Here is a 57671-nt window from a genome sequence, read left to right as displayed (position 1 = left end):
TGATACTTTATTAAAAAGTACTGGATTTTCTGAGATTACTTTATCCCTAAGTGATTTATTTTTGGTAACTGTATCCACAACCTCTTTAGGTAATCCTTGTGTCGAGTTTTCGTCTTTATCCATAGCACTTGATTGAATTATGTAGAAAGCAATAAATAAGATAAAAAATTTACAGAAATTGCTCATGAGCCGACTGCAACCCTAACGCCCGCATAACGGGCAAATATACGTAGGCTAAAATACCGAGCAACGCGAAGGGAGCCTACGTGTATTTGTCCCTAGCGAGCGAAGCGAGTGTTAATGCGATTGTTATATGACATGTTGCCACACATTGAGCTGTCTACAACTGAACAAACCACTTTCATTTGACTTAATACTATACGCCAACTCACTGCTAGAACAGGATTTTAGGTTGCACCTGAATGGCAGTTTATTATGTGATGCTGATATTGCACTTGTACGAATTTGACCTGCTTGTTCATCTAGCCAGCAATAGAAAACCTTGGCTAAGCCAGTATTCTTTGCCTGATAAATATGGAGACATTTTGAAATAAAGTCTTCGATTTGTTCCGTATTTAGTGGAGTTGGATCAAGTGTTAGGATTGCAAAAGTAAATAGATTACCGTTTGCCTCTTCGTTGATATCAGAGGCTTCAACTAGATTGAGTTCGCTCTCTAATTCTGAGAGCCATTGTTCAAATACGAAGTGCAATGTCATGTCATATAACGCTTTGCCAATGGGCAAATGCGAACGCTGTAGGGCGAAGCCCAGTGAGTGTCCCAGCCGCGTTGGTTGCGGCGAATTTAGGCAACTTGTTAACTGTCACGGCTTTCATCTGTTTTAGCGCTAACTTGTTTAAAAGCATCGGGAATCATCCCGAAACCAACAATTGCACAAAATGCCGTCATAAACCCCCAAAAGTTTCCTTGCTCAATAAGTACTAGAGTCCAATATGTGAAGATTCCGGCTATTGACCCACCAATGAACAAGTCATCCCAATTGTATACGTAATACCAACGTTTACGTGAAACCGTGTAGGTAGCAAGAATTCCAAGTTTTATGTGAGATTGCACAATTTTGTATCCATAGTCTTCTGGCTTCATTTTATTCAGAATTTCGAGATCATCCTTAAGTGCATCTTTCAGCGCTTGGGTCGGATGTTTTGCACGTAGTTGAGCTATTCCAAGTATTAAGGTAACCAGTATTCCGATAGCTTTTATGAAAATATCCCAGTCCATATGATTCCTAAAGACAGTTAACGCCCCAAGCAGGGGCAATAACACGTAGGCTAAAATACGGAACGAAGTGACGGGAGCCTACGTGTTAGTGTCCCGCTGACTTGGTTTGTTAGGTGTACTTACACGTTTTGTGTATACGGCTTTATACCAACTAATTCTGAAACACCTGAGCCTGATTTTAGAGAAAACTTGATAGAGGACACAAAGGTATCCAATGCCAAGGTTTCGAATTGAACGGTAAATTTTGCTGTACATGCGTTGTCATTTGAGACAAAGACTAGCACTGCAGTATGACCAGCTGAATCGAAGCAATGAAATTTAAGCTCGCAATAACCATAACTTGAGTCAGCATCACCAGTTTTAAAGATTACTTCATCTGAATTAGATTGAGGAAAAACTGATAATTGATTAGCAAATTCTTCCAAAAGCTGAACATTTAAGTATTGCTCAGTTTTTCCTGCGAAGTCTTCATTGCACGCAGTTATCCATATTTTCGAAGGTTCATCTCGTAAAAATTCGATCTCTAATCTTGGCTGCATCTACCAGTACACCTAACGCTTATTAACGAGCATTTCGCATTTTCAACTGCTCGGTTTGATTATTTTATTCGTCATTTTTAGTGCTTACCTTATGATTTTATTACGTATTTTCTACTTCAATTCAGCCAAACCTGCCGCAGAACTAAAAAACAAAAGGAGCCTGACTTTAACGAGACTTTCTCGCTTCCTATTAAAAACCATGGGTAAAATGTTTTCCATAATTAAATTAATAACTTAGCGATTTTCTGAAAAACAAAGTGAGTCCTAAGAAATTTATTTAATAGGAAGCGATATTGGCATTTTTCAAAAACCTGCATTACACCTGTTTTTATGTACAGTGTTATTTGAAGGTAATATTATGTCCCGCTCGCCATTTATAGAATCTATTAGAGTGGTTTTACGAACTAAGCATTACAGTCTGAAAACAGAAAAAGCCTACCTGCATTGGATCCGACGATTTATTTATTTCAATGGCAAGCGCCACCCTAAAGACATGGGTGAATTAGAGGTTGAGCAGTTTTTAACGCATCTAGCTATCGAAGTTAAAGTCTCACCAACCACGCAAAACCTGGCCTTATGTGCCGTTATTTTTATGTATCGTCATGTACTTGAAATGGATTTGACCAACATGTCTTTTCAGTTTGCTAAGACGCCTGTTCGTGTTCCTGAAGTGCTAAGCCATAAAGACGCGATTGCTATTATTGATAAGCTGCAAGGTGTTCATAAAACGATTGGCATACTCATGTATGGCGGAGGTTTCCGCATATCTGAGGTGCTAAAGTTACGTTTAAAGGATTTTGACTTTGAACGAAGCACTATTTTTATCTTCCGTTCAAAAGGTCAGAAAGACCTTGTGACGCTGTTCCCTGAATTGGCGAAAGATGCCATAGCCAAACAAATTAAAAAAGTAGAGAGCATCCACCAAAAGGACATTAATGAAGGGTACGGCCTGACATCGCTGCCATCTTCACTGCTTCGTAAATATGGAAAAGCTGCAACTAATTTGTCATGGCAATATGTTTTTCCTTCAACCACTCGATGCGTACATCCCTATGACGGATATGTTTGCCGCCATCATCTGCATCAAACAGCATTTCGCAAAGCGTTGAGAAAAGCAGTTCAAGAGGCTGGAGTTTTGAAGCGGGTTACATCACATACTTTTCGGCATAGCTTCGCAACTCGCTTACTTGAAACAGGGCATGACATTAGAGTGGTTCAGGAATTACTGGGGCATGATGACGTTAAAACCACCCAAATTTATACTCATGTTTTAGGTAAACATAAGTCAGGTGCAATAAGTCCGATGGATGTGAGATGAAATATCGAAGGTAATGTTTCTATGTTTTAAAAAAATTTGAATAGCGCTATGTGAATCTCCGCTTATTCAGTTCTTGATACGGTAGGTGAACTTAAACCATATGACCGCAATTCGCTCATTCCTGTCGTTTGGTATTACGCATCTGAGCGGCAGCAAATGGCAAATTTGAGACTTTCAGCAAGACTCTTGATTACTCTCTTACTAAGGCGGACTGTTGTTCCGATTGGAAGATTTTGAAATTCACTCACTTAATCGGTCAATAAAATTTGGCATGCCAAATTCTAATCGCTGATAGACCAATCCAATATATTTTCAGCCAACTCGTCTTCCACACAAAACAGGAAGGCGGTTGGCACTTCCAATACTTTGCTCAATGCCAAAGCGGTCTTGAAGTCCGGCGTATGTACGCCACGTTCATACTGATTCATACGTGCAGACGCAGAAAACTTGTCCATGCCCGCCAGTATACCTAGCTGCTTTTGGGACAAACCTTTCTGTAATCTTGCCTGCTTTAACCGCATTGGAAGCGGTGAACCATCATTAGTTTTCAATTCAGTGTAAGAGATTGGCTATTGAAAACTAAGATTTTCTTAGCTTTAATATGACCTAGATACTCAGGATTCCTTAGCTTGGAAATTTGGCATGCCAAATTCTCGGAGGTAAATATGTTTGGCAAGATACTAAAAACTAGTGCACAGTTTGCAGCGGGCATGGCTGTAGCAATGATTTTTGATGAAGATGGCAATGGCAATCCCCTGCCAAGAAGTAACTCAAGTGACGAAGATCAACTCGATATGTTAGATGATGGTACGGGTAATGTTATTGCTGATGGCGAGTATATGAGCCGCCAAGAGGCTGAAGAAGCTCAGTCAAGAGGTGAGCTGTATGATACTTTCCTTTAAAATTTGGCATGCCAAATTATTTGAGTCAGCAGAGATCACCAATGACGTCTGATGCTATGCTATTAACGTGGGTATTGTTATTTCTCGCTATTCGCACCACCAAACGCTACGACACTTTTAAGAATGACCTTTATAAGGTACTTGATTTAGGAGTTTAATATGGGACCTGTCATTGCTAGCTGCGCACTCATGCTGGGGGTAGTTGTTTTTTTTGCTGTCCTTTTTCATATTAATCGAAAAGAACTACCAATCGACAACCACAAGTAATTTTCTAAGGACCCCTCTTCAAAAATTAGGCATGCCTAATTCTGATAAATGGGATTGTTATAAATACTGTTTTTTCATACATGCTGGATATAAAAAAGGGTATTGTAAGTCTCCCCTACTTTTTGGCCACACCAAAAAACAATAGGTAGTAAGTTCACTGGTAAATATTGAGCATTACCAGTGAACCGAGGTAACTACCGTGATAAACCGACTATCAAAAACCAAGCCAGACTTCTATTTGCTAGAGGAAGTCGCCGCCATACTCCGTTCTAGCAAAAGAACTATTTACAATCGCATATACAGAAACCGACTGTATGGTGAATGCAATCCTGTCCCTCCTTATATAAAGATGAACGGTAAACTGCTTTTTCCCTCCAAAGATTTTGACAAGTGGATAGATAATCAGAAAACAAATGATTAGTTCGCGTGATGGATGAAAATGTTTGATGAAATCAGCGAGCGAATTAATTAGAGAGTTATCTTTTTGTGAAGATGTCCCTAAAAAATATATAGCTTACTATCCGATGGTGCTGATCGATCCGGTTCTACTACCATTGGGTCAGAACCAAACCGTATCGATAACTTCAGCAGAAAAAGAAAACGCCAGGAGAACTTTAAAGTTGGAATTCGAAAGCGGTATTCCAAGCGGTACATTTGGCCGAATAAGCATTTGTTACTGGCAAACTCAATTTAAGAAACTTGAAAACACCACAGGAATAGAAAAAGTAATTGAGGAAGAACTTGGCAAATCGCAAAGACAGGTATTTCTTGACGTTATAGGCAAAGAGCAAAGTGGTTCCTGCCAGCTGACCAACTTTTACTCTAGTTTCCGCTCAGCTCTCAAAATGAAGATCTTCAACGATGAACGATTTACGGCAGCAGAAATGAATACAAAAGAAGTAACTAAGTCTTACTCACTGAAGGATATCAAGAATCCTATGCCGATCGACTTCAGAGCTTTTCAGCTGCTTTATCAACTCCAGTCTCCACTGGGAATCGACTTATACCTGTTTTTGAACATGAAGACTTACTCGATGAATCAACAGGGCAGCAAAAGAAGCAAATTTATCCTTTGGTCCACTCTTGAAGCTGTACTATTTACTGAACGTTGTCGCTGCAAGAACCTTTACGAATTCAAACAACGTGTCATTAAGGCATTAGGGAATGTAGTACATTGCCTACCTACATGTTCTATTGAAGTAAGGGACAAAGGAATAGCCTTCAGAAGCGGAAGAACAGCGGTTCAACCACTACAACTGGCTTCATGACATCATTCAAATTGGGTAATTGGGCAAGGCCTGTACGAGCGGGTGTCGCTGTGTACGAAAAAAGTTCGTCGTGTGTACGAAAAAAGTTCGCCGTGTGTACGAAAAAGGTTCAATAGCGACTTTTCCATGTACGAGAAAGGTTTTCAATGTGTATCAAAAAAGTTCTATCTCCTGTGAAGTCCTTGATATGCTTTGGCTGTAGAGGGTCGCTATTAGTTATCTTTTAGTTTTTATTTATTTATCTATTACTGAACGTTACTGTATGTGTATAAGTATCAGCTGTATCGGTTGCAAACCACGAGATGACTGAAGAAGAAAAGCATATTGAACTAGAAGCCATTAAGTTTGCTAAGAAGAGCCTCATTAATTGGGCAATCAAATGGGAGAATGATGATGTTTGACAGGTTTAAAAACGGCCAGACAACCAAATACAACTCCAGCCTGTCTGAGTTTGTCCGCAACGCCGACTCGTCTAAAAAGAAAAAAGTATACAGCCGTGTTATTGACAGAGCTGTTGAATCTCAGAATTCCATTGTGAAGCAAGCTGAACTGCTACAAAAATCCGCTAATATGAATTAGCGGAAAAGAACTTAGCTCAAATCTAAGCTGACACTAGCACCGAAAAAATCGGGTAACTATCAGATCAGTTCTGAGCTAGTACAGCTAATGTGTGAGGGAGTCAGATGGCTCCCTCTATTGTTTTAATCCTACCCCATCATTGCTGACATAAGTTGAAGACGTTGTTCTTTGCTCAAACTTGATAACTGTAGTTTCAATTGCTCTATTGAACTGTCACCCACGCCAGTTTCAATTCCCGCATACTCTAATAACCGCTTACAGACTCTATTTGCTGGCTCTCTTAGCTCTTCAGCCGTAAGAACAGTATAACCGGCTGTGACATCGCTGCGGCTGGTTTTGTGATTAAGTAGTCGTTTCAATGTGTATGTACCTACCCCTATTGTTTCCGCAACAGAACAAAATGTTCGTCGCAGATCGTGAAGTGTGAAGGAAACATCAGCTAGTTCGTTCATTTGCTTGATTATCTTTTTAGGCTCCATCACTCTTCCATGATGGTTTTCAGCACCGAAAACAAAGCCCGACACTCTGTATTCAGTCCTTCTTTTAAAGATTTCCTCAAGCGGTTTGGTGATCGGCAGCTCCAGTCCATGACCATTCTTGGTATCATCCAGGCAGAATAGCTGATCGTCTAAGAATACATTTTTCCATTCAAGTTCCAGCAACTCAGTTTTTCTCAGGCCTGTATAAGTCATAAACTCTACGAAATCACACACTGTTGCAGTAAAGTCTTGTCTGTGAACAATGGCTTCATTACGCATTTCATTAACTACCTTTAGAAATGGCTTTAGCTGCGAGGGTCTAAGCCGTGTCTGCTTACGAGCCACATTGTTCCAACAACGTTTTTCCGACAGAACCGCAACAGGGTTGTAGGGGAATAAAGTTCTGCCGTCAGAAGATTTGTATTCAGCTCTGGCGAAGTTAAAAAGAGCCCTAAGCATCCTCATTGCTAAGTCTGCCTGCGCAGGGCTACGCTTAGTCAGTTCGCAGTGCCGACGATAAATACGGTTTTCTGTAAGGTCAGCCAAACGCTTCTTTGCCCAATCATCAAAATAGCAATCCATTACCTGATCGTATCCGCGTAAAGTAATCGGCTTTAGCTCTCTGGAATGGGTATATTCTTTATATACGGCTTGTAGTGTGACGGAAGCAGCTCTGAAATGCCTTTTGCTATCATTTGGGTTCATTCCTTCCGCGATATCAGCCATAGCCTTCCTAGCTTGCTTACGAGCCTGCTCGACGGTAACTGATGGAAACGAGCCGATAGTCACCGCTAATGGCTTCTGAGTTCCGGGAAGCTTCTTGTATACCCGAAACGTTTTCTTATTTGATGGAAGAACATCAATAATGAGACCTGGCATTTGAGAATCATAATACCTGGTTCGCTTGTCTGAGCCCGATAACTTTAAAAGAGCCTGCTCTGTAAATCTGAATTTTGTTGCGGACATGCTGTGCTACCTCTGTGCTACTTTGAGCGCAAAATCTAATGCGCTGAATTGCTTAAAAAATTAAGCAACAGAGATAGCCAAACCGCAATAACCTACTGATTTATATGAAACAATCAGTAATTAACAGGTAAATAAAGTAACTAATGGTAAACGCTTAGTTTGTGACTCATAATCGTTAGGTCCCTGGTTCGAGTCCAGGTGGGGCCACCATTTATTTATTAATCACTTCATTTGTATCAGTTGAATTCAACGCCAACAGCTATACATTTCAAAGGCAAAATAAGGTATGGTTCCTGTACCAAAAATCTTGTCCATCAAGCGACAGATGAGACGCCATAACAACAAAAAGAGCGCTAGTTCCATACATGACCGAGCTATATTTTAATTTAAACGATGTGATCCTTATTTTATCGATTGGGGTCAGCTTATTACTCTCGGTCTTTCAGTCTGTCTTTAATACTAAAAACACTTATAGCCGGGTGTTACTCGCCGCCTTTTTCTTATCCATTGCGATTGCTGACACCGGCATCATGCTGATCTGGAATGAACACCTACCAATCAGTCATCTGTTAAATATTATTGTTCCCTACTTCTATACTTTTGCCACTTTGATAAAAGGGCCTTTACTGGTTTATTACGTAAAAAGTATCACTCAGGATAAATTCTCTCCTTCGGTGGGTGGTTTAGTGCACTTTTTGCCTAGTCTGGTCATCGTGGGGTTACTGTATGCATTTAATATTGATATCAACCTGTTCAGGTTAGATCAGGTGGGGATTGAACATACAACCTATTTTACAACCGATATGATCTGGTGGGCGATTAAAATTATTCCTCTAACCTATTTTTGTTACGCCTTAACCTGTGTTTATTTTTATCAGCGAGATGTGGTTAGTGATAATTCAGAAGTGAATGAGGCGGCAATCATTTGGCTCTATGCCATAACCATCGCGTTTGTTGCGGCCAACGGCTGGGCGGTGATGCTTGGTGTTCTGGCAAATGTGTTCGGTCTGCCATATGGAGTCACAGAAAATTACCTTAACTTTATTTTGCTCATCAGCTTATTCTTTTACAGTGTGTCGCAATCACAGCAACTCACGCTGGCCAGATCATCTAAACCCAAACAAGCGTCGACTACAGGCAGTCTGCAACACATCATTGACGGTATTAATATTGGGATCGAGCAGAAAAAACTTTATTTAAATCAGAGTATTAATATTGAACAGTTTTCCGACGCCATTGACCTGTCGGCCCGCGATGTATCATTTGCGATAAATCGCGAGTTTGGTACTAACTTTTTTGAATTTATTAATTCACACCGGGTTGAAGAGGTAAAACGCTACTTAAGCAACAGCAAGTACAACCACATGTCTATTTTAGATATTTCTCTGGAATCAGGGTTTAACAGTAAATCATCCTTTCAACGTTTCTTTAAACGCTTAACTGGCATGTCACCATCTGAATTTCGCTCTTCGCGGGCTGAATAAATTATATAAGCCCTTGTTCGGCTAACCAGTTTTTTACCTCCGTCAGTTCACAGTCATAACGCTGCCAGTTATTTAGATTAGCAGTGGAAATACCTTGTCGTACCTGAATTGAGCTGGCGGTGGCTACCGGTGCCTGATTCTTTTCAATTTGCACATATTGGCTTTGCCAGGTTAACCCTAAAAAGCTAAACATATTTTGTGAAATAACCTCAGGTTGTTGCACCAACTCTTCATAATTAACCACAATAAAACGTTGGGGATATCTGGCCGCCAGTTGATTGACCAGCTGAATAAAACGCTGATAAAAACGTGCTGTATCCATTAGTGACAACGAATAACAGGCAGCTCTGTCTTCAAATGCAAATAACTGCCGATAATTCGCCACTATCGTATCCAGTGGATTTCGGACTAAACAAACAATTTTGGCCGAGGGTAACGCCTGTAAAATATGCGCCGCATATAAAATATTGAGTGGTAACTTATCCAATATGATCTGCTGTGGTTCTGCCCTGAAATACGAGGTACGCTTTTTGTAAAGTTGCCCTGCGTGTTTTGCCTGCTCCTCAGTCATTAACGACAAACTGGATAGCGGACTAAACTCCGGATTTATTTGCTGATGAACCTCTTTAACCGCCAGAGAAAACTGATACAACTCACCTGCCGATACCACATTATCAGGTGCAGAAATAATGCGCTCCAGTAAGGTTGTGCCCGTACGTGGCATACCCACAATAAAAATTTCCTGCGTATCGTCAATGACAGTGGTTATCGGTTTCATCAGATTTTGCTGGACTAGTTCGAACTTAGCGTCATCCTGTTCAAACTGATAATTTAACTGTGCTTTTAACGGCAACTTGGCTTGGGTCAGTGTCTGAAATGCCGCCTGATATTGTTGCTGTTGCTCCAGCTCTTTAGATATGGCATGGGCAAGATGCAAACGTGAATCGACATCACTAATTTGCTGCTGCAACCTAAGTAAACTTTCAATACGTGCAGCGTCTCCCGTTGGGGTGAGATGAGATAACCCGGCCTGTGCTTTTACATGCCCGCTATTTAGCTTTAGGGCGTGAAAATAGGCTTGTTCGGAATGACTAAATTGCCCACAAAACTTAAAACTGCTCGCCAGATTAAAAAACGTTGACGCCTGCGTATCATCAATCCCGGCTAGTCGCTGATAGGCGATACAAGCCTGTCGATACAAGTTCATGCGGTTAAAACTCGAAGCCACTGCATCGAGCAACACAGGATCGGTGAGCTGTTTAATATCCAGCGCATTAAGTATTGGGTACGCTTGGTCAGTTTCACCACACAGTACATGTGCGCGTGCCAGAAATACCCGGTAAAGATCATGTCCGGGGTTTAACTGGCAAAGCGTAAGTAGTAATTGCTGTTCTTTGCGATAATTTGCATATTTGTGTGCCATCACACTCAATAAAAACAGAGCCTGCTGATTATCAGGCTCCGTTTGTATAACCTGAGCCAACACGCCATAGGCATATTCATCCTTACCCTCTGCCAATGCAGTACGTGCTGTATCAATCAGTTTTTGCAAAATAACTCCACTTGTTTTACTGATAAAACTCAACTTCCGACGCGTTAACCAAACGACTATACCGCTGCTTAAACGCCGTTCTGAACATTGTTTGTTGGCTATTTCTGCAATTCGCTTCCAAGCCTGCTTGCCAATTTTTACCGTTGTCGCAGCTAAACTCTACCGATAGAAATGGTAATAACGGCTTTGCAGTTACCTTACCATTTTGCAGACCAACACGTGGCGCAGGCAAATAGAACGCCACGCCACGCTCAATAAACCCGGGCAAAACATGTTGATATAACACGGAAATAAAACGCTGCCAGTCTTGTTTGTATTGCGCAGTATTTTTCACATTTTTATGCCCTTCCCATTCTGCTTTATGCCACGCGCGTTCAGCTAATGCCACTAAACGCGGAAAAACCATTTTTTGCATCTGAGTTTCGTTTCTGATGGTTTCCGACCACAGCTGGCCTTGCATGCCCAACACATTATCCGCGTTGATTAAACGTTCATGATATTTATCTGTAAACTGGTCAAGATCGTCAATATATTGGCCAGACAATGTTCTTGAGGCATTCAGGTATAAGTTATCTGGTTGAAAAGAAAATACCTTGTTTAAATCGCTAAAACGAGTAGCCCAGTGATAACCCCGCTCAAAGGGGGAGGCTTCATAAGGATGATCAAAATACAAATGTGACGCGGAGGATAACACCACGTCATATCCCGCATTCGCTAACTTATATGCCCTGTCAGCTACACCGGCTTCCCAGATATTATCCCAGGCAAAGGCGACAACATTATCATTCGCTAAGCTATTACGCATAAAAGGGTTATTACGATCATACATTAATCCATCTTCCCAGCCGCCAATCGCCATACCACGCTGCTGAGCGATGTTAGCCACTTTATTAACAAAATAAGGTTTAACATCATCCACACCCATCAGGCCATTATCCAATTCAGCAAACTTGCGATTACAGGCTGGTGAAGCCGTCCATGAGCCTTTTCCTACTTCATCACCACCAATATGAAATAACGTTAACTGCTGGCCAGCCTCGCGATACATCGACTGAACTTCGTACATCACTTTTTCAATAAACTGAAAGGTCGAATCCATGCAGGGATTAACTGAATTATCGCTATAGCTTTGTACGGTCAGATAATGAGATGAATCCTCCGGGTCGGATAATAAATATTGTTCAGCAGCCTGTTTTTGCCCCTGTCCAATTAAACGTTGATAACGTGCTTTCATTGCCACAATTGCCGCTCGCGCATGACCGGGCATATCAACTTCCGGAATAACCTCAATATGACGTTGCGCAGCAAACTTAATGATCTCAACAAAATCACTGCGGGATAAAGATCCGGAACCACTGTGGTTCGCCTCCGGGCCTTCACCAAGCTGAGTAAGCAGGCAACGTTGTTCGTCTAAATCAAAACAACGATTGGCTCCAACCCTGGTAAGCTCGGGTAAACCGGGAATTTCCAATCGCCAGCCTTCATCATCCGTCAGATGCAGATGCAATTTGTTCAGTTTTAAACGCGCCATCTCGTCTAACAAAGTCAAAATAGCGTGTTTGCCATGAAAATTACGTGCGATATCGTAATGCATGCCACGCCACTCATAGCGGGGGGCGTCGTGAATGTCGGCATATTGCAAGGAAACCGCGCCGTGGCTGGCAGCAGCATCAATTAAACTGATTAAGCTTTGTACCGCATAAAAAATACCAGTGGCATCTGATGCTGAGATGCGAATGTGCTTATCAGTAATGCTCAGCTCATATCCCTGATTTTCGATATCCGGTGTGATGACAAACTGAATCGTTTTTGCTTTTTCTGCCTGTTGTGAAAACGGAATATCAACTTCTAATGAAGCAAGCTTTTGTTGTAATAAACGACTTTCAAATCCAAACCCTCCTGGTTGGTAAATCGTCCAGCTTGCATCAATAGTAACAGCTTTATCGCTCAATTTTACCGACTTTGGTGATGGCAGAATCGGCGTTGCGACCTCTGTTAGTTTCACGTCATAGGCTTTAGCAAAGTTACTGTCCTGTGAACTAAGACCATATAAATCCGCGTCAGGTTGATTAAAACGCAAATACTGTTGCGGGCTTGCCAGTGGATCAACAAATTGGCTGTAATCTTCTGTATCTGTATTTTGGAAGGTAAAAGCCTTGCCATTTGCGTCCACGATAAAAGCACGAGGCATAAAATAGGCATAGCTTGCAATCTCGCCACGGCCAATATATTCAATACGTTTTTTATCCCCCGGCTGTAACCCATTAAATTTACCCGTAGGGGTTAAGCGGTATAAATCGCCCTGCACACGTTCAAACCTGATTTCATCCGATAAAACCTCACTAACCCTGCGGGTAGAATGAATATAAATCTGCCAGTTTGATTCGCCAGAGGGCAAAGATTGTTGAGACAAATTGTTAAGTTCAACATAGGCCTTAAAGTGACCGGGATTATCAAAGTTAGACACCACCCCAAAACGCAGTGTTGCCTGTCGGGAAAATTCTGCCATATCCGTTTTAGCAAACGCCGCAGTTGTGAAAAACGCGGTTAGAATAAATAAAAATCGCAACATAACACTGCCTTATGGGGTATTTTGCGGGGATTGCATGTTTGATAAACATTTCTGCGAATGGGTCCCACTGTTTGCATTGCCACGCAAATCAGTTATATCGGCAAAATGGTTATACAAAAACCACACGCTACCGAACACGCTGAGTTGATGTTTCCATGGGGCATTGATTGCCTGAAACTCTCTTTGCCACTGTTCAAAGGCATCACCAAGTGCATTCTCATTTAACCAGGGGCCCATAAAATACCCGCCAGGATCGGCGGTGTTGTCCGGCCCTTCATTTGAAAAAATCGGTGCGATATTAACTTGCTGCTCAGCACTGGCCAGATAACGAAGACGCTCCTGCCCATAACTCAAAATATTGTCACTGTTGTGGCGGTAGTAATGCACCAGAATACGGTCTACCGCGCCAGCCAGTGCTTTACCTTGTTCAGCGCTTATCCAGCCAATATAAACTTCGGTCAGTAACTGCTGTTGTTGTGCCACTTCACGAAAATTATTTAATAAATCAATCGCTTGCTCAAAGGCGCCTTGTTCTGAACGTAGGTTCCAAAATTCAAATTCCAGATTAAGCACATCAATGCGTGCCAAATGTCGATACTGCTGGTTAAATTTGAGGATATTTCTCGCGGCTCTTTTACTACCAAGTGCGGCGCCTATTTGGATAATATTGAATTCATTTTTCGCACGTTCAATTAACCCGGCTAAGTGTGCCGCGCGCGCAGGTTGATTGGCGATATTTTCGATGTCATAAAAAATTAAATAATTAAAACCATGCTGCTGAGCAAAGCCAAGTAATTCAGTTTCCCACTCACGATTACCCAGCGTTACATTATTATTGTCTCTAAGCGACACATACATGCCACTTATCATTGAACATTCGGTTTCAGTCTGGCTCTCAGCCTTAGCAGAATTTATTGATGTAAACAGTAATACTGCTGCCACAGCCACACTCAGCCATTCACAACGATGCATAACACATCCTCCAAGGTGAATTTGGTGCTTAAAAAGAAGGGAGTTGGTCCGGGAGCCACCCGGACCTGTGACCCACAGCTATTAGAGTTTGATTCGAACTCCAAATGTGTAGAGGGCGCCGGTGTCTTCAAAACCAATAAACTGGTTCTCAAAACGGCCGTATTTATTTACGGTTTCACCGGTAATATTCATGCCATCAATAAACGCCGTAACATGTTTATTAATGTCGTAACTAAAGCTGACATCCAGCGTGCCGTAGGAATCGTAATGAATCGGTTCGTTGGATGGGCCATTAAACACTATGCCAAGGAAAGGCGTGCGGTAGTTATAAGCTAAACGGGCTTGTAATTTGTCATTATTATAAAACACTGAGAAATTACCGGTGTCGCTTAAACCGGGTAACGCAAATTGCTCTGCATCACCAGCATCACTTAAAGACGCACTGCTGTTTACAAAGGTGTAATTAGCGGTGAAACCTAAGCCATTTTCGAATGTCGATGCCCAGTTAATTTCCATACCTTCAATGGTCGCGGACTTGCCATTTTGAGGACGGGTAACCTGGAATTCTTTCCATTCAGGATCTTCCACCTGCAGATCTTCAAACACTTCAAGAGCACTGTAACGCACAATAAAGTTATCAATGTCTTTTTTGTATAACGCCAGTGCAATCAGATCCGCGTCACCATAATAATACTCAAACGATAAATCGTAGTTTTGCGATACATAAGGCTTCAGATTTGGATTGCCCCCCATCGCAGTACGTGTGGTCACTGTAGTGGTGTTATATGACGTATAAGGTGCCAAGGCTGACAAAGTCGGGCGGGTTAAGGTTTCACTGATCGCGCCACGAATATAAAACTCGTCAGTCACTTCCAGTAACGCATTAGCAGAAGGCAACCAGTTATCGTAGCTGTGTTTAAGTGAAATGGGCGTACCAGCCTCATCCTTGAATGTTTGCACTAACCAGGGTGATGGCGGCTCTCCGGGTAAGGTAGATTCACGTTCCAGACTTTCCAGTACCTGTGACGTCCCATCAGAAGTTAATTCGGTATGGGTATAACGCAAACCCGCTGTGACAGATAATTTCATATCAGAGACCAGTGTTTCCCATGTGCCTTCTGCGTAAGCTGAGGCAACTTTTTCCTCAAGCACATACGAATCATTAGAACGCACCGCATCCCAGCTGCTGTTATTGTCGATAAAGGCTTGTTTGGACGCGATACCTGCATCAGTCTGCGCTTTAGTACGTCCGTCTAAGTTGTTGGCCATCCAGTTGCGGTACGCAACAGGATCAATCATATAAACATCAGAACTCAGGCCATTAAATTTGTTTCCGGGACTAAATACACCGCTGACAATGCTGTCATAATCAATTTGCTGTCCGGTCGCTAAACCGTGATACATACGACGAATCAATTCAGGCGTTGACCAGTACTCAGTTCGTTTTTCAGCCGTGGTGTAATTGGTACCCAATTTTATGCGACGGATTGACGAATCTAATGGCTCCCATTTGAAATCCAGCTTCGCTTCCTGATTTTTAGCTTTGTTATAGATACCGCTATCACCCGAAATACGCGCGCGCAAATCCTGCATATTCTGACTGCCCATCTCGGGCTTAATTGCGGCTTCATCTGAGTACTCAATGCTCGGAATACCGCCGGTTGAGGTTAACAGGTAGCCTGGACGATTTAAAAACTCAAGAATATACAGCCGATCTAAACCCGGATTGTCTAACACGGCTCTGGATTGTGAAATGTCAGCAACCATGCTCCACTGATCATTAATCAGCCACTCTGCATTTAGCCCGAGTACATTAGATTCAGTGGGGCGTTCTGTGGTGGTTAAACCATGGGCATAACCACTAATGTTATAACCATCTTCAAAGCCATGATCGATAACTTCATAAAAGCCATTTTCATCCACTACATTGTGTTCAGATAAGGTTGGCGCCCACAAATACGAACCGGTCCAGTAGCGGCTGGTAGAGGTATCATAATCGGAGAAAATAGCATCAGCAGTTAATATTAAATCATCAGTAGCCTGATATTGCAGTACCACATTCCCGCCCAAACGACGGCGTTTTTCGTGAGTAATACCGGCATATAAACTTTGAATACGGTAAGTATCTTCATCCAGACCGTCACCGGAGTAGGCGTATCCACCTGCCCACCCCTGACTCGGATCAGTAAAACTTAAAAAGGGCTCAAGCGTCGTTTTAGCGATATGTTCATTTTCAACGGCATATTTATCAGTGGAGCGCTCCTGATATGTTACCGACGCCAAAATACCAAAACGACCATCGTCGAAGGTATTACTAACAATAAAGGATCCCTGAGGTGAAGTGTCTTTACTGTTTTCCTCGTACATGCCTTTTAGGCTTCCAGCGAATTTGAGGCCATCAAAATCAAACGGGCGGGCGGTTACTATATTAATCACACCACCTAAGCCACCTTCCTTCTGGCTGGCGTTTGCGGTTTTAAATACATCAACCGTACTTATTAATTCAGATGCAAGAGTGTCAAAGCTAAACGAGCGCTCTTCGTTTTCAGAGGCGGGGGTTCGGCCATTAATCAGTACGCCGGTAAAACTGGGTCCCAAACCACGAATACTAACAAAACGTCCTTCACCACCAGCGCGGTCAATCGCCACACCAGGCACACGTTGCAGCGAGTCTGCAATATTATTATCCGGGAACTTACCTAGATCTTCAGATGAAATGCTGTCAGAAATAATGTCGTTGGCGCGTTTTCTGGCGATACTTCGCTCGACACTACCGGCGATACCAGTTACAACAATTTTTTCTACATCCTGTGTACTATTTTCTTCTGTTACTTTTTCCTGTGCATAAGCTGGCATAACACAACCACATGCACTAAGAATCGCAATCGCTAGTTTTGTTTTTGAATACATATTGAGTCTCTACAAATTCAGCGGGAAATTTACTACACCGGTTTCCCCTTAGTTATTTTTAGTTTTTATGGTTATCCCGGTACATCAAGCATTGATTAAAATATGAAAAAAATAGCCACTCCGAGTTAACGCCAACGATTGTGTAACCAGACTATTAATCAATCGACCCACTTTAAAAAAATACTCAAAATGCACCGGCCGACTTTGCACAAAAAAGTGAGACTCCACTTAAACATTTGTTTTTAAAACATATTTTAAAATAAGGTAAAATTTAATTCTCACACATACTCATATAAAAATAATGCCAACGAGGAATGTAAATGATGAATTAGCCACTTTATTTCCTCCGCTGATACGATAAACACCAATAAGAAACTCACTTACAGCGGCTTAATTGCCGGGCAATTTTCTGCAGCGCTTTTTCACGCGCTGACGTTAACGGGTGAGCAAAACTGAGGCGCAAACAATTTGAGTAATGTGACTGAGTGGAAAATAACATGCCGGGGGTAAGCACAATATCGTGCTTAAGCATGTTCTGGTAAAGCGTTAGCGTATCGACTTGTTTGGGGAATTCCACCCAAAACGACAATCCACCATCGGGTAAGGTATATCTGATTTCGTCAGGCCAGTAGTGATTTATCGCTGTCACCCAATTATCACGCTGCTTGAGCAGACGTCTTCGTTGCTGCAATAAATAACGCTTAAAGTGCCCTTCTCCAATAAAGCTGGCCACACCCTGTTGCAGGCTCAGGCTATTGGCTAACTGATTCACCAGCTTTAAATGCACAATTTTATCGTGAAACTTGCCGCCACTAATCCAGCCTGTACGTAAATCGCGCGACAACGATTTAGACAGCGAACTGCAGTGGATCACATTGCCGCTTTTATCGAACTGTTTTAGACACTCTGGTCGTAGGTGAAATCCGAGTTCCGTATAGATATCATCTTCAATCAACACCACCTGGTGTTTTTCAGCTAACGCGAGCAAACGATGTTTGTTTTGCAATGGCATGCAGGCACCGGTTGGTGTTGCAAAATTGGGGCTCACCACACACGCTTTAATTGGCCATTTTTTAAATGCCGTTTCCAGTTCATCCAACTCAATCCCTTGCGTAACTGAGGCAGGAATTTCAACCACTTTCAGTTTCAGGCTAATCAGGATCTGCAATACACCATAAAATGCCGGGCTTTCAATGGCGACCGTATCGCCCGGTTCACAACAACTCATTAAGGCTAAAAACAAACTATGCTGGCAGCCCGACGTAATACAAATCTCTTCCTGAGCTAGATAGACGCCATGTTGTTGATAATGTTGACGTAATTGTTGTCTAAGTTCGCTGTCACCGGCAGGATCGCCATAATAACTGGCGTGCCTGTCTGCGTGTATACGACTGGCCCGGCCAATATGACGATTTAACAAAGCAATATGTTGATTATGTTCGGATTTATCACGCGCTGCCGGCAAAATATCAAAGGCAGCCCCTCGCGCCATGATGGAATGGAACACGTCCGGCACTTTGGCAATTTGGGGTTTATTTGGTATCAGCGACGTGGGCTGTTGTTTATATCCAACAGCCTTTGCCGTGACATAATAACCAGAGCGTGGTTTGGCCTGCACCAATCCAGCGGCTTCAAGCCGATGCAAAGCATGCTGTACCGACACCTTAGCGACATCAAATTGCGACGCAAGCGCACGGATAGAGGGTATTTTGTCGCCAGGTTGCCACACTGCGTCTTCAATTTGTTGTGACAACGCTTTTACCAGCTTTTGATAAATAAACTCATTCATACCCAAGCAAACTGTACCCATAAAAATTTAATTTATTGTATCTATAAAGGTCAGATTAAACCACTAGACTGCGCAGCGTATTATTTACCTGAGGAGTTAATGGTGGATCCTGCCAGTATTGCTGAGAAAGACATTATATTCAGAGCCCCGGTAACCAGTGGCAAAATTTATATTCGTGAGCAGTCCGGATATTTTCAGCGCATCCGACGTGGTTTAAACCTACTGTTGGTGGGTTTATTTGTATTGCTGCCATTGCTGCAATTTAACCAGCGCCAGGCCATTTTGTTTGATGTGAGCCAGCAACATCTGCGTTTCTTTAATGTCAGTTTGTACCCTCAGGATTTAATGGTCTTTGGGTTACTGTTTATTCTGGGTGCCTTTGCGCTTTTTTATGTCTCTAAAAAATATGGCCGAATATGGTGTGGTTTTGCCTGCCCGCAAACGGTGTGGACCTTAATGTATAACTGGATAGAAAGACGCATTGAAGGCAGTGCCAATCAAAGCCGTCAATTAGATAAACAGCCAGCATCCGGCATCAAAGTGCTAAAAAAAGTGAGCAAACATCTCATTTGGGGCGCTTTATCGTTACTGACAGCTTTGGTGTTTATGTCTTATTTCATCGAGGCTCCAACACTATATTCTTCATTTTTTACATTTACAGCATCACCGTTAATTCAGGGTTGGGTATGGTTTTTCGCTGGCTGTACCTACATCAATGCGGTGTGGATCCGCGAAAAAATGTGTCAGCATATTTGCCCTTATTCACGCTTCCAGTCAGTGATGTTTGACAGTGCCACCACTCTGGTAACTTATGATAAACAACGTGGTGAAAACCGTGGTCCACGTAAACGTAATAGCCGTCCAGAGCAGTTAGGTGATTGTGTTGATTGTGGCTTATGTGTGCAGGTATGCCCGGTTGGCATCGATATTCGTGAAGGTCTGCAATACGAATGCATCAATTGCGGCTTATGCATTGATGCCTGCGACAATACCATGGATAAATTTAACTACGCACATGGTTTAATTAAGTTTGAGCAAGCGGCTAAGAGTAAAAGCAGTTTAGTGGCCAGTTTAGGTTACGCGCTGGCAATGTGCCTGACGTTGTCAGCCATCGGCACCTGGGCATTATGGCGCCACGATTTTGAGGTCAGCATTATTCGCGATCGCCACACTTTGTATCGTATTAATAATCACGGACAAGTCGAGAATACTTACACCATCAAAATTTTGAATAAGTCTCAACAAAGCAAAACCTATCATTTATCAACGGCTCGGCTGGATGGAGCAGTAATTGAAGGCAGCAGCAAAATAACGGTTGCCGCAGAAAGTCATGGCACCGCGACAATAGCGTTAGCCACCCAACACACACCGCAACAAAGACAATCGCAATTTGAGTTTGTCATAACAGATACAAAAACGCATGACACTCAACATAAAACCAACCTGTTTTATGCCGGCGAAGGTGCATGGAATTAAATTTAGGTCAGCAGGCTCTGTTTAAATAAACACAGCCTGCTTTTTATTATTGTTATTTGCGACGCTGCTGATTTAACTGATCCACCGCCATCGCCAGAAACATATAATTGGTGGCACCACCACCCATCACATACTCGGTTTGCTGCCAAAAGAACGGCCAGGTTTTAAGCTCCGGTAAATCAGGGCGAATAAGCGCAGTACCGGAAATCACCCCTCCGGGGATATAACTCCAGTCAGCACGATTTACACCGTACGCTACCGTAGCCGATTTCGCGCCTACACCAGAGGCAAAGGAAATATTATTACTGCCCGGATGCGCACCTAAAATAAAATTAAGTGCATTCTCAAACGCATCTGTTTTAGCTAAACCGGGCCAGCCTTTATGCACAAAATATTGCTCAACACCAAATTGCTGAATGGTCCAGCCTGCGCCCCATATATTAGGTTTATAGGGCACCCCATAGGGTGATTCTGTTTGGGCGCGTTGCGTTAAACCAAGTTGATACACCTTTACCGCTTCTTTTACATTCTTTGCAAAATCCGGGGAATTTAGCGAATGGATCACCCGGCCTAAACTCCATGCAGTTTTATCTATATTGCCAATAATTTCGGCCTCACGGGATAATAATGCCCTGCGATAAATCTCATCTCCTGTGGTCTTATACAATTCGGCACTGGCAAACACCTGATTGGCGATATCGTCACTCACACCAATGGCTTTTTGATACACATCTTTCGCAGCATTAAGTGCATTGCTGGCCATGACTGGATTATAAGTTTGCATAACACGACTGGCAGCGGCCAAACCAGCGGCAACATATAACTCACGATTGGGATTATTTTCTGTAAATACCCAACGGTCATCAGGTTTTCCGCTACGGCCATTTTGGCTCTCAGAAGATTTTAATGCAGGATCAAACGCTAAATTGTCGGTTTGATTAGCCGCATCTCCAAGCATCACATATTGCGGAATGGTTGGCACAATAATGCCACGGTATAAACGCCCCATACTGTTGTAGCCACCCAGTACGGTTAACAATCCGTGCTCAATTTGTTGCAATGCGTCGTTTTTGCCGTCCGGTTGATGGATATGCGTTATTTTATGTTGTTGATCAATAGACGTACTATCTAACGACAAGCCAAACTCTTCGACCATGGCAGCCAGCCGCCAAACCGTGCCGATTTGCGATTCGACACGTAAATCATAGTCCCCTGCATCATGCCAGCCACCGGCGTTTAAACCCGGTACCCGCTCACCGGGTTGAAAGCGGGTTAAGGTCTCGGAACCAGACAAATAGCCATCAAAATGGTTAGTATCCAGCGGCATCATGCGTGCATCATCTAAATGGTCAATGCCATGCCAAATGCGATATTTTTCTTCCACACGCATGTGGCACATTTGCACCGGCAGGTAATACTCCAGTGTCGGTTGCCAGGCATGACGGCTTAAAACATCATCGGAGATTTTAAACGGACTGGAAAACTGTCCACGGTATTCAAGCTGATACATGCCGGGCCTGGTAACATCAACAAAATCATAATGCATATACTGATAACGTAAAAAGGTGCCCCAGGGTTTTACCGTTACCTGCTGAACTTGCTCCCTGCCCTTTTCACTTAACCGATATAAAGTAAGATTCGATGCCTGCGTATCGCGCTTGTCTTGTTCAATCACGATATTTTTATGCGCCTGAGTGCCATAGCCAACCTGAGAATGCTGAATCACTGGCTGGTAGCGCCAGCTTTTATCAACGTTTGCATCCACCACCCAGCGAATGGCGTTTTTAGTGGCGCCGGCAGGGATCGCAGAACGCACGATATACCACCCGTTATTGTGATTAGTACGACCGTCCCATAATTCTAACGGCACCGATTCACTGCTAATCACCAAACGCTGTAAATCGGATTCAGGTGCAACCACTAATTTTTTACCGGTTGCCACAGGTTTAGCTAACACTTCATCTGCAATGTCAGCCACAGGGCCATTGGGCTGAGTGCTAAATAAGCCGGATTGCTCGTCCATTAAAAACGATTTACCAAATAACTCCTGCGGGAATAATTCAAAATTAAAGCCAATTTTGCCTACCCAGTCAGCAGGAATTGGTTTGTCTAAATCCACAGTGATGGCAAAGCGGTTATCGCCTAATCCCGTTACTTTTACTTCATATTCAAAGTTTAAATCGGGATAGTTAATCGGATTAAAACCAGTGCGATTTTTACTGGGGTCAGGGTAAGCAAGCCGCTGACTGATAATATTGTTCCGGCTATCAATGTGACTTTTGCCCACATTGGTAGGCATCGGTGACCATTGCCCAGGTGAGACTTCTAAACGCAGGTCGCCATTAGCTGCAACGCGACTACCATGCTGGATAACTGTGACACCGGTTTGATGTCCATCGGGGTAAATATCAGTGAAAACGTTTACACTTAAGCCCGGCATAAAAAAGGTACTGTCGTCATTAGCTTTTAACCCGTTGGCGGCAAACAATGAAGACGAAAATAATAATGTACTTAAACATAAACTAAGATGACGGATATAACGGCTCATACTGTTACCTTATTCTTATTAGTGATCAGGTAAGTACTATCTAATCACAGCTTTAACATTTTGTTAACGCACAGTAGGATTTCCGGAGTTGAATAACAAAAAACATCATATTCAATGCAGATTTTGCAATAAAAAAGCCATGCGTACGCTCCTGTATACACGGCTTTTGTGGAGATGGAACTGGAATGTTTAAAAATTAACTGACTTAAAGTATTGCTATTACTACGTTCAGGTGTTTGCGTTGCTTTTTTGACGCAGCCTCCTTTGTAAGCAATTTTTAAACCATGAATTCAACTTAGGTTTATCTTTTAATTAAATCTTATTTTTCAATATGTTATAAACTATTACCTGAACCCAAATTATCTAAACTGTAAAATATTCCGACACTATTTATTCCGTATATTGTTATTTAAGGGCTAAGCATTGCCGCCAGATCTTCGGCGATACCTTGCTGGGGCGTTTCAATAATTCGCCCGAGTTCAGCTTGCTGGTCAAATAAAATAATAGTTGGGGTATATTTCAAATCAAAAGGCTGTTCGAGTTGGTCTGGTGTTGTTTTTTGCCTGTCTACCGCGATTAAGGTTAACCGCTCAAGTGCGACATTTGATTGTGTTAATAATTTGAGCAGCTTTGGCACCTCGCGCTGACTATCATGGCACCAGCGCCCAAATAACACCACAAGTCGCTTACCAGTTAACTGGCGCATTAACTGAAGTTGATCACTGCCTGGAGAAAAACTGTCATAATGTTGCCTGAACACCGCATCCTGCCGAAGCAACATATCTGCCGATACCTCACCAAACTGCTTTGTTTGTTCAGCATGCAGCATAATTGGCCAGGCAAATAATAAAACCAACGCACATTTTAGTTTGTTCACTATAAACTCCTTTTAATTGAATAAATTACAGCCAGCACCGACAGTGTAACCGATTGACTACAAATCTATCCCTCCAATTTTATACCATTAACTAATGATTATTTTTAATTGGCCACAAGCCACATTTAGTAATCTATAAAAATTGTTATATTACTTATAGTTACAACGAATGGAAAAACATAAAACAAACCATTAACACATTAGTTTATCTAATTCAAAGAGAACAAAAAATGTGCATTGCACGACAAAATTAACAACACTACAATCCGCGCAAATTTTTAAACCCTTAGGTACCGGAGTTAACCGACAAAGTGAACAAGTTTGAATTCATTCAGATTCGAAAATTTATCGTTAAGTTAGGCAAAATGCTGCACAAATACGGAACACCTGCATTCCGTCTGGAAGCTTACTTAACCGATATTGCTCACTATCTGGGGGTACGTGCTTCTTTTATCGCGACACCAACATCACTCACCTTTGTTATCTGGAGTGATAAACACGAAGACGAATATAACCACGCGGCCCGGTTACAGCCAGGTGAGCTGGATATGAATGCCTTATCGCGCACCGATGAGCTGGCCAGTCGTCTGCTTTCGGGGGAATTATCTCTGGCAGAAGCCGATGCACAACTGGATGACATTGATCAGCTGCCCAGCCCCTACGGCAAGTTGATTACCGGCGCAGGTTTTGGTTCTTCAACCGGTGCTTTTGCCATGTTGATGGGGGCGAGCTGGCCGGAAATTTTATGGTCTGCATTATTAGGCTTAGTCACCTACATTTGGGTGTTATGGTCGGGTCGCTCACGTCGTGTGGCTTTAATGCTGGAGCCAATTACTTCTTTTTCTGTAGGTTTTATCGCCTGTGCTATTAGTGCTTACTGGGATCCGGGCATTAATATCCCGCTAATTGTTCTATCCTCAGTGATCATTCTGGTGCCAGGTCTGGCTCTCACTATGGGGCTTGCAGAATTATCATCACGCAATCTGGTTTCAGGCACAGCTCGTATTATGGATGCCATTATGCAACTGTTTAAATTGTATTTTGGTGCGTTTCTGGGCATCAGTGTCGGATTTGGCTTGTTTGGACAAAATGAGTTCGTTCCGGCGGCGTCTTTACCATACTGGTCTACCTGGCTGGCAATCCTGTTACTCAGTATTTCACTCATGCCAATATTTCGTACTCGCTGCAAACATATGTTCTGGAGCGTGTTGTCAGCGTTTATTGCCTACAGTGCAACTGTGTACGGTAGCGAATTTATGGCAAACGGCTTAGGTACCTTTCTCGGCGCATTTGCACTGGGCGTGTATGCCAATGGATTTTCGCGTTTGACCAATTCCCCTTCGACGATTGTGGCAATGCCTGGACTCATTGTTTTGGTTCCCGGCTCTAAAACCTATATCGGTCTAAACTCATTTATCTCGGGTCAGGATTTTGTGCGTGCAGAACATATTGGGCAGGAAACGTTTTTGATCTTTATGTCTTTGCTCGCCGGATTAATTTTCGCCAACGTTGTAATGCCAAACCGCAAAGCGCTGTAGCGCTTGCGGTGGCTTATAATAAACTCACCAATACCCGGTTAAGTAGTCCCATACTGTGAGCTTTAACCGAAGAATCACTATCCAGCCCCTTGATACATCCCATGCCAAAGGCGATACCCAGCCCTGTGGGTGAACTAACGACTGCAAGTGTTACATTTTTAGCTTGTTCACCCGCAATACGGCTGTAGACCACACTTTGTTGATAATGACCACGCGCCTCTTTGAGGTCAGAAGATCTTTTTTGCAAAAAATAGTCTGCGGGATGAGTTAACAATTGCATCATGCTTCTCCTGTGAGTTATCTGATATTGGTCGTTTGATTACGCGGCTTTATCCATCGCCGATGAGTCCGCAGTATCAGTATTATCGCTTACTGACTCTGCATCCGCTGGTTCCGACGATTGCTGTCCAAAGAGGTGATTGAATGAGGTTCGCAGAAAAATCGCGCGGTAAGCCCCCTTAAACAAACGTAACAGCCACCAGAATGCACCGGCATTAAAGGTCAAAATAGTCAGAAAAGTAAATAACCAGTACACACCCAGTTGATGTAATCCAATGGCAATCGCAATATTTATCCCAAGCCATAAACTAATAGTGGCCGCCACTAAAAAAAGTGTTGTCATGGCACAAATGGCCAGTGCCTTAAGAGATAAACGAATATCTGCCTGTAATAAGCCCAGACCGTTTTCAACACGAGCTTGCCACGCATAAATAAATTGCTGTGCAGCAGGTAACACATCGCTAAGCGATGCGTCATCCTGCTGGTCCGTGGCTGAATTCAAGTGTTCAGAATCAGACATAAGTAAGTATCCTGCTAGGACTTTTTACGCAACAGACTGGTCAATACCATACCAGCGGCAAATGCCACACCAGCGGTTGCTAATGGGTTTTCAACCGCATAACGACGTACCGATGACTTTTTCCATTTAGTCTGAACCATGCGTTGTTTTTCACTGATACTTTCGGCAGAGGCAGACGCTGTATCACGCAACTTTTCTTCGGTGCGACTGGCTCGCTCACCTAAAGCATCAACGGAATGATGCAGGGTATCGGTCATTTTGTCCGATATAGGCGAATGTGATTCCACTCTGCCATTTGGTTTACTGCTAGCACTGGTGGTCGTTTTTGCTTGAGTAGCCATAATTTCCTCCATTTGCTTAAAAATTTGATAACAACTAATGGTTACCTTCATGTTTATCACTGCAACCGTTATGCCAGCTCCAAAAACCAATCTATCCATTTGTTTTTAATCAACTTTTTAACAAAGAGCTTTATTAAAACAAAATAAAACTTCAGGATTCCTGTAACTTTTTTACAAAGCATCAGCAATTTTTTCAAAGCATCACCGGGTATTTTTAAATGTTTTTAATCACGTACAAAAAAGCCGCGAATAAATCGCGGCTTAGATTAAATATAAGAATCAGTCCGCTGCATCCTGTACAGCTTCGCCTGCTGATTCAATGTCTTTGCCGGCCCCTTCAATCGTGGCACAACCGGCCAGACCAAGTAATAAAGTCAGCAGCATCACAGATGTAGATATCACTGACATCATTTTACTGTTTTTCATCATTTTCTCCTTATCTGCACATTTAATGCACAACAAACAACCTGTGATTTTGACCTGAATAGCCATCATCACAATGAATTAATTGTTGAATATTTATTTGATAAACCGGAACAAGCGCGTTTCAAATATTGATCTGATAGCAACAGATATCGTTATACTTCAGTATCAGGCCGTAACGCGCTTATTACACCAATCACAATTTATGATTGCGCCCTCCTGACCTACCGTTTAGCGATAACCCAAACAGCATGGATAATGCCGGGAATATACCCCAAAATGGTTAGCAATATATTTAACCAAAATGCGCCACCAATCCCTACTTGCAGAAACACGCCCAATGGGGGCAACAACACGGAAAATAAAATGCGGATAAAATCCATTCAACGCTCCTTTGTTAATTTAGATGTTGTACAAATGAGTAAACAGCAACGGCCATGCCAATCGTAAACACATACATATAACATCACGCATTTACCCTGTAAAAACGAACAAAATTTGTTGAAAAATAAGGGAGTCAGTGACGAAAGTAATTTTTCTTAAACCATATTGAACAGATAAAAAAACCGGTAATTCAATGCATTACCGGCTTTCCAATAAGTGATATTTACCCTGTGAAATGTAAATTTTTCACAAAGTGAGATTGCTGACGCTTACAAATAGGGGGCGAGTGTTTTATTCCAGATAACATAACCCGCCGCATTTAGATGCAGTCCGTCTTTAATAAACAGACTAGCATCCGGCTCCCCTTTGTTATTTAACAAGGGGGTTGCCATATCGACATAAGTGACATAATCCGTTTTATCTGCGATCTGGCTGATATTCGCATTCACTTTTTGCATATCGGACCACATCGACCAACGCAAAATACTCGGTTTTATCGGGATAAAAATGATTTTCGCTTTAGCAAAATCATCATGTATTTTATCAAACAATTGCTTCAGGCTATTGGTGGTTTCCGCAACAGACATCCCTTTGGCGATATCATTATCTCCAACATATATAACGACTTTCGACGGGTTATATTTACCGATCACCTTGTTATAAACATGCAGTACATCATCGGTAATCGCACCACCAAAGCCCCGATTAATCACGACTTTATCGGCAAAAGCTTCCGCAGTTGGCCAGTAATTAATACTTGAGCTGCCAACAAACAAAATAGCCTGTTGTGGGAAAGTATTTTCTCTGTCCTGGCGTTCAAATGCGTCAATTTCTTTATCAAAAGCAAAGGCATATTCTTTAGCAAACACCAGATTAGCCGACAGGCTAACCAGTGCTGCAATGAATAGAATAAAATGTCTGTAAATCATTAATTTAAGGTCTCATCTTTCCAGTATTTAGTTCCTTTTACCGTAGCTTGCAACGCCAGTCCAGCTTCGGTTAACTGATAGATAGTAATATTGTCCACTGTCACTTCACCACCGACAGCACCACCTTTATCACTTGCTTTTGCGGCTGCATCAGCCTGCGCACCAAAAGCCCAGCCGTCATTAATAAAACGCTGCATAGTCGCCTGATTATGAAAAACAAATACAACCCGGAAGTCTTTAACTCCGGCACCTAAACCTAATCCAACCTCGGCCATTTTCATATAGGTTTTGCCACCCGTGAGATTATTGGTAACAACGCCATATCCCCCACCAAAGCTGGCCAACAGTAAATTAACGTTAGCATTGTCAAATACGGCGTAGCCAGGTGCAGACGCTATCTGAGCACGGGTGCTGGGCTTGGCTTTATACAGTTCTCCCAGCACTTTTTGTTGCATATCGACGACAGCCTGTCGCTGTTGTGCGACAGTGGCGCCTTTATTTGTGGCACAACCACAAACTAACAAAATACTCAGTAAAATCGTTGTTATTGCTGGTGTTCTTATCATTGTTGATGCTCCATTTTTGGCTAAGTAATATTGTACCCTGATGCTATCTATGCAAAAAACGGGACAATTTGCATGAGATAGCTTAGTTTAGGCACAAAATGCCAATTCAGGAGTGATCTATGGCTGGAGCCAGTCTGTTAACCCTATTAGATGATATCGCAGCAGTTCTGGACGATGTTGCTCTGATGAGCAAGGTCGCGGCAAAAAAAACCGCAGGTGTATTGGGAGATGACTTAGCACTTAATGCTGATCAGGTTAGTGGCGTGCGCGCTGAACGTGAATTACCCGTAGTTTGGGCGGTTGCTAAAGGCTCTTTTTTAAATAAAGTCATTCTGGTGCCGGTGGCGCTGCTACTGAGCTATTTTTTACCCTGGCTGATAACACCTTTATTACTATTAGGTGGTTTATATCTGTGTTTTGAAGGTGTGGAAAAGCTGCTGCACCATCCCTCTTCAGACCAGCAAAAACAACAGGAAATCGAAGCACTAAGTGACGCTAACATCGATTTGGTTCAACTGGAAAAACAGAAAATTAAAGGTGCTATCCGCACTGACTTTATCCTGTCAGCAGAAATTATTGTAATCGCACTAGGTACGGTGGCGGAATCTGCCTTTGCGACCCAGGCTCTGGTGGTAAGTTTAATTGCAATTGCGATGACCGCCGGCGTTTATGGCCTTGTGGCAGCAATCGTAAAACTGGACGACATAGGCCTGTTTTTATTGCGTCAACATCAACAACAAACGAACAACATAAAACGTGTTGCAGGACGCTTTTTAATCAGCTTTGCGCCCAGGTTAATGAAGTTCTTATCCATTGCAGGTACAGCAGCAATGTTTTTAGTTGGGGGAGGTATTGTGATGCACGCATTGCCATTTTTGCATCATATTAAGGATATATTTCCCGTACAACACGGGTTATTTGAACTGCTGATTAATTTAGTTTGTGGCCTGATCGCAGGCGCGATTGTGCTGAGTGTCGTATCTGTAGGGCAAAAGCTATTTGTGTCTCAACGTACAAACGCTAGTTAATCACATCCAGTTTGGATAAATAACGCTGGGTCAGTTGCCTGTCTCTGGCATAACGCTTAGCCAGTTGCAGGTTGTGACGGGTTGCCTGTATATCACCTAATTCATAAAATGCTTTGGCTAAGCCAAAATAAAACTGATGAGCGTAGTGGTTTAATTTTCTGGCTTTTTTGTAATGCCTGATGGCCTGATGCCAGTCACCATTTTCATAGGCTTGCTGGCCCAGATAATAGTGGTAATAAGGATTGCTTTGGCGCTGAGATTCAATGCGTCGACGGATGACATTAGCTTCAGTTTCACGCCCGGTCATTTCAAGTAACACTACCTGATTATCCCAGATACTGCGGTTTTTAGGATCAACCTGCAAACCAGCTTCATAAGCACGTTCAGCCCATTCCAGATGATCTGTTAAGCGGTACAATACTCCAAGATTACTCCAACCCGACGCATAAGCCGGAGCAACGAGAACAGACTGACGAAAATACGCATAAGCCTGAGTGAAGTCTTTTTTCAACAAGGCATCAGCACCTTTATTGTTGTAAAACATCGCCATTACAGTCGGCATATCCAGTTGTGTTTTACTAAAGCGGTTACTGGCGTATACATCATTAAAATCTATTATCATACTTTCACGATGCATTGATTCACCGTTTTCAGCCAAATCGGCTGCGCTCAGTTCCAGATTAATATGACCATTCACAAAACTCACATCATCATGCACATTCCAGAATTCCGGTATATGCACATCCTGAAAAGTGACCTGTAAATCTGCATATTCCGCCATGACGTAAGCCAGAATAGACATGGATAAACAATTTGCGGTGCGTTGTCTGAAAGTATCGCTGGCAACCGTATTAGCCTGAGTTTCGTACAGTAAATTAACTTGTGACGGGCTAAACAATTGCTCAGCTAACGCCTGCATACGCTGCTTTTGGGTTGGGAAAGGCAAAATATGTTGATCGAGATAATTTTTAAGAACCGTATCCAGTGCAAATACCTGTGTTTGAGTTTCCACTTTTACCTGCTCAAAACCTGGGTAAGCTTGATCGTGCAAAATCGCACTGGCAAGCGGCGTATCAACGTTATTTAGCGAGCTACAAGCAAGCAGTGCAAACAACAAAACGCCGCTAATAAAAACTTTAATTAACATAATCAACACCTTAGCAAAGAGCTGTGTGATAAGACTTAAGCGCTCAATGCAACCTAAAAGTGTAGACGCTTTTTATTTATTTTTTATGTTGTAATCAAAATTAAATATTTATGTCATTAAATGGCAAAGCACGGGAGCCGTTTGCGTAAGCTCAAGGATGTTGGTCCACAGCCTGATGAAGACGTAGTTAATATGCTGACAGAACTAAAAAAAATACTGGCTTTAGAATCTATTTCATCTTTGTATCAACCTATTATTGATAAGTACTCTGGTGAAATTTTTGCCTATGAAGCGCTAAGTCGGGGACCTTCTGACAGCGTTTTACATTCCCCTACTCAATTATTCGAAAGCGCACGCCAGCATAATCTGCTGTGTGATATGGAAAATCTGTGTCGCAAACGTGCTGTGCAAGGGTTTGTGCAGCAACAGCTACCCGGTCGTTTATTTATTAATATTTCACCGGAAGCACTGGAGCAAAGCAATCATCAAAAAGGGAAAACCCTAGAGCTTCTGACTGAGTATGGCTTAACCACCAGCCAGGTGGTTATTGAACTCACCGAACAGCATGCTGGCACCGATGAAACCATTTTATTAAACGCCTTGCGCCATTATCAGGAAATGGGCTTTGCTATCGCACTGGATGATTTAGGCGCGGGTTATTCATCCTTACGCCTGTGGTCACAAGCGCGTCCTGAGTTTGTCAAAATTGACCGTCACTTTATTGAAAATATCGACAGTGACAATACCAAGCAGGAGTTTGTGCGTTCTTTTGTGGAAATTGCCCAGTCAATGCACTGCAAAGTTATTGCCGAAGGAGTGGAAACACAGGAAGAATTTGAATACCTGTGCCGCCTTAAAATCGATTATTTTCAGGGTTATTACTTTTGTCGCCCTCAGGCCAAACCCCCCAGCAAAATTCAGTTAGACAGTGCGGCTCAGCCATTGTCTAAGCGCAGTAAAAATTACGTCAGTGCCAGTGCGCTGGTGGTTCACTCGATCAGCGTGCCACAAACCCACAAAACCAACGAAGTTGTACAGATTTTTCAGGACAGACCCAACATTAATTCCATTGCGGTATTACAGGACAATAAAGCAATTGGCATCGTACATCGCAGTGAACTACTCGGTTTATTTAGTAAACCCTTTGGCCGCGATTTGTATGGCAAAGCGCCGGTAGTAAACGTGATGGAGCGCAAACCTCTGGCAGTGGATTCGACCTTAAGTATTGATCAGGTCAGCCGTCTGGTCACTTCTCGCGCCCGTTATCATCAGGAAGATGATTTTATCATTTGTAAAAATGGTGAATTCCTCGGTATTGGCTTAGTTATCGATTTACTTAAACAAATTACCGAAGCACAAATTAAGCAAGCCCGCCATTCAAACCCGTTAACTCAGTTACCCGGATTAGTACCAATCAATGATTGTATTGAGCAATTAATCCGTGATGAAAGACAGTTTGTTGTGGCGCACTTTGATATCGACCATTTCAAACCTTTCAACGATGTATACGGTTTTGCCAAAGGTGATGAGGTAATTCTGGCTTTGGGTCAATGTTTGCAAAAATTTGCGTCAAGTAGTCATGATACCGTCGGCCATATTGGTGGGGATGACTTTATCGTATTATGGAACAGCGAAGACTGGCAAAACAGGGTTGATAACATCGTCAAAAGTTTTAGCCATGCGATTAAAGATTTATATCAGGCTGACCACGTGCAAATGGGCGGCTTTGTATGCCCTGACCGCTACGGCGAATCACGTTTTATTCCGTTAACGACCTTATCAATAGCAGCGATTGAGATCAGTGCAGGCAGTCACCAAAGCGCTTTTGAAGTATCCAGTTGTTTATCCCCACTCAAGCACGCAGCCAAACAACAGTCCGGCCATTCTATGGCACTTAATCACCCTGCCGGGGTGAAACAGGTTGGGGCTGATATCAGGCCAGAAAAAAAGGCAGAAAACTGGCGTGATGAAATCGTTATTCCATAAAGAGCTGAGATCAAAAAAGGGGCTATACGCCCCTTTTTTAAAATTTATGTACCTGACTACTCTTTGTAGGCTTCTTCATCAGACTGATTCTGATTTACATGTACTTCCATTTGCGGGAATGGAATAGTAATACCAGCTTCATCAAAACGAAGCTTAACGGTTTCCTGCATATGCCAGAAGAACGGCCAGTAATCGGCAGAATTCACCCACGGACGCACGACAAAATTGACACTGCTATTAGCCAGCTCTGATACTGCAATTATCGGTTTGGGTTCGGGTAATACACGCTCATCCTCAGCGACAACTTTTTCCAGAATTTCTTTGGCTTTACGCAGGTCATCACCATAACTGATACCAAAAACCATATCGACGCGACGAGTAGGTTTCGCTGAATAGTTAATAATGTTTTCACCGTATATTTTACCATTGGGCACAATGACTTCTTTATTGTCAGGAGTACGAATTTGCGTATTAAAAATACTTATTCCCTCAACAATACCTGCGGTGCCACCGGCTTCCACATAGTCTCCCGCTTTAAACGGACGGAATACCAGCAGCATCACCCCAGCCGCAAAATTTTGTAACGACCCCTGCAGTGATAATCCAATCGCCAAACCTGCCGCACCTAATAATGCAACCAGCGAGGTCGTATCCAGCCCTAACTCATTCAGCGCTGCCACCACCACAAACAACATTAATGCAGCATGAGAAATCGCCTGAATAAACGAAATCAGCATGTCATCGTATTTAGCTTTTTTCAGCAACTTACCGATGATTCCGGTAATCACTGTGACCACCATACGACCAACAACAAAAATAACCAGTGCCAGCGCAATATTAATTGCCCATGGGATCAAATAAGTATCAATTAATTGCTCGGCTTGTTTTTGATCAAACATTTGCTCAAACATAAAGAGGGCTCCATGTTATGTGTGTGCTTGCGCTTAAAATTCCTACACCTACATCAATATCAGTGATGTAGGTTAAAAATACCATGGAAATGCAGTGATAATCTAACTCATTTTAGCTAACCAGCTTAGTGGTGCAATCTTCATGATAAATCGCATCAAAGCCCATGGCCAGGCAGGAACAAAAGCCTTGGCAACCTCTTTATCAATCGCTTTAACCATGGCTTTTACCCCCGTTTCAGTGTCTACCATAAAAGGCACTTTTTTTACTTTCTCGTTTATTTCACTGCGAATAAAACCGGGATGTATACAGGTGACTTTGATTGGTGTGCCAATTAAATCAACCTGCATGCCCTCACTTAATGAAGACAGCGCAGCTTTGCTTGCCGCATACACATTCAGTGCACGGCGAAAACCGCGGATCGCGCTAAAAGACGAAATGGTGACTAAATGCCCCTCGTTTTGCTTGCGGAAAATTTCCAGCGCAGCCTCACACTGCGCTAAAGCAGAGACAAAATTGGTGACGGCAGTCTGTTTGTTGGCCTCAAAGTATCCGGTACCAATAGATGCACCTTTTCCCATACCGGCGTTAACAATAATACGATCAAGCTTTCCCAGTGCCTGTTCAAATTCACGAAACACAGTAAAAACCTGTTCATGCTGATTCACATCGAGCGACTTAATCAACACGGTTACGTCCGGATATTGCTGATGAAGTTGATTTTTGAGTTCTTCGAGATTTTCGACCCGTCGCGCGCACAGCGCCAGATTGTGACCTTTTTGAGCAAACTGACGCGCCATTTCACGGCCTAATCCCGAGCTGGCACCAGTAATCAGAATATTTTGACGAAACATACTACTCCCTGCTTATCGGTAACTGATTAAATGTTGAAACTCGCCTTCGAACCAACTGTGTTCATTAAAGGTTGATAACACTGGTCCCTGTTTACTCATTACTACTTTGGTTACGCCACAGTTATTCAACATCCAGTTCACTCTTAAAAACTGCTGATGACTTAACCCAAGTAGTTGTAAACAAATAAAAGCTATCGGCCCACCTGAGGTAAATACCAATACTCTTTTTTTGTCCTTTGCAACGTCCTGCAACTGTAACCAGGCATGTTCCACCCTTTGGGTAAACTGTTGCCAGCTTTCATCATAATCCCGCTCACCATTTATCCAGTGGGATATTGCGTCCGTAAAGTATTGGCGAAATACCTGTTGTGGATTATCAAACTGGGCTAAATGCTGATGGATCGATTTTGGCGTAGCCAGTACTGAATTAAATTGCCCCAAAATATGCTGATGATCATATTCACGCCAGCCAGCGTGCAAAATGGGCTCAAACTTAAGCTGAATAAATTCCTGCATGCAATAATGCATGGTTTGCAGGTGACGTCGCATATCACCGTGCACGACCGCATCAATACTGGAAAAACGTCGCTGTAACTCCTGTCCTAAGCGACAGGCTTGTTTGACTCCGACTTCAGAAAGTTGGTCATAATCATCGGCACCAAATGACGCCTGACCGTGACGAACCAAAAATATGCTTCCCATGACTCACCTTGTCTTACTGGCTTTTATCAGCTTTGCGCAACGCCACATCAGATAGTGTACATAAAGCCAGAAATGTTTAAACGCCGGATTACGCGTTTGTTTGTGGTGATAACGATAGTAGATCTGCTGCGCAATCCCTGCCAGCCGAAACAAGCCATACACTTCATAAAACACAAAATTCTGTGAAGAAAAGCCCATTTGCTGGCAGTAATATTCAATCAGTTCCCGACGAGTAAACATACCGGGAACATGACTGGGTTGCCGACGAGTGGATTGTGCCAAAGGGTCATCGCCCTGTTCCACCCAATATGCCAGCGCACAGCCCAGATCCATTCTGGGGTCGCCCAGGGTTGCCAGCTCCCAGTCGAGCACACCAATAACTGAGGTTGGATTCTCCACATCCAGTACTAAATTATCCAGACGAAAATCATTATGGATAAGACAAATATGTTCATCAGCAGGCATATTGGCGTGTAACCAACGCATGATTTTTTTACCTGATGGCACATTCCAGCTTCGCGCGTTGGTGTAGCGTTGACACCAGCCATCAATTTGCCGCTGAATATAGCCTTCACCTTTTCCCAATTCGGCTAACGGCGAGTCCTCAATTTTAACCTTATGTAGTTCTATTAAGGTATCCAGCGCATTTTTACACAACTGTGCACTTTGCTGTTCACTGAGTTCTAATCCGCGCGGAAAATTTCGACGAGGAATAATACCGGTGAGTTTTTGCATGACATAAAACTCACTGCCTATGACTTCATTGTCTGAGCACAACGCTAATACATCAGGTACTAATGGAAAAAATGGCTTTAATGCCTGCTGCAACTTAAATTCGCGCGCCATATCGTGTGCACCTTTGGCTTTGGTGCCAGCGGGCGCACGCCGCAATATCAGCTCAATCTCCGGGTACTGAAGTAAATAAGTCCAGTTAGATGCCCCTCCTGAATACTGCATCACTTGTGGTTCACCAGATAACGGCAAATCAGGCAATTGAGCATGCAACCAAGGTAGTAACGACGTTAAATTAAGTTGTTCACCTTCCCGGATCTTTCCGGCTTTATCGGCAAGCTGTGTCATAACAATCCTTATTTTTCCATCATGCGTCGAGATTGTTTAAGCATGCGTTTAAAGTACCAGTTTTCAGGCATAAAGCACTTTAACCAATAGGCTAATTTACCAATTTTATCCGGCGTTAATAAAAATCGTCCCTTATCTACCCCATCCAATATGGCATCAGCGACCTGCTGTGCAGTTAACTCTGCGCGATTGAGATATTTTTGAACCTGTTGATGCAACACAGGCTCTGTCGTCTGTAAAGACTCAGCCAGATTGGTTTTAAAAAAGGTCGGACAGACCACCGTCACGCCAATATTATCGCGCGCCAGTTCCAGTTTCATGGTTTCAGAAAAAGCGACCACAGCCGATTTCACCGCATTATAGCTTCCCATACGTGGAATGGGGGTTAATCCGGCTTGCGAAGCAACATTAACAAAATAACCATGGCCTTGTTGTTTGAACGCACCTACAAATTGTTTTGAGCAACGCACCATGCCAAGTAAATTAATATCCAGCACTTTTTGCCATTGTTCTATCGACTCAGACTCCAGTCGCCCGGCGCTGGCAATACCGGCATTATTGACCACCACATCAATCCGTTGCCAGCGCTGCATTATGGCATCAAAGGCATCCTGTAAATCGGCTTCACTGGTAATATCGCATTTCACAAACAGCGCATCCGCACCGGCAGCGATTAGCTCTTGCAGTGTTTGTTCACCACGCTCCAAATTAACGTCACCAATACAAACCGATGCACCTCTGGCAGCCCAGGTTAACGCGAGAGTTTTACCAAGCCCCGATGCGCCGCCTGTGATAAAAACAACCTGACTCATGCTAACTCCCTGTATTTGGCTAACTCCAGTTTTGCCACCATAGCTTTGTGCACTTCATCGGGTCCATCGGCCAGACGTAATGCACGTGCCATTGCCATAAAATGCGCAAGTGGGAAATCATCACTCATACCACCGCCACCATGAATCTGAATAGCCATATCCACCACTTTTTCGAGCATGGATGGCACCACCACTTTAATTGCGGAAATTTCGGTCATGGCTTGTTTTACACCAAGGTTATCGATTTTCCATGCGGCGTTCAGGGTTAATAAGCGCGCCTGATCAATTGCCATACGCGCTTCGGCAACACGCTCTAAGTTACCGCCCAGTTTAAGTAATGGTTTACCAAATGCCGTGCGGGATAATCCGCGTTTCATTGCCAGTGCTAAGGCGTGTTCCGCTGCGCCAATGGCGCGCATACAATGATGAATTCGTCCCGGTCCCAAGCGCCCCTGAGCAATTGCAAAACCGTGCCCCGGCCCGCCAATTAAATTCGAAAGTGGCACTTCAACATTATTAAATTCCGCTTCACCATGACCATAGGGCGCATCCAGTTGACCATAAGCCGACAACATACGTTTAATCGAAAAACCGTGGGCATCCAGTGGCACCAGCACCATAGAATGTTGCTGGTGTTTGTCATTTTCAGGATTAGACAGCCCCATAAAAATGCCCACTTTGGCATCGGGATGTCCCAAACCAGTACTCCACCATTTGCGTCCATTCAGAATTAGCTTATCGCCCTGAATATCAATGGTGGCCTGCATATTAGTGGCATCGGATGAGGCCACATCCGGTTCAGTCATAAAAAACACCGAACGAATGTCGCCCGCCAACAACGGCATTAACCATTGTTGTTTTTGCTCGGTAGAACCAAAGTGATACAAAACTTCCATATTGCCGGTATCCGGCGCATTGCAATTGAAAATTTCCGGGGCAATTAAAGAGCGTCCGGTCAGTTCGGCCACAGGCGCATACTCTAAACAACTGAGCCCCTGACCAAGCTTTGCATCAGGTAAAAACAAATTCCACAAACCAGCCTGTTTGGCTTGTTGTTTTAATGCGGTGATCTTCTCAGACACAAACCACTGGCTGAAATCCTCAGTACACTGCTGGTACTCAGATAAAATCTGCTTTTCACAGGGCGCGATATTTTGCTGGATAAATGTCCCGACTGCATTGATGTAATGCCGGGCTTTTTCGGAATGCGCAAAATCCATCGGTAAACTCCGTTGTTTTTTGCCAGCTTAGCCAACTTTATAAATTGAAAGAAATGAATTATTTTACCTGCACAAGTTGAATAATATTCACAATTAAAATGACCATATCGACCAACCTGTATCAACTGGATTTAAATCTGCTTAAAATTTTTGAAGCTTTGTACCGCGAACAAAATATGACGCGAGTGGCGTCATTGCTTCATCTCACGCCATCGGCGGTGAGTCATGCAATTAAACGCTTGCGCAGCAGTTTGAATGACGAATTATTTGTGCGTCGCGGGCAGCGCATGCAACCCACACCCGCCTGTGATGCCATTGCACCAGTACTATTGGATAATCTCGCCAGACTCAGACAAATATTGCAGCAATTTGCACATTTTGAACCGGCAGAAAGTCATCAACAATTCAGGCTGGGCATGCATTTCGCGCAGGAGAGCTTAATTTTACCGCGCTTAATCAAACAGCTGGCGCAGCATGCCCCTAATGTGCATTTGGCATCGGTGCAGTTTGACCGCACTAAGCTGCAACATGAGCTTAGTGCCGGACATCTGGATATGGTGATAGATGTCGCCATGCCAATGCGTGAACCAGTGCTGCATCACAAACTGATCACAGACCAATTAATTGTGGTGAGCAATGCACAATATTTTGCGAGTGGCGTCACGCAACAACAGTATTTAAATGCCAGTCATATTGCGGTATCCAACCGTCCAACCGGCACAGTAATTGAAGACTTTGCGCTGTCACAATTAGGTTTTAATCGCCACATCGCCCACCGTTGTCAGCATTACGCAGCCGCCTGTTCGATAGTGGCGCAAACGGATTATTTACTCACCCTACCCCAACAACTTTTTAGCAACACGGGCTTTGAGCAATTGCAGCAACATGCTGTTCCTATGACACTCAATCAGTTGGATATTCATCTGTACTGGCATCAAAATACCCAACACAATCCAGCCCATATCTGGTTACGTCAGCAAATTACTGAACTCTTTAATTAAGTCGATGAGTCTCTTTCGTCCTGCGCTCCGGACGATTATTACGCTCTCGGCTGCTATCCCGCTGACGTACTGTGTCCCGGGAGCGCGAGGATGAATAATCAGGTTTACGGCTTCGCACGGTGACACTGGGTTTTGACTCAATCTGCGGTTCATAACTCTTAACACGGGTGTCGCGTTTAGGTTGATAAACGGGCGTACGGGTTTTATCCAGCTGCGACCTTTCAACCGGTTTATGACGATATACCGGCTGGTTATTTCGTTGTCCCGCATCAGAGCGAACCTGCCTGATAAGTTCACGATCATCTTGTAATCTCTGATGGACATGACGCTGCTCACGCAATTTTTGCTGCAGTTGCTTTGATTCATTCAGTGACTTTTGTTCTGTGCGCTTCTGTTGCGCACGGTTTTGCACTCCGGCTTGCTTTAACGATTGATGTTCAACTGCCTTCACCCTGTTTTTATCTGTATATCTGTCACTTTTAATTCTCACATGACTATCGCTAACCCGTACCGGAGATGCTTGTTTAACCCGGGTTCGAATTTGGGCCGGCCCGCTAACAGATCGGCTGTGCTGATAACGCACATTGTGACGATGGTGTTTATCATGCTGCCAACGCTGATATTCATTCACACGAACGCGCTTGCGCGTGTCGACCGGCGTATAATGGCGGCGATGTTGGTAATTAACCACTAATCGATGCTGATGCCAGTGGAATCCTCCAAAATAAAAGCCACTGGTAATGACCCATCCCGGACTGTAATAAAACCAGCCTGACCGCACATAATGACTTGGGTAATGCCAGTAAAATGGTGGATAATCGTCCCACCACCAGTTACCGTAAACTACCCGGGTATCATAGTAAGGCACATACACCACTTCCTTTTGCACCGGCTGAATAACAATTTCATCCTTATCTTTGTCAACCTGCAACTGTTGGTTAGATTGCAACGTGCCATTGTTGTAAGCCCTTAAACGCAAATTCTGAACCGTGCTCAACACCTGTTGCTCATTGGCTAAAAAGGCATTACCCAATTCATCCAGCCATTCTAAATCATCGTTTAAACGTTCAATTAAATCGCTAAAAGGCGCCAGAGCCTGCACACTGGGATCCCAGTCTTTATTTTCAACTGCATCCAAAGCTGCCTGCGCGTCTAAATCTTTATGCTGCTGGCGCCAGCGCGCCAGTTGCACCACTTCAAGCGGATAGGTAGACGCCACTAAAATATGTGAAAGTAAGGTATCGGGATACAGCGCTATTGGCGCCAGTAATTGATCGATACGAGCCTGATCTAATGGTTCGGCTTCCACTTGTTCCGTGTCATCCGCCCGCTGAGTCTGCTGGCTGGTTTCCGGCGTTGTCTGAGCCAGTGCGTATTGATTAAATCCGGCTACCAGCAGTACCGCTGAACATAGTGGAGTTAATAACAATCGGGGTAAAAAAGGGTTATTTTTCATCACGACATCCTTTTTAATTGTCCGGAAACAATTCCGGAACATGTGCTGTTTATAGGATGTGGCAACTTAACCATAACTGAATTCAAACTGACGTTTGTAGCTTTAACTCAGGAATAAGACCGCTCATCTTATCCCCAATCTGACTCTGCTGACCCTGAATAAAAAGCAATGTAGACTGCATAAATGTGCAAAAACAAAAGGGCGATTAAGCCCTTTTTTAATACGGGACTGAGGAATTATATGACGCGATTGACACGCGCAATGATAGGGTTGGCTATATTAGGTTTAATGCCGGTAACAAGCACTGTCGCACAGCAAGCGACGCGTCCGGCAAATGTAGTGGTTCAGGCACTGACATTTGAACCGGAACAAACCAATCTGGATGCCGTGGGCACTGCTGAAGGTTTTAAATCCGTCAATATTTACCCGGCAGCGGCAGATAAAGTCACCGCAGTTAATTTTGTTCCCGGACAACATGTAAACAAGGGCGATGTGTTAATTGAACTGGATGCACGTCGCCAGATTGTGGCCGTGCAACGTGCCGAAATAGAATTAAAAGATGCCGAGCGCAGTTTAAAGCGGTTACTCGACAGTCAAAACAACGGTGCAGTCACCCAAAGTGCTATTGATGATGCACGGACCCAACGCGATTTGGCCGAAGTAGCCCTCAAAGCCGCCCAGGCTGATTTGCAGGACAGACATTTACGCGCGCCTTTTAGCGGTATCCTTGGCTTAACCGATGTTGAAGTGGGCGACCGCATTACGTTACAAACACTGGTGACCAGTATAGATTCCCGCCAGAAGCTATACGTCAATTTCAAAGCGCCGGAAACCGCACTTAAACTACTTAAAGATTCCGCCAGCATCAGTCTTGAGCCCTGGACGGAGGTCGGCCGCAAACTGGAAGCACAAATTGCGCAAATTGATTCCCGGGTGGATCAGCAAGACAGAAGTTTGCGTGTACGCGCGCTACTGGACAACAGCGAAGATGAGTTCCGTCCTGGCATGAGCTTCAAAGTTAACCTGACCCTGCTAAGTCAGCCTTACGCAGCCATTCCAGAGGCCGCATTATCCTGGGCTGCGACGGGGGCTTATGTGTGGCTGGCCAAAGACAATAAAGCCTACAAGGTGGATGTGAATATTAAACAACGTTTGCGTGGAAAGATTCTGGTTGAAGGCAACTTGCAACCGGGTAACGCGCTAATTACCGAGGGTATTCAACAATTGCGTCAGGATCAGCCGCTCAGGATTGCAGGTCAGACACATGAGTAATAATCCGACTCCGGCAGCTCAGGTAAATGATCTGCCATCACTATCTATCCGTCGTCCGGTACTGATTGTTGTACTGAATTTACTCATCATGATAGCCGGTATTGCGGCCATCAACGGTTTGGAAGTGCGTGAATTACCCGATGTAGATCGCCCCATGGTAACAGTCACCGCCCACTATCCGGGGGGCTCACCTGAAACTGTAGATACAGAGGTCACCAGTAAGCTGGAAGGTGCAGTTGCACGGGTAAGCGGAGTGAAATCCATACGAGCCCAGAGTGAAGAAGGCAACGCCAGAGTCAGAGTTGAATTTCGTCCCGGTATCAATTTAGAAGATGCGGCCAATGAAACCCGTGAATCAGTCAGCCGCGTACAACGTGAATTACCTGAAGAAGTGGAACGACTGGCAATCATTAAAGCGGATAACGATGCACAATCCGTGGTTAGTCTGGCCATTTCCAGCGACAAACTGGATATGGAATCCTTAACACAAAAAGTAGAAGTGGATTTGTCGCCACTGTTTTTAAGTATACCCGGCGTAGCCGATGTCAGGCTCAATGGCGAACGTGAACGCGTTTTAAGGGTTACTCTTGACCCATTGCGCTTAACCAGCTTTGGGTTGTCTGTTACCGACGTCGCCAGTGTATTGAAACAAGCCCCTTTTGATGTACCTGCTGGTAGTCTGCGCTCGACCGACCAACAATTAATAGTGCGTGCCGATGCCACCTCGATTACGGCCGAACAGGTCAAAGATATTGTTATCAAAGGCAATACCCGCATTGGAGATGTGGCCAGCGTCTATTTTGGCCCCGCAGACTCACAAAGCATGGTACGACTGGATGGCATCCCGGTAATTGGCGTAGGTGTAATCCGTCAGGCGCAATCTAATACGATCGAAATATCCGATGAAGTGTTAAAAATGGTCAAACGTCTTGAGCAACGTTTCCCTGAACTTAATATCACCGTCACTTCTGATGATGCCGAGTTCATCCGCGGCTCCGTAGACGAAGTGGTTAACTCTCTGTTTTTGACCGTACTCCTTGTGGTCGTGACTCTGTGGGTATTTATTGGCTCATGGCGAGCCACGATTATTCCGGCATTATCGATACCTGTCTCACTAATTGGCTCACTGGCAATCATGTGGATGATGGGATTTTCCATCAATATTTTAACCTTGCTGGCACTGGTACTGGCGACCGGGTTAATCGTCGATGACGCAATTGTGGTGTCGGAAAATATTCAACGCCGTCGCAGCATGGGACTGGGCGCAAGAGCTGCAGCAGTGATTGGCTCACGCGAGGTCTTTTTTGCCGTAGTGGCGACTACGGCAGTATTGGCTGCGGTATTTATCCCGATCGCTTTTTTGCCTTCCACTGCCGGACGATTATTCCGTGAATTTGGTGGCATATTGGCAGGCTCGGTGATTATTTCATCCTTTGTTGCCCTATCGCTTGTACCTGCCCTCACCGCACGTCTGCCAATCAAAAATGGTGGTAAACACCTGTTTGGTAAAATTGGCTATGCATGTTTATCTGTCTATGACACAAGCCTGAAATGGGCCCTTAAATTTGGCTGGCTGGTATTAGGTTTAAGTTTGTTAGCATCAGCCGGGGCGGCGTTGCTTTACACACAGATTGATAATGAACTATTGCCGTCAGAAGATCGTGGCAATATTCGTATTTTTGCCCGTGGTCCTGATGGCGTGGGTATAAACTTTATGGATCGTCAGGCCATAAAAATGGAAGAAATTCTGCTGCCTTATGTTGACGGTGGCGACGTTAAATCGATTTACACCGTAGTCGGTCAGTGGGATCCGAATATTGTATTTATAACCGTGCCCTTAAATAACTGGGCTGATCGTGAACGCTCGCAGCAGGACATTATTGACGAAATTCGTCCCAAACTGGGGGCAATTCCCGGTGCACCCGGTCGTGCGTTTGGCTCCAATAGTTTGAACCTGCGTGGTCAGGGTGGCGGTATGGAGTTCGCCCTAACCGGTGAAAACTACAAAAAAATCTATGCCGCAGCTTTAGCGCTCAGCGAACAGATACGTGATAAATATCCGCAAATGGGTGCGCCGGAAATATCCTATCAACCGACTCAGCCACAGCTACGGGTAAATATTGATCGTCGAATGGCCGAGCAGTTGGGCGTTCCGTTAAGCGATATTTCCAGCACCTTACGCGCTGTGATTAATGGTGATGATCTGGTCGATTTAAATGTGGGCGATCAGGCTATCCCCATTATTTTGCAATCAGCGCATCGCAACAACACCAATCCTTCAGATTTAACTAATTTGTATGTTAAATCCCGTGATGGCTCGCTGGTGCCATTATCCAGTTTAGCCACCGTCACTGAGGAAGGTGTTGCAGCAGAGCTTGAGCGCCAGGCACAGCGACGCGCCATAGAAGTTAGTGTTGAGCTTCCCGAAGATATGCCAATAAATCAGGCGGTTGAGGCCATTCGTGATCTGGCACTGGATAATTTACCCGATGGCATTGGGCTGGTGTTTTTGGGCGAGGCGCAAACATTTGAAGAAACCTCCAGACAAGTCATGCTCACATATGTTCTGGCGTTTGTCATTGTATTACTGGTACTGGCAGCACAATTTGAAAGTGTCAACAGTGCTGTCGTTGTTATGATTACCGTGCCTTTTGGTATCGCTGCCGCTATTTTCGCGCTTTACCTGACCGGCACCTCCATCAATATTTACTCACAAATCGGTCTGGTCATGTTAATTGGCCTGATTGCCAAAAATTCTATTTTGTTAGTAGAGTTTGCAGACCAATTGCGCGATCAGGGACTGAGCGTGTACGATGCAGTGATAAAAGCAGGACATGTACGCTTGCGCCCAATCGCTATGACATTAATTTCAACTGTACTCGGTGGTTTACCCCTCATTTTATCCACTGGGGCAGGTGCAGAAGCACGTAATGCCATAGGTTGGGTGGTGTTTGGCGGACTGGGGATTGCAGTTGTGTTCACCCTGTATTTAACCCCGGTCCTGTATTTAGGACTGGCTCGATTTACCAAACCCCGTGCAGATGAAAGTCAGCGACTGGAAAAAGAGTTACAAGAAGCAGAAATAAAGGACAATTAAACCAATGATAGTCACCGCCGGATTTGCCATATTGCTGCTGTTTTTTAGTGGGTTAATACTGCGTAATCCGGTTGGATTTGGGCAAAGGCTGGCATCCTACAGTTTGAACAACGTGTTTTATACTGCCCAAATCGCCCTGACCTTTATCCTTGGAAATTTACTGGTGATGCACGCCGGACATCATGACTGGCGTGTATTTTGGTTATTTTGTGGTTATAGCCTGATTGCCAAATCCATTGTGATAGCCTGCCTGGGGAAAAATGTTCAGCATAAACTCATTGAGCGCTTAACCGTTCAATACAGCAAATGGCTGCAGTTAGTCTCTGCAGCCACCCTGCTTTTAGCCTTGTTTTTATTATACACTTGCGCTATTCATCAGCCCGTTTAATGCCTGCTGGTATTAATCCACAACGGTAGAAAAACGGAATTCCAATTGATGGTGATATTGTTGTCCCGGTTGTAAAATTGCATCAGGGAATTGAGGCTGGTTAGGTGCATCAGGAAACGATTGAGGTTCCAAACAAAAACCACTATAAGGCTCGAATCGCCCGGTTAGATAATTTCCGCTATAAAACTGCACGCCGGGCTGATTGGAATACAGTTCCATTTTACGACCCGTTTTTGGCTCATAAACACTGGCGATGGGGACACTTAAATCGGCACACTCATCATCCACCACCAGGTTATGATCAAAACCATGCGCTTCCATTTGTAGCGGGTGTTGCTGATTTAAACCTTTTTGTATTGATTTCTTCCGGCAAAAATCAAATGCAGTATCCTGACTGGGGATGATCTCACCGGTCGGAATTCCATCAGCATCAGTAGCCACCACGGCATAGGTATTAAGTCGCAACTGGTGTTCACCAATCACACCTTCATCCGCAAGATTAAAATAGGGATGCAAAGTAAAACTAACCGGGCATGCTTTATTACAAACTGCGGTCATTTCAACCTGCAAACAATTATCATCGGTTAAGCGATAAATCACTTTTGTGTTAAGCGAGCCGGGGTAACCTTCTTCACCATCGGGGCTGGTGCGGGTAAATTCCAATACCTCAGCATTTTGTTCTGTTCGATGTATTACCTGCCAGATACGACGATGAAATCCGTATTGCCCGCCATGCAAATGATGTGGTGCCTGATTAGCCGTTAACGCATAGGATTGACCGTCAAGGTCAAAACGGGCATTGGCAATGCGGTTGGCAAAACGTCCGACTAATACCCCCATATAAAACGGGTCATGCAAATAGCCTGCTAAATCATCATACCCCAATACAATATTACTGATTTTTCCGTTTTTATCCGGTGTAGTGATATGAGTGATAATACCGCCGAGATTCAGGATATTGAATCCCATCCCCTGTTTATTAGTAAGCTGATACTGATAAACCTTTTGCCCTTCAAACTCACCATATTGCTGTTGTATAAATCCCACAAAATCTCACTTTTCGTTTACTTAATCGTAAAATAATACCACCGCCCATTAAGTGCATGTAATGCAAAATTACGACACCAGATTATGAAATTTATTTCATATCACATGCACGAGACTTGTTTCCCCCAGGCAGATTCCATAAGCTGAACAAAAAACACGCAGGATAGCAAAATGCAGAGAGTAACAGGTATTGGCGGTATATTTTTCAAAGCGCAGGATCCAAAGGCTCTGCGCGAGTGGTACCAGGCACATTTAGGTATTGATATTCAGGACTGGGGAGGTGCGGTATTAAATGCCAGTAAAGCCGCAACGAATTCAAATCCCCGGGACAACAGTATTATCTGGAATATTTCTGCCGCTGATAACGATTATTATGCGCCAAGCCAGTCACCCTTTATGCTCAATTACCGGGTGGCAGATTTGCAGACCTTACTCCAATTATTGCGTGAGGAAGGATGTAATGTGCTGGATAAAACCGACGAGTCCGACTTTGGCAAGTTTGCCTGGGTTATCGATCCAGAGGGCAATAAAATAGAATTGTGGCAGCCCCCGGCCGGTTAAGGCTCACAACCCCAAAAACATAAAAAAACAAATTAACAAGCGATTGTTTTTAAAACGGATTTATTTATGATGGATAAAAAATCATCATGGATGAATCTCATGATTAATCACACTAAACCTGCCAACAAATTAATTCTGCTGATTGCATTATTGCAAGGATTAGGACTTTACCTGCTGCATGATTCAGTCGAACTGCAATACTGGCCTGCGGGTGAAGACCAGTGGCTATATATGTTTTACAGCGTATTGCTCACTGTACCAACCTTATTACTGCTGGGTCTGGAAGATAGCAACAACCGTCTTTTGTTTAAAATCACAGGTGGCTTTGGCTTAGTTATCGCCTTGCTCGCATACTACATGGGATCACAAACCACTGATCTGTATATCATGCAATCAGGCGTTATTTTATTTTCATGTATTCCCACTTTTGGCATTGCCTGTTTAAAAACCCACATATACAGCCAGTGTTACATTCATCAGGGAAAACTCGATTACAGCGAACTGTTTCGCCAATCGTGGCGCAGCGTTTGCACACTGGCTTTATCTTTATTTTTTACCCTGTTGGTATGGGGAATATTAATGTTATGGGCAGCGTTGTTTAACGCGATTGATATTAAGTTCTTCCGGGAGTTATTCACCAAAAGCTGGTTTTTATATCCCACATTAGCCTTAGCTAACGGTATAGGCATAGTGCTTTTCCGTCGATTTGCCAGCGTGATTGATACCATAGTCGGCTTGCTACAAGTACTGCTTAAATTTGTACTGATATTACTGGCAGTGGTGACTTTATTATTTTTATGTACCCTGCCCTTTTCTGGTCTTACCCCGTTATGGAAATCCGGCGGTAGCAATCTCATTTTAGGTATGCAGCTGTTACTGTTGTTTTTTGTCAATGCGGTTTATCAGGATGGAATTGGCAAAGCCCCCTACTCTGGCTGGTTACATCGTCTGGTATCGCTCAGCTTATTAAGTATGCCGCTGTACAGCTGCATTAGTTTTTACGGCCTTTATTCGCGGGTAGCGCAATACGGCTTTACTGTAGACCGTTGCTGGGGTTGGATGTTGTGGTTTGTATTGACCATATTTAGCGTGAGCTATGCGCTGGTCGTGATTAGGCAATTTCAGCATTGGCTGCCGCCTTTTACCCGTTTAAATATCAAATTAGGCCTGGTGGTGCTGGGCTTAGCCTTATTAGTAAATTCACCGTTACTGGATTTTCGTAAGATCACCGTTGCAAGTCAGTTAGCGCGCCTTAGCAGCCATCAAATACAAATTGAGGATTTTGATTTTGCTTATTTCACCCGGCAACTGGGTAAACCCGGTGCAGAGGCTCTTGAACAACTCATCCATGACTATAAAGAACAGTACCCACAAATTCAGGTGCGTATTGATGGTTTAAACTTCCACAAAAACAAACAGGACTTAACAGCGCAAAGTATTAAGGAAGCGATTACTATCATTACTGGTAGTATTCCTGAAGACCTCTATGAAGCCTTTGGCAAATTTGCCAACAGCAATAAATGGGCAATGAGCCGTATCAAACAACAATATGCTGTTCAAATCGACATGGATGGCGATTCGCAGGCTGATTATTTATATATCTGGTTACGTGATAATTATGCCACGGTTACCTTGTTTTATAAGCAGGATAATCAATGGCAGCATACCTCCGCCGGAAGCATTAAACTGGATGAGCAACAGCCCCAACAATGGGATGAGATCCTCGGTGCCCTTAAACAACAGCAGTTTCAGTTACGCCCTAAACGCTGGCAAACCTTAAACATTAACCAACAAACGCTTGTTCCAAGTGAGATCTGACATGGTTTGACTTTAAACTGAATCAGGCGCCGAGTAACGGCAGGTTTCGGCGCTGCTTATATTCAAGCGCTAAGGTTAAGCAGTGGGCAATAATACTTTCAGGTAGAGGTTGCATGAGAGGCAGTTCAATGGCTCGATTTCCCTGAAAGGTAAGTTCTTTGCTGTATAACGTACGGAATGTTTCAACCAGCTTCGTTTGGCAGTGGAAATATAAATAAAGGTAGTCAGGGTGCTCTGCTTTCCAGTCCATGCGCACCGGGCTGCCATTTTTAACCCGGTAACTTGGTTCCATCCATTTGAGTTCTTCGGTGACCTTGCCGGCATTTAACTCCGCCGCTAACTCAAATATCAGCGAACGAAGCGCCAGCATATGCGGTTTTATATGCCCGGGGTAAGCATCAAATTTAGCTTTAATGTCAGCATCCATGTTATTGCGCTCCTTAAAGACTTTAGCGTTTTCAAAGCTAGGGTGCGTGCTTCTAAATAAAAAAGAGCGGTGCCGCTCCCTTTTTTCTTAATAAACCTGACATTACATCGCTAGCGCAAGTGCACCATATAAACCTGAAATGCCACCTAATTGTGGTGCAACAATCACCTCATTAAGCGGTGTTGAGGTGGTTAAATACCCCGCCAGAGAGGCATTAGTTTTTGCAACCACTTTATCCAGTAACCCGGGTTTAGCCATTACCCCACCGCCTAATACAATTTTGTTAGGGCTTAAGGTCATCAGCAGGTTATGGCACATATGTGCTAATGCATCAGTAGCAACCTCCCAGGCCTGATGCTCATCGCTCAGCGTTTCACCCGGTGCATCCCAAATTTTGGCGATGGAACTGCCTGAAGCCAGACCTTCAACACAATTATCATGAAACGGACAAGCACACTTAACATTGTGTTTGTCAGGTACCAAAATATGTCCTATTTCGGGATGCACTAACCCATGTAAAGGTTTGCCATTGATGACAACACCACCGCCCACACCTGTACCTACCGTGATATAAATAGCCACATCGACGCCTTGTGCTGCGCCCCACAAATATTCAGCTAATGCTGCGCCATTCACGTCAGTATCAATAATCACATCAACACCCAGCGCTTGCATAAGTTGTTGGCGGATCGGCGTGTTCGACCAGTCAGGTTTAGGCGTTGCAGTAATGTTGCCAAAAGTGCTGGAAGCGGTTTCTAAATCCAACGGACCAAAACAGGCTAAACCCAGTTTGCTAAACGCATATTGGCCTTGCTGTTGCTTAAAAAACGCAATGGTCGCGCCAATGGTTTCCTGTGGCGTTGTCGTGGGAATACGTGTTTCTGCCACGATATTTTTGTCACCATCCATAATGGCACAGTTAAATTTGGTACCACCGGCTTCAATTACTGCAAAGTATGTTGTCATCGCCTCACACCTGAATAAAAAATCTATTTTTACATCTCAAAGAATATGGCTTGAGTGTACCAAACAAACCCAAACCACCGAGCAAAAATTCACGATTGAAACACATGCTCGAATGAGTGGATTAATCTTTAGAAATAATAACCCCTTTCGGTATAATAACCGCTGTTTATTCCTTCAGGATATTACCTTGCACGTCGTAAAACCCGCTTTTCAACTGTCGTTTCTTTCCCCAAAATACTGGCCAACCTGGATTGCCGTAGGCATTTTATACAGCATTTCGTGGCTGCCATGGCGCATTCAACTCGCCATGGGACGCATGTTAGGCCGATTATTGGGTAAAGTGGTGAAAAGTCGCGCCAGGGTTGCAAAGCGCAATATTGAGTTGTGCTTCCCCGAGATGCCAAAAGAGCAGCAACACACCTTATTTATTCAATCATTAGAATCCGCCGGTATCGCCCTTTTTGAGTCCGGTATGGGCTGGTGGTGGCCAAACTGGCGCATTCGCCGGCTAACCCGCGTTGAGGGCTATGAACACATCGAGGCCATTATTAAAAAAGGCAAAGGGGTAATGGGGCTTGCCATTCACAATATGAACCTTGAGGTTAATTGCCGGGCTATTGGCTTAATACATCCTTCAGTGGTGTTTTATCGCCGCCATAACAATCCCTTAATGGAATATTTCCAATACCATGGCCGCGCCCGCTCGAATAAACTGATGATCCACAAAAAAGGGGTGAGTGAAATGATCAAATCCCTCAACCATCAGGAATTATGTTTATACCTGCCAGATCAGGACTATGGGCCACGCCGCAGTGAATTTGTGCCTTTTTTTGCGGTCAAACAAACAGCAACCACAACGGGTACCTTGTTATTTATGCAAAATGCCAATTGTGAATCGGTATTTTTATTACCATTGAGAACCCGCGACGGATATGTCATAAAGGTTCTACCCGGTCTGGATAACCTTCCTTCTGGTGATGACAAACAGGATGTAACAAGGATAAATCAGCAAATTGAATCTATGATTCTGGAAGCGCCTGAACAGTACCTATGGATGCACAAAAGGTTTAAAACCCGTCCGAAAGAGGACAGTAACTCGCTGTATTGAGTGATAAGGCAGTCAGATGAGCTCGAACAATCTAACATTTTGGTTAAAACACCTGAGTCTGGCGGTAGTGTTAATTGCTGTAACTATCGTGGTGTTAATGTTTGTCGATTTCAGTGAAATTACGAGCTCTTCCGGCAGTTCCGGCAGTCGGGATCCGGCTCAGAACATGAGCCGTGTTTATGCACAGCATCGCATGTCCTCAATTTCCCCGATAAAAGAAGAAAGAGGCGATTTTGTACTGGATGTCAATATACCTGATGAGGATCTAAATGAACGGTTGGTGCAGATGGAAAGCCTGCAAAAACCGGTATCAGGGCGCTGGGTAGGTGAAAATAAAATGCGAACGTTTAAAGCAGGCAGTACATTACGCGAATCTATCACCGACTTTGCACAGCGTGAGGGTATGCAGGTAATCTGGGAATTAGATCAGGATTTTATCATCAAAAATCATTTTCAGATGGAAAACACCATAGTGGGTTCTTTACGAAAAATCGGCGGAGCCGTTGACGCTAATTTTGGCGGTATTGTTGAAACTTATTTTTGTCCCAAACAACGCACCTTAGTGGTTACCGACAAACAATCGGAATACCTGCAAAATAACTGCGCACGGGCCAGAGATTAGCAACGGTTGTTCAGCACACTTTAACTGACGTTAAAACAAGCTTGCCAAATTGCTATAACCTGCTGCCTTATTGATTCATATTCCCCTGAATTATCCAGTACCGGGGCATTTCTTAGCGCCAAATGGTGTCCTAAATTACGATAGGTTAAATAAGCTTCGGTAAGAATTTCGCCAGTTTCTTTATCCATTAATCCCTGATTAACCAACTCAGACAATATACGCACATTATCCGGCCAGTTTAATAGCTGTGGGTATGTGGCACTGTGTGCTAACACCATGAATTGCACTATAAATTCAATATCGGCGATGCCGCCACTATCCTGTTTTAAGTCGAATTGTTCACTGTTACCTTTGCTTAAATGGTTACGCATTTTTTCACGCATATCCATTACCTGTTGTGCCAGCTGTGTTTTATCCCGGGGCTGACTCAATACATCACAACGAATATGTTGTAACTGTTTAGCCAGCTCCGGCTCAGCGACAATGATACGGCTACGCACCAAAGCCTGATGTTCCCATGTCCAGGCTTCCTGCCGCTGATACTGCTTAAAACCATCAATATGGCACACCAGCATACCGGCGTTACCGGACGGGCGCAGACGTAAATCCACCTCATATAACTCTCCCGATGCCGTTTTAGTCGCAAACAAATGCATAATGCGCTGTGCCAGACGGATATAAAACTGACGTGACTCGATTGATTTTTGACCGTCAGTCGGCTCATTGCCGGGGCAATTATGCACAAACACCAAATCCAGATCCGAGCCGTAACCCAGTTCAATCCCGCCCAGTTTGCCATAACCCAGTACGGCAAAATTGCGTTGTTGCATCGAAGCGCCCTGCGGCAAACCATGTTTTTGCACCATTTGTTCCCAGGCCAGTGACACGGTTTGTTTAATTATGGCTTCGGCCAGATAAGTTAAGTGGTCGCTCACTTTCATCACCGGTAAGACACCGGTAACATCGGCAGCGGCAATTTTTAATTGCTGCGATAATTTAAACTGCCGCAAAACTTCCATTTGCAGTTCCAGATCATCTGGGGAGACCCGCAATAAATACTGCCTGAGCTCGGCATCATATCCATCCAGCGGTGTTGGCTGGTAAAGACTTTGAGGATTTAACAACTCATCCAGTAATAACGGGAAGCGCGCAATTTGCTGGGCTATCCAGCCACTGGCATCACATAAACGAATTAACTGTGTCAACGCGCCCGGATTTTCCACTAACAGTTCCAGATAGGCCGTACGACGGCTAATAGATTTGAGTACGTCAAATAACCGTAATAACAACTCGGTATGACTCGGCGCCTGCCAGTGCAACGCAATGTGCAACGCAATTGGCATCAGTTTATCCAAAGATTCCCTGCCTCGTTTGCCGATTGGCCGTGTTTGCATGTCCTGGCGAAAATCCGCGAAATGCGGCCAGAATTGATTAAAATCCTGCGCCTCAACAAACTCTGATAACACCTCTCTGGCTTCGTCCTGTTCCAGTGTTAACAGCCATAAATCATCCAGTTCCTGCCATTGCTGCTGTTGTGTCTCATTTTCCTGTCCTATCAGTAACCGGAACTGCTGAGTCACTTGCTGCATTTTGTGTTGCAAAACTTGCTCAAAAGCTGCGTAGTTTTCGCAGCCCATAACAAACGCCAATCGTTGTTGGTTAAGCTCGCTATCTGGTAACTGCTGAGTTTGCGCATCATCAAATTGCTGCAAGCATTGTTCGACTTTACGCAAATACAAATAACAGTCGCGTAACTGAGCTACATCCTCGCCGGGTAATATTTGTTGTTGCAGCAAAACATCAAGCGTAATTAGCAAGGACTGCTGCTGTAAATCAGCAATACGTCCACCCCGAATAAGCTGCAAACTTTGCACAATAAATTCGATTTCGCGAATGCCGCCCTGCCCCAGCTTTATATTGCCGACTAATCCGCGACGACGTACTTCCTGACTGATCAGCCCTTTCATTTTGCGCAAGGATTCTATCGCGCCAAAATCAATGTAACGCCGGTAAACAAAAGGTTTAAGGATTTGCTGCAATTCTTTGTAATAGGCATTATCCGGGTTTAATACCCGGCCTTTAACCATGGCATAACGTTCCCAGTCACGTCCCTGATCCTGATAATAATCTTCCAGTGCGGCAAAGTGACTGACTAACGCCCCACTCTCACCATAAGGTCGTAGACGCATATCAACTCTAAAAACCTGACCATCGACGGTTGACTGATTAAGCGCATTAATTAATTTTTGTGCCAGACGAATAAAAAATTGCTGGTGTTCAATCGTTTTACGCCCGTTATCAATTTCACCTACCTCTGGATACATAAAAATTAAATCGATATCCGAAGAAAAATTAAGTTCACCGCCACCTAACTTACCCATGCCCATAATAAACATAGGCTGTGCGCCAAACTCTCCCTGCGGCACACCATAAATTGCAGTTTGTTTGGCATACAGCCAGTTATAAGCGCCAACAATCAGGGCATCCGCCAATATAGAAACCTGTTTGATTGAATGCGAAATGTCCTGCAGATTTAACAGATCACGCCAGGCAATATGCACCATATAATGGCGACGAAAATATCGTAGTGCCTGCAACAACTGCGGCTCACTCTCCACCCCGGTTAAACGCTTTTGCAGCATAGCCGTATAATCAATCTCGCTTTGTTGCACTAATCCATTTACCAGTAAATCCTGCACAATGTGAATATCCCGCAATAAGCTATCCGCAACAAAATCACTAAGTGCGCAGACCTGCTTAATCTCATCCTGATACTCAGCCAGCCAGTGATGCTCTGAATATTTGTCTTGTAGTTGCTGCCAATATTTATGTGCGGATTGTGCGAGAGTTGGATGCAAAATGCGGTTCCTTGTACGTCATGTTGATACTGCTGACTGAATTAAAACAGCTTAAGTTCAAAATCGGCTGTAATGCCCTGCTGGCCCAGTTCAATCAATTTAAGCTTATGGTTTTTATTTAATTTTTTTACTGCCAATTCCAGCTTACTTGCCTGACTGCGGTTACCGGCATTGACACACAATCTTTGTCGCAATGGTCCCTTTCCCTTCAACGCTTTGGCTGCCTTTGCCCCACTTTGACTGTGTTCTTCAAAACGTCGTTTAGGATCTGTGGTTATGCCGGTATAAAGCTGCCCCAGGCGATTTTCAATCATATATAAATACCACATACCGGCCAGTTTCTTTTTACTCATTATGTTTAACGATTTGTGTTACGAGTTTATCTCAAGTCCGGAGCAAATCTAAACCTTATGTGACGTAGCCAAGCGCTCTTTATCCATGGTTTAATATAAACAGATTCACCAGACGCAAGGATTATAAAATGCAAACCATGAAAACCCGTGCAGCTGTAGCCTGGAAAGCCGGCGAGCCTCTTAGCATTGAAGAAGTCGATTTACAGTTACCTCAAAAAGGTGAAGTACTGGTCAAAATCACCGCAACCGGCGTCTGCCATACCGATGCATTTACTCTATCAGGTGAAGATCCTGAAGGTATTTTTCCGGCCATTTTAGGCCATGAAGGTGCAGGTGTGGTCATGCAGGTGGGTGAAGGTGTTACCAGTGTCGAAGTGGGTGATCACGTCATTCCGCTATATACGCCAGAGTGTGGTGAATGCAAGTTTTGTAAATCAGGCAAAACCAATTTATGTCAGGCGATTCGTACCACACAAGGTAAGGGTCTGATGCCAGACGGTACCTCGCGTTTCAGTAAGGACGGACAGCCTATTTATCACTATATGGGCACCTCTACTTTTGCTGAACACACAGTGCTCCCGGAAATTGCCCTGGCCAAAATTCCCAAAGAGGCGCCCCTGGACAAAGTCTGTCTGCTGGGGTGTGGCGTTACTACCGGAATGGGTGCAGTTACCAATGCCGCCAAAGTAAAGGAAGGCGACACGGTGGCCGTATTTGGATTAGGTGGCATTGGTTTATCGGTATTAATCGGTGCCAAAATGGCCAAAGCAGGTCGTATCATTGCGATTGATATCAATGAAGATAAATTCGGTATCGCCAGGCAATTAGGGGCCACCGATGTGGTCAACCCGAAAGATTTTGATAAACCGATACAGGACGTCATTGTTGAGATGACAGATGGTGGTGTGGATTATTCCTTCGAATGTATCGGTAACGTCAATGTTATGCGCTCAGCGCTGGAATGCTGTCATAAAGGCTGGGGCGAATCAGTTATTATAGGTGTGGCAGGGGCCGGTCAGGAAATTTCAACCCGCCCATTCCAGTTAGTCACCGGCCGGGTTTGGCGCGGCACTGCTTTTGGTGGCGTAAAAGGACGTAGTCAGTTACCAGATTATGTACAACGTTATATGGACGGTGAATTTGAGCTGGATACCTTTATTACCCATACCATGCCACTTGAAGACATTAATAAAGCCTTTGATCTGATGCATGAAGGTCAGTCCATTCGATCAGTCGTGCACTTTTAAGCGGAGTTTAATGTGAGTCAAATCGAAAAAATCAGCGGTGTAAAAGTATTTGGTGGCTGGCAGAATCAATATCAGCATGAATCCAGTAGTTTGAATTGCAGTATGAAATTTTCCGTTTACCTGCCCCCGGCCTACGAGCAACAACAGCCTGTTGGTGTCCTCTACTGGTTGTCGGGATTAACCTGTACTGACGAGAACTTTGTCACTAAAGCCGGCGCACAGCGCATTGCTTCCGAGCTCGGTATTATACTGGTGATTCCAGATACCAGTCCGCGAGGTGACGAAGTACCCAATGATGACGCCTATGATTTGGGACAGGGTGCAGGCTTTTATCTCAACGCAACGCAGCCCCCCTGGGACAAGCATTACCATATGTATGATTACATAGTGAATGAGCTACCGTCACTGATTAAAACCAACTTTAACGTACGTGATAAAGCCGCCATTGCCGGTCATTCAATGGGCGGTCACGGCGCGCTGGTGATAGGGTTAGCGAATCAAATGCATTACACATCAGTATCGGCGTTTGCCCCCATTGTGAATCCTTGTGAATGTGACTGGGGCAAAAAAGCCTTTTCACATTACCTGGGTGATGACCAGTCTGCCTGGCAGCAATACGATGCCTGTCATTTAATGCAGCAACAGCAAGGGATACTAACAATCCCGATGCTGGTAGATCAGGGATTAGCCGATAATTTTTATGAATCACAAAAATTAACCAAGCCGCTGGAAGAGATGTGTAAACAAGTAGGTTACCCTGCCCAGTTTGCCTATCATGAAGGCTATGATCACAGTTACTTTTTTATTAGTAGCTTTATTGAGCAGCACCTGCGTTTTCACCACAGATATTTAACTGCGTAAACCAGATTAATTAAGCTGACCCGTCCTAAGATAGGTTGACAGTTTTTAGGCCAGCTCAAGTAGCTGGCCTTTTCTATTATGCACCTGATTAGGTGTTTGCATATCTAAACTCAGGTGCGGCCTCATTTCATTGTA

53 protein-coding genes and 1 tRNA gene (1 of these 54 running past the window's edge) are annotated in these 57671 nt (G+C 43.9%); 21 read left to right on the top strand and 33 right to left on the bottom strand.

Annotation, left to right across the window (positions count from 1 at the left end; genetic code table 11):
• From H8B19_RS18900 to H8B19_RS16385, 4 genes are all read right to left on the bottom strand, one after another.
• A protein-coding gene (locus H8B19_RS18900) for a hypothetical protein (RefSeq protein WP_206683201.1) crosses the window boundary here: on the bottom strand, positions 1-186 show its start. Its footprint begins 240 nt before the window's first position; only the first 186 of its 426 coding nucleotides appear in the window; its start codon is at positions 184-186; its stop codon lies off the left edge, out of view.
• A gap of 123 nt (positions 187-309) precedes the next feature.
• The gene (locus tag H8B19_RS16395) at positions 310-717 is read right to left on the bottom strand and encodes a hypothetical protein (RefSeq protein WP_186507981.1); all 408 of its coding nucleotides are present in this window, start codon (positions 715-717) and stop codon (positions 310-312) included.
• A 98-nt stretch (positions 718-815) separates the two neighbouring features.
• Complete coding sequence (locus tag H8B19_RS16390) at positions 816-1238, bottom strand: hypothetical protein (RefSeq protein ID WP_186507980.1); 423 nt, start codon at positions 1236-1238, stop codon at positions 816-818.
• Between the two features lie 119 nt (positions 1239-1357).
• Positions 1358-1777, bottom strand: coding sequence for a hypothetical protein (locus H8B19_RS16385; protein ID WP_186507979.1), 420 nt, complete (start codon positions 1775-1777; stop codon positions 1358-1360).
• Between the two features lie 358 nt (positions 1778-2135).
• On the opposite strand from H8B19_RS16385, the gene H8B19_RS16380 reads away from it, so the two are divergent.
• On the top strand, positions 2136-3095 hold the full coding sequence (locus tag H8B19_RS16380) for an integron integrase (protein ID WP_186507978.1): 960 nt from the start codon (positions 2136-2138) through the stop codon (positions 3093-3095).
• A gap of 281 nt (positions 3096-3376) precedes the next feature.
• On the opposite strand, the gene H8B19_RS16375 is transcribed toward H8B19_RS16380, so the two are convergent.
• Positions 3377-3646: a helix-turn-helix domain-containing protein gene (locus H8B19_RS16375; RefSeq protein ID WP_186507977.1), complete on the bottom strand. Its 270-nt coding sequence runs from the start codon at positions 3644-3646 to the stop codon at positions 3377-3379.
• 78 nt (positions 3647-3724) lie between these two features.
• On the opposite strand from H8B19_RS16375, the gene H8B19_RS16370 reads away from it, so the two are divergent.
• The 4 genes from H8B19_RS16370 to H8B19_RS16355 all read left to right on the top strand — a co-directional run bounded on the left by H8B19_RS16370 (position 3725) and on the right by H8B19_RS16355 (position 6111).
• Positions 3725-3997: a hypothetical protein gene (locus H8B19_RS16370; RefSeq protein WP_186507976.1), complete on the top strand. Its 273-nt coding sequence runs from the start codon at positions 3725-3727 to the stop codon at positions 3995-3997.
• 466 nt (positions 3998-4463) lie between these two features.
• On the top strand, positions 4464-4685 hold the full coding sequence (locus H8B19_RS16365) for a helix-turn-helix domain-containing protein (protein ID WP_338401537.1): 222 nt from the start codon (positions 4464-4466) through the stop codon (positions 4683-4685).
• Positions 4686-4707: 22 nt separating this feature from the next.
• Positions 4708-5532, top strand: a complete 825-nt coding sequence (locus H8B19_RS16360; RefSeq protein ID WP_186507975.1) for a hypothetical protein — start codon at positions 4708-4710, stop codon at positions 5530-5532.
• 393 nt (positions 5533-5925) lie between these two features.
• On the top strand, positions 5926-6111 hold the full coding sequence (locus H8B19_RS16355; RefSeq protein ID WP_186507974.1) for a hypothetical protein: 186 nt from the start codon (positions 5926-5928) through the stop codon (positions 6109-6111).
• A gap of 128 nt (positions 6112-6239) precedes the next feature.
• On the opposite strand, the gene H8B19_RS16350 is transcribed toward H8B19_RS16355, so the two are convergent.
• A complete protein-coding gene (locus H8B19_RS16350; RefSeq protein WP_186507973.1) occupies positions 6240-7556 on the bottom strand; it encodes a tyrosine-type recombinase/integrase in 1317 nt (438 codons plus the stop codon).
• Positions 7557-7692: 136 nt separating this feature from the next.
• On the opposite strand from H8B19_RS16350, the gene H8B19_RS16345 reads away from it, so the two are divergent.
• Positions 7693-7766: transfer RNA gene (locus H8B19_RS16345), tRNA-Met, on the top strand.
• A gap of 155 nt (positions 7767-7921) precedes the next feature.
• Positions 7922-9040, top strand: a complete 1119-nt coding sequence (locus H8B19_RS16340) for an AraC family transcriptional regulator (RefSeq protein ID WP_186507972.1) — start codon at positions 7922-7924, stop codon at positions 9038-9040.
• Between the two features lies 1 nt (position 9041).
• On the opposite strand, the gene H8B19_RS16335 is transcribed toward H8B19_RS16340, so the two are convergent.
• The 5 genes from H8B19_RS16335 to H8B19_RS16315 all read right to left on the bottom strand — a co-directional run bounded on the left by H8B19_RS16335 (position 9042) and on the right by H8B19_RS16315 (position 18835).
• Complete coding sequence (locus H8B19_RS16335) at positions 9042-10592, bottom strand: tetratricopeptide repeat-containing sulfotransferase family protein (RefSeq protein ID WP_186507971.1); 1551 nt, start codon at positions 10590-10592, stop codon at positions 9042-9044.
• A 16-nt stretch (positions 10593-10608) separates the two neighbouring features.
• Complete coding sequence (locus H8B19_RS16330; protein WP_186507970.1) at positions 10609-13164, bottom strand: family 20 glycosylhydrolase; 2556 nt, start codon at positions 13162-13164, stop codon at positions 10609-10611.
• Between the two features lie 9 nt (positions 13165-13173).
• Complete coding sequence (locus H8B19_RS16325) at positions 13174-14136, bottom strand: hypothetical protein (protein WP_186507969.1); 963 nt, start codon at positions 14134-14136, stop codon at positions 13174-13176.
• Between the two features lie 81 nt (positions 14137-14217).
• On the bottom strand, positions 14218-17046 hold the full coding sequence (locus H8B19_RS16320; protein ID WP_186507968.1) for a TonB-dependent receptor: 2829 nt from the start codon (positions 17044-17046) through the stop codon (positions 14218-14220).
• 376 nt (positions 17047-17422) lie between these two features.
• Positions 17423-18835 (bottom strand): aminotransferase-like domain-containing protein, encoded by a 1413-nt coding sequence (locus H8B19_RS16315; protein WP_186507967.1) that lies wholly within the window; start codon positions 18833-18835, stop codon positions 17423-17425.
• A 99-nt stretch (positions 18836-18934) separates the two neighbouring features.
• Here H8B19_RS16315 and ccoG point away from each other — a divergent pair, with 99 nt between their 5' ends.
• The gene (gene ccoG / locus H8B19_RS16310; RefSeq protein ID WP_186507966.1) at positions 18935-20311 is read left to right on the top strand and encodes a cytochrome c oxidase accessory protein CcoG; all 1377 of its coding nucleotides are present in this window, start codon (positions 18935-18937) and stop codon (positions 20309-20311) included.
• Positions 20312-20363: 52 nt separating this feature from the next.
• Here the strand turns inward: ccoG and H8B19_RS16305 are convergent, their stop codons facing one another.
• Both H8B19_RS16305 and H8B19_RS16300 read right to left on the bottom strand, forming a co-directional pair.
• On the bottom strand, positions 20364-22859 hold the full coding sequence (locus H8B19_RS16305) for a glycoside hydrolase family 9 protein (RefSeq protein WP_186507965.1): 2496 nt from the start codon (positions 22857-22859) through the stop codon (positions 20364-20366).
• A gap of 409 nt (positions 22860-23268) precedes the next feature.
• Entirely contained in the window at positions 23269-23736 is a 468-nt protein-coding gene (locus tag H8B19_RS16300; protein WP_186507964.1) for a thioredoxin family protein, read from the bottom strand.
• 311 nt (positions 23737-24047) lie between these two features.
• Here H8B19_RS16300 and H8B19_RS16295 point away from each other — a divergent pair, with 311 nt between their 5' ends.
• Positions 24048-25274, top strand: a complete 1227-nt coding sequence (locus tag H8B19_RS16295; RefSeq protein ID WP_186507963.1) for a threonine/serine exporter family protein — start codon at positions 24048-24050, stop codon at positions 25272-25274.
• A 13-nt stretch (positions 25275-25287) separates the two neighbouring features.
• Here the strand turns inward: H8B19_RS16295 and H8B19_RS16290 are convergent, their stop codons facing one another.
• The 7 genes from H8B19_RS16290 to H8B19_RS16260 all read right to left on the bottom strand — a co-directional run bounded on the left by H8B19_RS16290 (position 25288) and on the right by H8B19_RS16260 (position 28716).
• On the bottom strand, positions 25288-25557 hold the full coding sequence (locus H8B19_RS16290; protein WP_186507962.1) for a hypothetical protein: 270 nt from the start codon (positions 25555-25557) through the stop codon (positions 25288-25290).
• Between the two features lie 36 nt (positions 25558-25593).
• The gene (locus H8B19_RS16285) at positions 25594-26073 is read right to left on the bottom strand and encodes a hypothetical protein (protein ID WP_186507961.1); all 480 of its coding nucleotides are present in this window, start codon (positions 26071-26073) and stop codon (positions 25594-25596) included.
• Positions 26074-26087: 14 nt separating this feature from the next.
• A complete protein-coding gene (locus tag H8B19_RS16280) occupies positions 26088-26414 on the bottom strand; it encodes a DUF883 domain-containing protein (RefSeq protein ID WP_186507960.1) in 327 nt (108 codons plus the stop codon).
• Positions 26415-26693: 279 nt separating this feature from the next.
• Complete coding sequence (locus H8B19_RS16275; RefSeq protein ID WP_422121167.1) at positions 26694-26798, bottom strand: entericidin A/B family lipoprotein; 105 nt, start codon at positions 26796-26798, stop codon at positions 26694-26696.
• A 263-nt stretch (positions 26799-27061) separates the two neighbouring features.
• On the bottom strand, positions 27062-27220 hold the full coding sequence (locus H8B19_RS16270) for a YqaE/Pmp3 family membrane protein (protein WP_186507958.1): 159 nt from the start codon (positions 27218-27220) through the stop codon (positions 27062-27064).
• A 270-nt stretch (positions 27221-27490) separates the two neighbouring features.
• The gene (locus H8B19_RS16265) at positions 27491-28150 is read right to left on the bottom strand and encodes a GDSL-type esterase/lipase family protein (protein WP_186507957.1); all 660 of its coding nucleotides are present in this window, start codon (positions 28148-28150) and stop codon (positions 27491-27493) included.
• The gene (locus tag H8B19_RS16260; protein WP_186507956.1) at positions 28150-28716 is read right to left on the bottom strand and encodes a lipid-binding SYLF domain-containing protein; all 567 of its coding nucleotides are present in this window, start codon (positions 28714-28716) and stop codon (positions 28150-28152) included. Before H8B19_RS16260 ends, H8B19_RS16265 begins: the two co-directional genes overlap by 1 nt.
• A gap of 119 nt (positions 28717-28835) precedes the next feature.
• On the opposite strand from H8B19_RS16260, the gene H8B19_RS16255 reads away from it, so the two are divergent.
• Positions 28836-29744 carry a DUF808 domain-containing protein gene (locus tag H8B19_RS16255; RefSeq protein WP_186507955.1) on the top strand — a complete coding sequence of 303 codons (909 nt, stop codon included), beginning with the start codon at positions 28836-28838 and terminating at the stop codon, positions 29742-29744.
• Here the strand turns inward: H8B19_RS16255 and H8B19_RS16250 are convergent.
• Positions 29737-30891 carry a tetratricopeptide repeat protein gene (locus H8B19_RS16250; RefSeq protein ID WP_186507954.1) on the bottom strand — a complete coding sequence of 385 codons (1155 nt, stop codon included), beginning with the start codon at positions 30889-30891 and terminating at the stop codon, positions 29737-29739. The genes H8B19_RS16255 and H8B19_RS16250 overlap by 8 nt on opposite strands.
• A gap of 141 nt (positions 30892-31032) precedes the next feature.
• On the opposite strand from H8B19_RS16250, the gene H8B19_RS16245 reads away from it, so the two are divergent.
• Positions 31033-32877 carry a GGDEF domain-containing protein gene (locus H8B19_RS16245; RefSeq protein ID WP_186507953.1) on the top strand — a complete coding sequence of 615 codons (1845 nt, stop codon included), beginning with the start codon at positions 31033-31035 and terminating at the stop codon, positions 32875-32877.
• A gap of 56 nt (positions 32878-32933) precedes the next feature.
• Here the strand turns inward: H8B19_RS16245 and H8B19_RS16240 are convergent, their stop codons facing one another.
• The 6 genes from H8B19_RS16240 to H8B19_RS16215 all read right to left on the bottom strand — a co-directional run bounded on the left by H8B19_RS16240 (position 32934) and on the right by H8B19_RS16215 (position 38454).
• The gene (locus H8B19_RS16240; RefSeq protein WP_186507952.1) at positions 32934-33788 is read right to left on the bottom strand and encodes a mechanosensitive ion channel family protein; all 855 of its coding nucleotides are present in this window, start codon (positions 33786-33788) and stop codon (positions 32934-32936) included.
• 102 nt (positions 33789-33890) lie between these two features.
• The gene (locus H8B19_RS16235; RefSeq protein WP_186507951.1) at positions 33891-34640 is read right to left on the bottom strand and encodes an SDR family oxidoreductase; all 750 of its coding nucleotides are present in this window, start codon (positions 34638-34640) and stop codon (positions 33891-33893) included.
• Between the two features lie 12 nt (positions 34641-34652).
• On the bottom strand, positions 34653-35342 hold the full coding sequence (locus tag H8B19_RS16230; RefSeq protein ID WP_186507950.1) for a histidine phosphatase family protein: 690 nt from the start codon (positions 35340-35342) through the stop codon (positions 34653-34655).
• Positions 35343-35345: 3 nt separating this feature from the next.
• Entirely contained in the window at positions 35346-36422 is a 1077-nt protein-coding gene (locus tag H8B19_RS16225; RefSeq protein WP_186507949.1) for a phosphotransferase family protein, read from the bottom strand.
• A gap of 8 nt (positions 36423-36430) precedes the next feature.
• Entirely contained in the window at positions 36431-37234 is an 804-nt protein-coding gene (locus tag H8B19_RS16220) for an SDR family oxidoreductase (protein WP_186507948.1), read from the bottom strand.
• Positions 37231-38454: an acyl-CoA dehydrogenase family protein gene (locus H8B19_RS16215; RefSeq protein ID WP_186507947.1), complete on the bottom strand. Its 1224-nt coding sequence runs from the start codon at positions 38452-38454 to the stop codon at positions 37231-37233. Before H8B19_RS16215 ends, H8B19_RS16220 begins: the two co-directional genes overlap by 4 nt.
• Before the next feature lie 98 nt (positions 38455-38552).
• On the opposite strand from H8B19_RS16215, the gene H8B19_RS16210 reads away from it, so the two are divergent.
• Complete coding sequence (locus tag H8B19_RS16210; RefSeq protein WP_186507946.1) at positions 38553-39455, top strand: LysR family transcriptional regulator; 903 nt, start codon at positions 38553-38555, stop codon at positions 39453-39455.
• Here H8B19_RS16210 and H8B19_RS16205 read toward each other — a convergent pair.
• Positions 39448-40911, bottom strand: coding sequence for a DUF3300 domain-containing protein (locus H8B19_RS16205; RefSeq protein ID WP_186507945.1), 1464 nt, complete (start codon positions 40909-40911; stop codon positions 39448-39450). The genes H8B19_RS16210 and H8B19_RS16205 overlap by 8 nt on opposite strands.
• A gap of 240 nt (positions 40912-41151) precedes the next feature.
• Between H8B19_RS16205 and H8B19_RS16200 the strand changes: the two genes are divergently transcribed.
• The 3 genes from H8B19_RS16200 to H8B19_RS16190 are packed head-to-tail and all read left to right on the top strand — an operon-like array spanning position 41152 to position 45668.
• A complete protein-coding gene (locus H8B19_RS16200) occupies positions 41152-42183 on the top strand; it encodes an efflux RND transporter periplasmic adaptor subunit (RefSeq protein ID WP_186507944.1) in 1032 nt (343 codons plus the stop codon).
• Positions 42176-45280 (top strand): efflux RND transporter permease subunit, encoded by a 3105-nt coding sequence (locus H8B19_RS16195; RefSeq protein WP_186507943.1) that lies wholly within the window; start codon positions 42176-42178, stop codon positions 45278-45280. The genes H8B19_RS16200 and H8B19_RS16195 overlap by 8 nt, the downstream gene beginning before the upstream one ends.
• Before the next feature lie 4 nt (positions 45281-45284).
• The gene (locus H8B19_RS16190) at positions 45285-45668 is read left to right on the top strand and encodes a hypothetical protein (RefSeq protein WP_186507942.1); all 384 of its coding nucleotides are present in this window, start codon (positions 45285-45287) and stop codon (positions 45666-45668) included.
• 12 nt (positions 45669-45680) lie between these two features.
• Here the strand turns inward: H8B19_RS16190 and H8B19_RS16185 are convergent, their stop codons facing one another.
• Positions 45681-46715, bottom strand: a complete 1035-nt coding sequence (locus H8B19_RS16185; RefSeq protein ID WP_186507941.1) for a galactose-1-epimerase — start codon at positions 46713-46715, stop codon at positions 45681-45683.
• A 171-nt stretch (positions 46716-46886) separates the two neighbouring features.
• Between H8B19_RS16185 and H8B19_RS16180 the strand changes: the two genes are divergently transcribed.
• On the top strand, positions 46887-47276 hold the full coding sequence (locus H8B19_RS16180; RefSeq protein ID WP_186507940.1) for a VOC family protein: 390 nt from the start codon (positions 46887-46889) through the stop codon (positions 47274-47276).
• A gap of 66 nt (positions 47277-47342) precedes the next feature.
• The gene (locus H8B19_RS16175; protein ID WP_186507939.1) at positions 47343-49094 is read left to right on the top strand and encodes a DUF4153 domain-containing protein; all 1752 of its coding nucleotides are present in this window, start codon (positions 47343-47345) and stop codon (positions 49092-49094) included.
• Between the two features lie 22 nt (positions 49095-49116).
• Here H8B19_RS16175 and H8B19_RS16170 read toward each other — a convergent pair whose 3' ends face one another.
• Together H8B19_RS16170 and H8B19_RS16165 are read right to left on the bottom strand one after the other, a co-directional pair.
• On the bottom strand, positions 49117-49521 hold the full coding sequence (locus H8B19_RS16170; RefSeq protein WP_186507938.1) for a DUF1801 domain-containing protein: 405 nt from the start codon (positions 49519-49521) through the stop codon (positions 49117-49119).
• A gap of 102 nt (positions 49522-49623) precedes the next feature.
• On the bottom strand, positions 49624-50487 hold the full coding sequence (locus tag H8B19_RS16165) for an ROK family protein (RefSeq protein WP_186507937.1): 864 nt from the start codon (positions 50485-50487) through the stop codon (positions 49624-49626).
• Between the two features lie 187 nt (positions 50488-50674).
• On the opposite strand from H8B19_RS16165, the gene lpxL reads away from it, so the two are divergent.
• Entirely contained in the window at positions 50675-51595 is a 921-nt protein-coding gene (gene lpxL, locus H8B19_RS16160) for an LpxL/LpxP family Kdo(2)-lipid IV(A) lauroyl/palmitoleoyl acyltransferase (RefSeq protein WP_241737646.1), read from the top strand.
• A 16-nt stretch (positions 51596-51611) separates the two neighbouring features.
• Positions 51612-52217 (top strand): toxin co-regulated pilus biosynthesis Q family protein, encoded by a 606-nt coding sequence (locus tag H8B19_RS16155; RefSeq protein ID WP_186507935.1) that lies wholly within the window; start codon positions 51612-51614, stop codon positions 52215-52217.
• 20 nt (positions 52218-52237) lie between these two features.
• Here H8B19_RS16155 and glnE read toward each other — a convergent pair whose 3' ends face one another.
• Entirely contained in the window at positions 52238-55075 is a 2838-nt protein-coding gene (gene glnE / locus H8B19_RS16150; RefSeq protein WP_194362747.1) for a bifunctional [glutamate--ammonia ligase]-adenylyl-L-tyrosine phosphorylase/[glutamate--ammonia-ligase] adenylyltransferase, read from the bottom strand.
• Between the two features lie 41 nt (positions 55076-55116).
• Positions 55117-55428, bottom strand: a complete 312-nt coding sequence (locus tag H8B19_RS16145; protein ID WP_186507934.1) for a GIY-YIG nuclease family protein — start codon at positions 55426-55428, stop codon at positions 55117-55119.
• A 128-nt stretch (positions 55429-55556) separates the two neighbouring features.
• On the opposite strand from H8B19_RS16145, the gene H8B19_RS16140 reads away from it, so the two are divergent.
• A complete protein-coding gene (locus H8B19_RS16140) occupies positions 55557-56675 on the top strand; it encodes an S-(hydroxymethyl)glutathione dehydrogenase/class III alcohol dehydrogenase (protein WP_277816420.1) in 1119 nt (372 codons plus the stop codon).
• Positions 56676-56687: 12 nt separating this feature from the next.
• A complete protein-coding gene (gene fghA, locus H8B19_RS16135) occupies positions 56688-57536 on the top strand; it encodes an S-formylglutathione hydrolase (protein ID WP_186507933.1) in 849 nt (282 codons plus the stop codon).
• Positions 57537-57671 lie beyond the last annotated feature (135 nt).

This window comes from Neptunicella marina (genome assembly GCF_014270035.1).
Classification (GTDB): domain Bacteria; phylum Pseudomonadota; class Gammaproteobacteria; order Enterobacterales; family Alteromonadaceae; genus Neptunicella; species Neptunicella marina.
Note: the sequence above shows the minus strand (reverse complement) of the source record. Positions and strands in the feature narration are given on the sequence as shown.

Excerpts from the sequence above, each read along its gene's own strand:
- H8B19_RS16395 (WP_186507981.1), bottom strand. The coding sequence starts at position 717 with ATGACATTGCACTTCGTATTTGAACAATGGCTCTCAGAATTAGAGAGC.
- H8B19_RS16390 (WP_186507980.1), bottom strand. The coding sequence starts at position 1,238 with ATGGACTGGGATATTTTCATAAAAGCTATCGGAATACTGGTTACCTTA.
- H8B19_RS16385 (WP_186507979.1), bottom strand. The coding sequence starts at position 1,777 with ATGCAGCCAAGATTAGAGATCGAATTTTTACGAGATGAACCTTCGAAA.
- H8B19_RS16380 (WP_186507978.1), top strand. The coding sequence starts at position 2,136 with ATGTCCCGCTCGCCATTTATAGAATCTATTAGAGTGGTTTTACGAACT.
- H8B19_RS16355 (WP_186507974.1), top strand. The coding sequence starts at position 5,926 with ATGTTTGACAGGTTTAAAAACGGCCAGACAACCAAATACAACTCCAGC.
- H8B19_RS16350 (WP_186507973.1), bottom strand. The coding sequence starts at position 7,556 with ATGTCCGCAACAAAATTCAGATTTACAGAGCAGGCTCTTTTAAAGTTA.
- H8B19_RS16340 (WP_186507972.1), top strand. The coding sequence starts at position 7,922 with ATGACCGAGCTATATTTTAATTTAAACGATGTGATCCTTATTTTATCG.
- H8B19_RS16330 (WP_186507970.1), bottom strand. The coding sequence starts at position 13,164 with ATGTTGCGATTTTTATTTATTCTAACCGCGTTTTTCACAACTGCGGCG.
- H8B19_RS16325 (WP_186507969.1), bottom strand. The coding sequence starts at position 14,136 with ATGCATCGTTGTGAATGGCTGAGTGTGGCTGTGGCAGCAGTATTACTG.
- H8B19_RS16320 (WP_186507968.1), bottom strand. The coding sequence starts at position 17,046 with ATGTATTCAAAAACAAAACTAGCGATTGCGATTCTTAGTGCATGTGGT.
- H8B19_RS16315 (WP_186507967.1), bottom strand. The coding sequence starts at position 18,835 with ATGAATGAGTTTATTTATCAAAAGCTGGTAAAAGCGTTGTCACAACAA.
- ccoG (WP_186507966.1), top strand. The coding sequence starts at position 18,935 with ATGGTGGATCCTGCCAGTATTGCTGAGAAAGACATTATATTCAGAGCC.
- H8B19_RS16305 (WP_186507965.1), bottom strand. The coding sequence starts at position 22,859 with ATGAGCCGTTATATCCGTCATCTTAGTTTATGTTTAAGTACATTATTA.
- H8B19_RS16290 (WP_186507962.1), bottom strand. The coding sequence starts at position 25,557 with ATGATGCAATTGTTAACTCATCCCGCAGACTATTTTTTGCAAAAAAGA.
- H8B19_RS16285 (WP_186507961.1), bottom strand. The coding sequence starts at position 26,073 with ATGTCTGATTCTGAACACTTGAATTCAGCCACGGACCAGCAGGATGAC.
- H8B19_RS16280 (WP_186507960.1), bottom strand. The coding sequence starts at position 26,414 with ATGGCTACTCAAGCAAAAACGACCACCAGTGCTAGCAGTAAACCAAAT.
- H8B19_RS16275 (WP_422121167.1), bottom strand. The coding sequence starts at position 26,798 with ATGCTGCTGACTTTATTACTTGGTCTGGCCGGTTGTGCCACGATTGAA.
- H8B19_RS16270 (WP_186507958.1), bottom strand. The coding sequence starts at position 27,220 with ATGGATTTTATCCGCATTTTATTTTCCGTGTTGTTGCCCCCATTGGGC.
- H8B19_RS16265 (WP_186507957.1), bottom strand. The coding sequence starts at position 28,150 with ATGATTTACAGACATTTTATTCTATTCATTGCAGCACTGGTTAGCCTG.
- H8B19_RS16260 (WP_186507956.1), bottom strand. The coding sequence starts at position 28,716 with ATGATAAGAACACCAGCAATAACAACGATTTTACTGAGTATTTTGTTA.
- H8B19_RS16255 (WP_186507955.1), top strand. The coding sequence starts at position 28,836 with ATGGCTGGAGCCAGTCTGTTAACCCTATTAGATGATATCGCAGCAGTT.
- H8B19_RS16250 (WP_186507954.1), bottom strand. The coding sequence starts at position 30,891 with ATGTTAATTAAAGTTTTTATTAGCGGCGTTTTGTTGTTTGCACTGCTT.
- H8B19_RS16240 (WP_186507952.1), bottom strand. The coding sequence starts at position 33,788 with ATGTTTGAGCAAATGTTTGATCAAAAACAAGCCGAGCAATTAATTGAT.
- H8B19_RS16235 (WP_186507951.1), bottom strand. The coding sequence starts at position 34,640 with ATGTTTCGTCAAAATATTCTGATTACTGGTGCCAGCTCGGGATTAGGC.
- H8B19_RS16230 (WP_186507950.1), bottom strand. The coding sequence starts at position 35,342 with ATGGGAAGCATATTTTTGGTTCGTCACGGTCAGGCGTCATTTGGTGCC.
- H8B19_RS16225 (WP_186507949.1), bottom strand. The coding sequence starts at position 36,422 with ATGACACAGCTTGCCGATAAAGCCGGAAAGATCCGGGAAGGTGAACAA.
- H8B19_RS16220 (WP_186507948.1), bottom strand. The coding sequence starts at position 37,234 with ATGAGTCAGGTTGTTTTTATCACAGGCGGCGCATCGGGGCTTGGTAAA.
- H8B19_RS16215 (WP_186507947.1), bottom strand. The coding sequence starts at position 38,454 with ATGGATTTTGCGCATTCCGAAAAAGCCCGGCATTACATCAATGCAGTC.
- H8B19_RS16210 (WP_186507946.1), top strand. The coding sequence starts at position 38,553 with ATGACCATATCGACCAACCTGTATCAACTGGATTTAAATCTGCTTAAA.
- H8B19_RS16205 (WP_186507945.1), bottom strand. The coding sequence starts at position 40,911 with ATGAAAAATAACCCTTTTTTACCCCGATTGTTATTAACTCCACTATGT.
- H8B19_RS16200 (WP_186507944.1), top strand. The coding sequence starts at position 41,152 with ATGACGCGATTGACACGCGCAATGATAGGGTTGGCTATATTAGGTTTA.
- H8B19_RS16195 (WP_186507943.1), top strand. The coding sequence starts at position 42,176 with ATGAGTAATAATCCGACTCCGGCAGCTCAGGTAAATGATCTGCCATCA.
- H8B19_RS16190 (WP_186507942.1), top strand. The coding sequence starts at position 45,285 with ATGATAGTCACCGCCGGATTTGCCATATTGCTGCTGTTTTTTAGTGGG.
- H8B19_RS16180 (WP_186507940.1), top strand. The coding sequence starts at position 46,887 with ATGCAGAGAGTAACAGGTATTGGCGGTATATTTTTCAAAGCGCAGGAT.
- H8B19_RS16175 (WP_186507939.1), top strand. The coding sequence starts at position 47,343 with ATGATGGATAAAAAATCATCATGGATGAATCTCATGATTAATCACACT.
- H8B19_RS16170 (WP_186507938.1), bottom strand. The coding sequence starts at position 49,521 with ATGGATGCTGACATTAAAGCTAAATTTGATGCTTACCCCGGGCATATA.
- H8B19_RS16165 (WP_186507937.1), bottom strand. The coding sequence starts at position 50,487 with ATGACAACATACTTTGCAGTAATTGAAGCCGGTGGTACCAAATTTAAC.
- H8B19_RS16155 (WP_186507935.1), top strand. The coding sequence starts at position 51,612 with ATGAGCTCGAACAATCTAACATTTTGGTTAAAACACCTGAGTCTGGCG.
- H8B19_RS16145 (WP_186507934.1), bottom strand. The coding sequence starts at position 55,428 with ATGAGTAAAAAGAAACTGGCCGGTATGTGGTATTTATATATGATTGAA.
- H8B19_RS16140 (WP_277816420.1), top strand. The coding sequence starts at position 55,557 with ATGCAAACCATGAAAACCCGTGCAGCTGTAGCCTGGAAAGCCGGCGAG.